Here is a 57671-nt window from a genome sequence, read left to right on the forward strand (position 1 = left end):
AGAATGGCGGTCGCGGACACCAGTACCGCAAATCGCGGCAGCGTTAGCGCAACCTCCTGTTCGGGATCGAGCAGCCTCGAAATTCGAACGTTCACCGATACATCGGCAAACGACGATTGTACCGACATGTCTCTGACTCGCCATGACTCGGGACAGGCACGTATCAATTTGAGCAGCGCGCTCCCAATGCCGGCAACGTTCCCGGTGCGCCTGATCGCTTCGTTATCCGCCAATATTTCCCGGACGATGCCGTAATGTTTCGCGACATGCTTCAAAACGGGAAGATAAGGCATCATGCTGGCAAATACGGTCAGCAGCGTCGTTTTGAGCGGGTCGCGATGCCAGAGATGATGAAGCTCATGATAAACGACTGCCTCCTCTTCATCGTTATCCAGCATGTTCAGAAGGCCTGTCGACAAAACGATGCGCGGCCTCCACAGCCCGATAGTGAACGCGAGCGGAGCCTTTTCGGCCACTACGATAAATCCGGTCTGCCCCACATGTTCGTATTTGGTTTGCAGGCTGCGTGACCATCCTTTATCCTCGATCCTCCATAACCTTTTCATCGCTGCCCGTGTCTTCATCAACCGATGAACCAAAAGCCACCCCGTGCCCGCAAATGTTATGATCGCCAATCCGACAAGCACATGGCCCACCCATGTCCAACCCATTCGGCTCATCCAATGATTGCACAGCCAGAGCAGGTTAAACGGCATGTCCCATCCAAACATTTTGTACAGCAGGTACATCGACATCTGAAGGAACACAAGCAGTGGAATGCCGAGCCCAACGGCGAACAGCAGCTTCGAACGCGCCGCCCACATGTCAGTTGTTCTCCTTTTTCCACTCTTTGATCTTCTGTTCCAGCCGTTCGATCAAGCTTGCATCCACATCCTCCAACGCATCCAGCATATGGTTTACGGCCAAGGCCCCGAACTCGTCGACCAGTTCATGCGAAAGCTCCTTCGATTGGTCATTCATGAACTGTTCCTTGCTCTGCACCGGATGGTACAGCGAAGTTCTGCCTTTCTGCGATTTGCTGAGCAATCCCTTGTCCACAAGCCGGTTCATCACCGTCATGACCGTGTTGAAGTTGACGTCCCGATCCTGTTCAAGCGCCGTTTGCACCTCACGGATACTGCTGCCAGGGCGACTCCACAGCACATCCATGATTTTGGCCTCCAGTGGACCAAAGAAACGATTCAATCCACGTTCTCCCACTTTGAAATTGAGTATTTTCATGATCCGACACCCCTCACACTACCCATTGTAGTTTCGTATAGCAGGAAGTCAACCTTTATATCACGAGTTGGTTGTGATTATTTTGAAAAATGCAGTAATTCCTTCCATTCCTCTGGCGCAAAAAATACGGCGCTCAGTTCGTAAGATAAAAAAAAGCAAATGCCGCCTTTTAAAGCGGCATTTGCTTCATTCCATCCCCTTTAGGGATCGTGATCATTATAGGTAGGCTCGATTAATCTTGTTGCCCTGTCGGCATATGGGCGGAAATATCTACGCCAAGCCCATGGGCAAGTCGACCACCCAATTGCGCGTCCGCCCGGAAGAAATGACACAGTGCACGCATCTGGATCTGCACAGGAACTCCCTTAAGGTCATTTACAAGATTGCTCAAGAGATTCTGTTGCTCTTGTGGCGTATACGAACGGAACAGCTCGCCAGCTTGTGTGTAATCATCCGTCTTTTCAATCCGTTCCCGAGTCACGTTCCCTTGCAGCGGCGCCTCGCTATCCCGATACGCCGGATCTTCCTTCGGAGTATCTTCATAGCTGTTCGGCTCGTAGTTTACCGGAGACGGGTTCTGGTTCACGTTCATCAGACCGTCGCGCTGGTAATTGCGAACCGGAGCGTAGGGGCAATTCACCGGAATTTGCATATAATTCGGTCCCAATCTGTGCCGCTGCGTATCCGGATAAGAAAACAGGCGGCCCTGCAGCAATTTGTCTTCGGAAGGTTCGATTCCCGGAACCACCACGCTTGGAGAAAATGCAGCCTGCTCCACTTCGGCAAAGAAATTTTGCGGATTGCGATTCAAGGTCATCGTTCCTACGGGACGGAACGGGATGACATCCTCCGGCCATGTTTTAGTCGGGTCCAACGGGTCAAAGGCGAAATTGTCCATCTGCTCCGGCGTCAACAGCTGCACCATGAGCCTCCACTGAGGGAAGTCGCCATTTTTGATGTGATCGTACAGGTCGCGGGTCGCATGGTTGAAATCCTGCCCCTGCACTTGCGCGGCCTCTTCACGGGAGAACGTGCGAACGCCTTGCAACGACTCCCATTTGTATTTGACATAATGAACCTTGCCCTCTGCGTTGATCCATTTGAAGGCATGCACGCTGAATCCGTCCATTTGCCGGTAGTTGGCCGGCGTGCCGAGATCGGAGAATAACCAGGTAAGCATATGCGTGGATTCGGGCGATAGCGTCATGAAGTCCCAATACCGGGACGGGTCCTGGATGTTCGTATCCGGGGCCGGCTTAAGCGAATGGACCATATCGGGGAACTTTATCGCATCCCGGATGAAGAACACCGGCAAGTGATTGCCCACGATGTCGTAGTTCCCTTCCTTCGTATACAACTTCACGGCAAAACCGCGCGGGTCACGCGCCGTCTCCGGCGAACCCGTGCCATGGATGACCGTGGAGAAACGAACCAGCACCGGTGTCTCGGTACCCGGCTCCTGCAGGAAATCCGCCTTCGTGAATTCCTTCATGCTCTCTTCCAGCCTGAATACGCCATGGGCTCCTGCACCTCTGGCATGCACGACGCGTTCCGGAATCCGCTCCCGGTCAAAGTGAGCAATTTTCTCGATCAGGTGGTAATCCTCCAACAATGTGGGGCCCCTTCTCCCTGCGGTGCGCGAGTTTTGGTTGTCTCCTACCGGTGCGCCTTGGTTGGTGGTCAAACGTTCTGTCATATCATGCTCCTCCTTATTCAGTCATTATCATGTGGGGTATGCCACGCCATGGGTGTATATCAAATTCATATGCAAATGGGTCGCATTTGAATGTACATTTAGACTAGATCTAACTGTTAAATCGATTCTAACATGTACCCTATCGGCTTGCATGAGATTCGCATGAGTTTACGATGAGATTTGGGCGTTCTTCATGAATGAAACATGAGCATGGATATGGGCAAAAAAAAGAGCGGACTAATCCGCCAGGCGGTAGCCCACTCCTCTTACCGTTACAATATATTGCGGGGAAGCCGCGTTATCCCCCAGCTTTTTGCGCAAGCTTTTGATATGCACATCCACCACGTTGCTTCCTCCGGTAAAGTCCGTTTCCCAAATGTCGCTGAGCATTTCCTCGCGAGAGATGACCGCGCCTTTGGCATCGATGAGCTTCACCAGCAAATCGTACTCCGTTTTCGTCAAATGAATGCGGGTGTTATCCCGCTGCACGCTCATCTTCTCTCGATCCAGCCATAAATCCTTGAAGCCGATGCGATGATCCTCCTCCGGCAAAAACGCGCGTTTGGGCAATACCGGACTATTGCCGATCATGCGCTGTACGCGGTAAAGCGCCTCCTGCGGACGGGCCGGCCAGACCAGCAATTCCTCCTGCAGCATTGGCCCGCTGGCGTTGCCGATCATATTTTCCCCAACCAGGTACAAACAAGGCGTAACATGTTCCGCCTCGCGGTTCAAGCGGCTGCTGATGCCGGCAAAAGCATCGATGGTTCCAGCCACGGACAGATCGTAGATCAACAGGTCAAATACAAGACGTTCATGCAGATCCGGTTCCCACCGGTGAAATACCAGCACATCAAAGCAGCTGTCGGTCAGTGCTTTGACGAGTTCATGCACCTGGCCCGGCATCGGGCTAATCAGAATGACGCGCCGCGTAACGGGGCATGCCTCTACCATAGGCACTTGTTCGGACAAAGCCGGCTTGACCCGCAGCGGCAAACGGCGACCGGACAGCTTTATTTTCACTTGCCCCGTTTGTTCCTGCATTCTTCGCAGACACCTCCAAAGACCACGTGAGCATGGTCGATTGCATACCCGGTTTCGTCGGCCACCTGCTTCAACCATTCGGGTGGAACCACGGTCATGACTTCATCCACTTTGCCGCACATTTCGCACATAATATGTTGGTGGTCATCCATCCGGGCATCGTAGCGGCTTGCCGCTTCTCCCAGCTTCAGCTCGCGAATCAGTTCCTTCTCGGTCAAATACCGCAGCGAGTTATACACCGTGCCGTAAGCAAGGTTATATCCCTGCTCCACCAATCGGTTCATGACGTCCGCCGCAGTCGGATGATCTTCCGAGTGGCGAACCACATCGTAAACAGCCTGTCGTTGTATCGTCAAATTTAACGTTCTCACAGCCATTCTCCTTTACTCTATCCATTCAAACCGCCCAAAGTTCACATAACTTCAAGCGGCCATTATATTATTTTGAATCATCATAATCAATTTCAATTTAGATTAAGTATAAATCTTTATATACAAAAAAGTCAACAAAGCCTCCGTTTTCGGTAATCCCTGCCCTTTTTCAACGTTTTTCACCACCATCCGCCTCTATATCGCGGGATAATATGGTTCGCCACCAGCCCTTTTTTCATATAGAATAAAAGAATGTGCGCTGAGAGGAGGAGAGTTTGTTGATAAGCACTTTTTTCGTAAATGTCTGTGTCATGATCACCTTTATGTACATATCGGGAATCCTTGCTAAATTTTATGGTATTCGCATTTCCGAGCCTTCGATCCGTACCCAGCTCATCGGAGGCCTATTGTTCGGAATCTATGGCACGGTGCTTATGAACTACTCTTTCCCTTTGAACGAAACAACCATCGTTGATCTGCGCCATCTTGCCGTCGTTACCGCTGCCGTATATGTCGGCGGCATGGCTTCAGTTGTGTCCGGGCTTGTCATTGCCTTGCTGCGCATCGTCTTGTTTGGCGTGTCCTCTTCTGCCATCGACTCGGCTTTTGTCTTGACGATCATCGGACTGACGGGCGTATATTTCCATTATGCCTCCTGGGCCAGATTAACCAAAATCATAACCATGAACCTGCTGGGCATGTCGCTCATCTTTATTATCCTGATCATGAACACGTCAAGCATGAATTCGTTGATGAAAGTGTATCCGCTGCAGATGGCCATCTCCTTTATCGGGGGATTGTTCATTTATGTCATCGCGGAATTTATCAATAAATCGAATGAACTGCTGTTCCAATTGGAACGGCGGGCCTCCACGGACCATCTGACCAACCTGGGCAACCGCAGGCAGTTCGAAAAATCGCTGGAACTCCAGCTTCAGCAAGCCAGGCAGCATAACCAATATCTCTCGCTTCTCGCCATCGACATCGACCGTTTCAAAAAAATAAACGACAGCTACGGCCATAGTTCAGGGGACGCCGTATTGAAGCAAATCGGGCAATTGCTCCTGAACCAGGCGAGGCCGACCGACCTCGTTTCACGAAACGGCGGCGAGGAATTCGCCGTATTGTTGATAGACTGCAATGCACATCAGGCCATGGCCATTGCGGAGCGCATCAGGCATGCCGTCGAAAAATACGTATTCGCCCTGCCTGACGGCAGCACCGTTCGCCTCACCGTGTCCATAGGCGTTGCCGTCTTTCCGGATCATTGCGACGAATACGATGACAACGACCTCTTCGAACACGCGGACCGTGCATTGTATGAGGCCAAAAATACCGGCCGGAACAGAGTATGCTCCATTCCGAAGCCGATCGAACTGCAAACCGGCGAGTGCTGACCCGCCCGACTGAAACAAATATGAAGGGATACCCCGAGACTGGCGCTCGGGGTATCCCTTTTTCGATCGTTTAGAGGCCGATCACGCCTTTATGCGCAAATCAGGCCAAAATGCGTTCAATTTCGCCGATGATTTCCGCGTCCAGTTTGATGCCTGAAGCTGCCGCGTTTTCTTTGACCTGTTCAGGACGGCTTGCTCCCACGAGCGCGCTGGACACGTTACTTTGGCGCAAAATCCAGGCCAAGGCCAGCTGCCCCACTTTGATCTCCAGTTTGTTCGCAAGCTCGATGAGCCGATTCACTTTGGCGATCTTGTCGGCATTGATTTTGCCTTCGTCCCAACCCAGCTTCGCAGCCCGGCTGTTCTCCGGAATGTCGGATACGGATGTGTATTTGCCCGTCAGCAAGCCTTGAGCCAACGGCGAATATACTACTTGTCCGATGCCTTTGCGCTCGCCGAGCGGAATGATCTCTTTCTCAATGTAACGATCAAACATGTTGTATACGGGTTGGTTCACAACGATATGATCCAGCAGCAAACGATCTGCCGTGCCCAGCGCGGCCTCCATCTGCGCTGCCGTCCACTGGCTGACGCCCACGTACAGCACTTTGCCATGACGCACGAGATCATCGAGTGCACGCAGCGTTTCTTCGATCGGCGTCTCCTCGTGATAGCGGTGGCAATAATATATATCTACATATTCAGTTCCTAACCGTTTCAGGCTGGCCTCGCACTGCTCCATGATGTGCTTCCGGGACAAGCCCTGGTCATTGGGGCCGTCGCCCATTTTGCCGAACACCTTGGTGGCCAGAACGTATGAATCGCGTGGACGTGCCTTTAGCGTCTGTCCAAGCAGCTCCTCTGCCGCTCCGCGCTCATACACATTCGCTGTATCGAAAAAGTTAATGCCCTCATCGAATGCGGTTTCAATGGAGCGAACCGCGTTCTCGCGTTCCACATACCCGCCATATGTCAGCCAGCTGCCAAGGCTGATCTCGCTTACTTTAAGTCCGCTTTTGCCCAGTCTGCGATATTCCATTGATTCTACATCCTCCTCATGCAATAGGTTATGGATAAAGTTCCCTTTCCATTTTACCGCACATTGCGCAAATAAACAGTCCAAAGTTGTCCATGAACCCAATAGGGTCATGTTCATGGGCGGCATCCATCTTCAAATTCGAAATTTTTTTATCCGTGCAGCGATGGGGAATACGGCTCCCGAGGGCGAGACAGTGTGATCATCCTCACACCCAAAAAGCCTATATATAGTTTATAAATAGGTAATGTTCATCTATATCTAGTATTCAACGACATAACTTTATAGATCAATGGATTATGGGAGGAATTTTGATATGAGTACGCTTGAACGCGTTGCCCCGCCGTCCCCGGACCTGCTGTCCGATCTCGGGCGGCGAATCATCGGTGCGGAGGATGCGGATACACTTCGGGAAAATGCCAACCTCAATGGCGATTCCTTCAGCGGAAAAATGAGCAGGCTCGGTTCGGAAACGGCGAAATGGCATGCCATGCGCCACGTACTGCCCCGGGAGCTGTCCGAAGCGGTGGAGAACGGCGATCTGTACGTGCACGATCTGGACCAATACGCGCTTGGAACGACGAACTGCATATTCATTCCGTTTGACCGGCTGCTCGCTTCCGGTTTCAACACGGGCAACGGCTCGGTGCGTACTCCGCAAACGATCATGTCGGCCATGGCGCTGGTTGCGATCATTTTCCAGTCCCAGCAAAACAGCCAATACGGCGGCGTCTCGGCCAACAAAATCGACTGGGACCTGGCGCCTTACGTACAGCGCTCCTTCCGCAAGCATTACCGCAAAGGACAGCGGCTGTTCGGGGAACAGGCCGCGATCGGGGACGAGCAGCTGCATCTGGATAGCGAGCAGGCACAGCGCGCCTGCCCGAAAGCCTATGCGTTCGCCTGCGAAGAAACGGAGCAGGAGACGGGACAGGCCGCCGAGTCGCTGATCCACAATCTGAACACGATGAGCAGCCGGGCCGGCGGGCAGATTCCGTTCACGTCGCTCAACTACGGGCTGTGCACGTCCGCCGAGGGCCGCCTCGTTTCCCGGTCGCTGCTGGAAGCGACCATCCGCGGGCTGGGGAACGGCGAGACGCCTGTGTTCCCGCAGCATATTTTCCAGTGCAAGCAAGGCATCAACCAGGCCGAAGGAGAGCCGAATTACGATCTGTTCCGGCTCGCGATCACCTGCTCGTCACGGCGGATGTATCCCAATTTCGTCAATGTCGATGCCTCCTTCAACTTGCCGTATTACCGGCCGGAGGACCCCGATACGATCATTGCAACCATGGGCTGCCGGACGCGCACGCTGGCCGATCGTTTCGGGCGCAACCGCCAGAGCGGCAAAGGCAACCTGTCCTTTAATACGATCAATCTCGTTAAATTGGGCATTCGCTTCGGCATTTGCCAGGGCACTCGGGCCGTCGCCGACCGCAGCGGATTCTATGAGGCGCTCGACTCCGTTATGCGCAATGCGGTTCGCGGGCTGCTGCACCGTTACCGCATTCAGACCGGCCAGCCCGCCAAAGCGTCGGACTTCATGATGCGGGAAGGCGTATGGGAAGGCGGCGAACGCCTTGCGCCGGATGAACCGGTGGCCGACCTGCTGAAGCACGGTACGTTGTCCGTCGGTTTCATCGGGCTTGCGGAATGCATGACGGCGATGTATGGCCGCCATCATGGACAGGACCCGAGCATCCACCAGGAAGCGCTGAACGTCATCCGCACGATGCGGGAGTTCTGTGATCGCATGAGCGACGCCCATAACCTGAATATTACGTTGTTCGCAACACCTGCGGAGGGCCTTTCCGGCAAATTCACCAAAATCGACCGGGCCAACTATGGCCTGATCGAAGGCATCAACGATCGCGAATACTACACCAACTCGTTCCACGTTCCGGTCTACCACGCGTTGCCGGCCTATCGCAAAATCGAACTGGAGGCTCCGTTCCATGCGTTATGCAATGCCGGAGCGATCTCCTATATCGAGTTGGACGGCAATGTACGTGCCAACACGACCGCGTTTCAACGCATCGTGCAATTTGCCCTTGCCCAGGATATCGGCTACTTCTCCATCAACCACCCGATCGACCGCTGCACAGGATGCGGTTATGAGGGGGTCATCGGCGCAGTTTGCCCAGGCTGCCAGGCCCATGAGGATCAGGTACATATCCAGCGCTTGCGCCGGGTGACCGGTTACCTGACCGGGGACTATAAAGTGCGCTTCAATGCCGCGAAGCAGGCCGAGGTCCGGGATCGGGTGAAGCATAAATGAACCTGTTCGGCTATATCCCCGAATCGGTCAATGAGGGACCGGGTCTAAGGGCCGTACTGTTCATCAGCGGATGCCGCCATGCCTGCCCGGGCTGCTTCAGCCCGGACTCTTGGAGCTTTCGGGCAGGAGAGCCTTTTACGGCAGAGCGGCAGCGGCAGATTTTGCAGGAAATCGCGGACCATCCGCTGCTGGAAGGAGTTACGTTATGCGGCGGCGATCCTTTTTTCTCCGCAGCGGAATGCAGCGCATGGGTACGTGAGCTTCGTACTGTCAGGCCGGACCTTAGCGTGTGGGCGTATACCGGATTCGTCTACGATGAACTGATCGCCGACCCGGCAAGAGCCGAGCTTGCCCGGCTGTGCGATGCGATCATCGACGGCCCTTATCTGGCCGCAGAACGGGACATTTCGCTGCCTTACCGCGGCAGCCGAAATCAACGGATCATTGACGTAAAAGCCACCTTGGCCAGCAATCACATCGTTATAATGCAGACGGATGCATTGTAACGGTGTTTTTTTGTTTAATTATTGCATTGGCATAGCACCATTGATCCGCCCTGAACGAAACCAACCCCGACAGCTGAAACATTTTGGGCAAAAGACTGGTTACGCCGGAGGAACGGTAAGGACGGCAAAAAGGCAGAGCCCCTGACTGCAGGAGCTGCTGCCTTTTTGCCTCGGCATATGACGCCTTGATGATGAATAACTAAAAATTCGGTTATCGGATTTCGAAATAACTGATCCGCACACCGGCGGACAGCACAATGTATACATCGCGTTGGCCGGAAGCGCCTTGAAGCTCTGCCTTCAAGGTAGACCATTGCTGCGCTCCGCCCTTGGAAGCCTCCGCGCGTCCGGCAAGCGGGCCGTCCGGAGCATCCAGACGAACTTCGATTGCCGCATGGTCCAGCTCTGCCGATACGCGTGCTTCGAATGCGGCCGCACCGTTGCCCAGATCGGCATCTTTGAAGGCAATCCATCCCTGCTCGCCCGTAACACGTACGGCAGTGCCGCCTTCCTTGCTTTCATCCAGATCCACGCCGGCATATGCATCGTAATTTTCCGCACGGGTTGCTGCAGCCAGGTTGCGCGGAGGAATCGTTTCGCCATCCACGCTCAGATCGGCAACCAGCTGAATATCGGATGAGGATTTACCTACCATAATGGAGTAAGTCCCCGCCTCTACTACATAACGGTCCCGGGTTACATCCCAAATGGCAAGTTCCTGAACAGGCAGCGTGAAGCTGACTTTCACGGTAGCTCCAGCTTCGACATGAAGACGACGGAAGCCTTTGAGCGTTTTGAGCGGGCGTTTCACGCGCGATTGGCCGGCACGAACATACAGCTGCACCACTTCGTCGCTCGCCACGGACCCGGTATTCGTCACGTCCACCGTAACGGTTACGTTCTCTTCCGTTCCCGCACTTGCCGGGCTCAGCGCCAGGTTACTGTATTTAAACGGAGCATACGTCAGACCATGACCGAACGGATACAATACGTCTCCCTCGAAATACTGGTACGTTCTTCCGGATTGGATGATATCGTAATCTTTGATGTCAGTCAGTTGGTCGGCGGATTTCACCCACGTCATGTTCAGGCGGCCTGCCGGCGCATAGTCGCCATACAGCACGTCAGCGACGGCGTTGCCCAACTCCTGTCCGGCATGGGATGTGTACAGCACCGCTGGAATGTTCTCCTGTACCCAGTTCGAAGTGAACGGATAACTGCCCACAATGACCACGATGGTGTTTGGATTTGCCGCATGTACAGCCTCCACAAGGCGCTGTTGGGATTCTGCAAGATCCAGACCGGGACGATCAATCTCTTCCTTGCCGTTCACGAGCGGATTGTTGCCCACGAACACGATAGCCGTTTCGGCTTCTTTCGCGGCGGCGACCGCTTCCTCCAAACCGTTCACGACGATCTCTTTCTTAAACGTTTGTTCCGCACCAAACGTCTTGATTTCTTCCGACACGGCGAAGGCATCCTGGCCGCCATTCGGCGCAGTGACCGTTTTGCCGTTCCATGTCGTGAGGCCAACGCTGCCATCCTCTTGAGGCAACAGATGGAATACCTCTTTGACGAACCAGCCGTAAACTTCGTCCGCAGAAGCGGTTACTGTCTCTTCATCCGTGGTGAGGTATTTGCCGTTGCTCTCCGCCTGCAGCGTATAGCTGCCAAAGCCCCAATCGGTAAGCTTGAACGTTTCCGCTTGGCCGGAAGCGATGACAGGCGTTTTTTCCCCGTCTGCCAATCCTACGGCCTTGCCGTTTGCAATCGATGTCAGCGTGATCCGGTCGTCCCCGTCTTTGTACGTAACGTTGTCGATGCCGATTTTGCCCTGGATGGCTTCAAGCGGGGATACGCTGTAAGGCATCGTTCCTGCATACCAGTCGCGGTAAACCGTTCCGCCAAGCTGTCCGATGACGGCAACCTTGCCGGACTTGGTTTTGTCCAGCGGCAGCGTGCCGTTATCGTTTTTGAGCAACACCACTTGTTCTCTTGCCGCTCTGAGCGTCAATGCTTTGGCTTGCTCGGTCATCATGGCTTCTTCGCCGATGGAAGCGTACGGGTTGCCTTCGGCCGGATCGAACTCGCCCAGGCGGAAACGAACGCGGAACGTGTTAAACAACGCACGGTCGATATCTTCCATAGTCAGCAAACCTTGCTCAAGCCCTTCGCGCAGCGCTTGTTTGGACAAATCCGCATCATCGGTAATGCTGTCGATGCCTGCCTTTACGGACTCCACCGTACCCGGTGTGTGGGAATCATAGTATTTATGATCGTTCTTGATGCCCATAACGTCCCCTGCATCACTGACGATAAAACCGTCCATGCCCCATTCGCCTTTGACGATCTCGTTCACGAACGGATGGAGCAGCGCCGGCGTGCCGTTAATGGAGTTGTACGCCGTCATCATCGACTGTGCGCCGCCCTCCTTGAACGGTTTCTCAAATGCTTTCAAGTAATATTCGTGCATATTGCGCGGATCAATGCTGGAGGAACCGCTGCCGCGATCCACCTCATTGTTGTTGGCCAAAAAATGCTTCAGCGTGGCAACCGCTTTATAATACTTCGGGTGGTCTCCCTGAATCCCTTTGACTAACGCTGTCGTCAGTTCCGCCGTCAGTTCAGGGTCTTCGCCGTAAGCTTCTTCGTTGCGTCCCCAGCGCGGATCGCGTTCCATGTCGACGGTAGGCGCCCACAGCGTCAAGCCGTTTACCGCCGGGTTGCGTTTGTAAAATACGCGTGCCTCATCGCCGATCACCGAACCGATCTCTTTCATCAGGTCGGTATCCCATGTGCAGGCCAAGCCTACCGGCTGCGGGAAGGAAGTCGCTTCGCCGAGCCATGCCAAGCCGTGGGCCGCTTCTGTCCCATGTTTGTACGCAGCGATGCCGAGGCGTTCGACGGCAGGCTGATACTGCAGCATGGATTCGATTTTCTCGTCGTCGGTGAGACGGGATACCAGGTCTTTAACCCGTACATCCAGTTCAAGCGTCGTATCCTGGAAAGGATATTTGGTCTGGTTGGTCATATCGGAAATCTCCTTTTAAATAGCCATAATTAATCAAATTATGATAGCGAATACATTAACAATCTCCAATGAAGCTGTTACCACTCTGTTTTTTTGGTTTATAAAAATGGAGAATACCCCCTATTTACAAGGGATATCGTCTTGCCAGCTTTATAAGAACCTATTTACTAAAACGGTTTCGGTATTCCTATCATAAAACATGTTCGTTAAAAAAAACAGGGGGCGCATCCAGGAAAATGTGAACATTGCCCACAGGATATCCGCTTTGATCGTTTTTTTCCTAAATCGAATGGCAATCATGAATAAATGTGAGACCAGAATCACCAAACAGGAGGAAACCGAATGAACAGCAAACAGCATCCCCCTACCAGACTGCCTGAATTTCCTAACTCGCTCTGGAGAAGCACGCATACATTCCCGACCTTTCCGACGCTTGAAGAGGATGCAACCGCAGACGTTGCGATCATCGGCGCAGGAATTGCCGGCATAACGACCGCCTATTTGTTGGCCCAGTCGGGACTGAGCGTCATTGTGCTCGAAGCAGGCAAAGTACTGGACGGGACGACGGGACATACGACCGCCAAGGTGACGGCGCAGCACGGAGTGGTCTATAACGAGCTGCTGCAGCACTTCGGACATGAACAGGCACGCATGTATTACGACGGCAATACGGAGGCCATCCGTTGGATGCGAGCCTTGGTCCAGGAGAAACAAATCGATTGCCAATGGGCTGAAGAAGATGCTTATGTGTACATTCAATCCGAGGACAATTTGAAAAAGATGGAGTTTGAGCTGACCGCCTACGACAAGCTGGGGATTTCCGGCGATTGGGTCTCCTCCCTTCCCGTATCGGTCCAATCCAGGGCCGGCATACGCATGCCGGGGCAAGCGCGCTTCGATCCGTTGGCGTACTTGCATTATTTGCTCGATGAAGCCGTGCAAAATGGCGTCCGCTTCTACGAAAAAACCACGGCAACGGACGTGGAGGAAGATGCGTCCCTGCATGTGCGGACTTACAGCGGTTCGTCCGTCACCGCCCAGCATATCGTCGTGGCATCCCATTTTCCCGTATATGATCCGGGCTTTTATTTCACACGCCTGCATGCCGAGCGCTCCTATGCCATTGCAGTCGAGCCCGGGAAGCCATACCCCGGAGGCATGTACATTTCGGACGACGAACCCAGACGTTCGCTCCGTGCGGTCATGCATGAAGGCAAGGAGCTCATCGTGTTCGGGGGAGAAAACCACAAAACGGGCCAAGGCATCTGCACCTTCGGCCATTATGAAAATCTGGAACGTTTCGCGGAGGATACGTTCGGCATCGTCAGCATTCCTTTTCGCTGGTCGGCCCAGGACCTGGTCTCGATCGACAAGGTACCTTACATCGGCCCAATTACAGGGCGACATGAGCGCGTATACGTCGCTACCGGGTTTGCCAAATGGGGCATGACGACTGGTACGATGGCTGGCCATATCCTTGCCGACCGCATCACCGGACGGGACAATCCCCATGCGGCCATATTCGATCCCGCACGGTTCAAGGCCGATCCCGGATTGAAAAACATCGTGGTCGAAAATGCCAACGTCGCCAAAGAGCTGATCTCCGGCAAGGTTGGCCTGACACATGCCACCGCTGACCAGTTGGGGACTGACGAAGGATCCGTCGTCCGTCACCAAGGCAAACGCGCCGGAGCTTACAAGGATCACAGCGGCAAGCTGTTCCTTGTAGATACGACCTGTACCCACCTCGGCTGCGAGGTGGAATGGAATGAAGGCGAGCGTACATGGGATTGCCCGTGCCATGGTTCGCGATTTGATTACACCGGCAAAGTCATCGAAGGCCCTGCCACGCAGGACCTGCCCGCACTTGAAACACCGCAATAACGTTTGAATACGGCATCGGCTTTAAGGACCTGGATCGAAATCCGTCTCAGGGCGGAGGATATCGATTCAGGTTTGCCGTATGCTGTTTTAGGGGGAACCCGCACTGCCTCTCAAAAGATGTTTACATTCGTAAAATCATGTTCCAGAGCCCATTTTAATTCACTATCTTGCATTATACAGTACCTGATGGTATCATTGTTTCTGTACTACTGAACATTACACAATAGTAAAAAAACATCGAATTCAAGGAGGGACCTGCGTGAACGTGAACATCCAGTTCAAAAAGGGAGTTCTGGAACTGTGCGTCCTGGTGCTGATTCATCGGCAGGACCGTTACGGCTACGAACTGGCACAGGCGGTCTCCAGACATATTGAAGTAGCTGAAGGCGCGTTATACCCGCTATTGCGCAGACTCGTCAACGAAGGCTACTGCACCACTTATCTGCAGGAATCGAGTGAAGGTCCGCCCCGGAAATATTATAAGCTGTCCGATGCAGGACGCGACTACATGAGGACGCTCTCGAGCGAATGGAACGAATTCGTGCGCAATGTGGCAAATTTATTGGAAGAAGGGAACCTGAATGAATAGACAACAATTTATGCAGGCGATGGAGTTTCATTTAAGGCCGATGGATCCGTCGGAACGCAATGAACTGTTATCGGACTATGACCAGCATTTCGAGCAGGGGCTTCAGGAAGGAAAAGCCGAAGAAACGATCGTGTTCGAACTCGGTCAGCCCGAGGAACTCGCGCGTGAGGCGCTGGGCGACCGTTATGCGGCCGCGCCGTCAGCGCCAGGCTATGATCATTTTGACTATCCACCCCCGCCTTACGGATCGCCGGCCCGACATCAGAGCAGCAGCGCGGCACGCACCCTTTTTACAGGCATCGGACTGATTTTTCTGAATCTCATTCTCGGCATTCCTCTCGGCGCCACCCTTTGGTCCATCTGGCTGGCCATTGCCAGCCTGTCACTGCTTATGCTGGCTCCCATCGCTGCAGCAGTCGACTTCGTTTATTTCAATCATCTGGAGATGGCCGAAATTTTCGTAGCCGTTGGCGTATGCGGCATAGGCATGCTGTTTGCGCTGGCAGCCAAATGGTTGTTCAACGGATTTGCCGCCACAACAGCCGGGTACATCCGCTGGAACCTTAAAACATGGAAAGGAGGGGCTTAATCCATGACGGTCAAAAAATGGGTTACTGCTGCGCTTGTATTCATCCTCATCGGAATCATCGGCACCTCGGTATACGGGTTTCAGTTCGGAGATCAGCGGGAAGCATACTCGAAACGCTGGGAATTTCAGAACGACCAGCTGCAGCGCCTGATCCTGGATGCCCATTTTGACGGGGGTATCCGGTTTATCGAAAGCCCCGATGCAAACGGCTATATCGAAGTTAATGGAAAATGGGATCCAGCCACCGTCGAAAGCTTCAAGAAGGCTGCATTATCGAATGGGACCTTCGTTCTTTCCGATACGGAGCAGGCAAGTTTCCAATTTTTCAACCTCTACTGGGAGGATTTGAAATCAACGATGACCGTTGCCCTGCCTGCGGGACACCATTTAAACGAAGTCAAAATCAGCTCTTCCTCCAGCGATATCGAATTGCAAGGGCTAAACGCCCAAACGCTTGAGCTGGACAATACGTCAGGAAGCGTCGGCCTCAAGGACATCCATGCGCCGAACATTCGGCTCGACCTGACCTCGGGAGATATCAAGGCATCCGGGATCCAGGGCGACGTGGACGTATCCCAGACATCGGGCAGTTTGCGGATTGAAGGTTTGACCGGCGATCTGCATAGCTCCATCCAATCCGGCGACACCCGTGTAACCGATCTCCATGGGACGGCTAACGTTCAATTCACTTCAGGCAACGTCGACATTGAACAGGCGACGGCAGGGTCGATCGACGTATCAGGCCAATCCGGCGACGTCCGCATTCAGGCCGCAGCCGATTTTGCCGGCGTATACGACACTCGGGCCACCTCGGGGGACATCACCACGCCCGACTCGCCAATGACGAGCAGCGACGTAATTAAGGTTCGTACGACCTCAGGCAATATCAAAATTACCCAATAAGGCTTCTCCGAATGGAATTGGGCTGGTGACGAAGCGAATTTCCGATCCTTGGGTAATATAGTATAATCAAAGGCCAGTCCAATTTTAAAGGAGGATTCCTGCATGGAATTGAAAAACAAAACAGCTATCATCACCGGCGCAGGCAAAGGCATCGGACGCGCCATCGCGGAGTCTCTAGCCAAAGAAGGCGTTCACCTCGGGCTCATCGCCCGCACGGCATCCGACCTGGAAGCTCTGCAGAAATCCTTGAGCGAGACGCATGGCGTGAAGGTCATCATCGCGGTGGCCGACATTTCCGATCGCACGCAAGCCGAGGCGGCCGTTGCTGCCATCGAAACCGAGCTTGGCGCCGTGGACATCCTGATCAACAATGCGGGCATCGCCAGCTTCGGCACGCTGCTCGATATGGATCCTGAAGAGTGGGAACGCATCCTGCACGTCAACGTGATGGGTACATACTACGTTACACGCGCAGCTTTGCCTAGCATGATCAAGCAAAGCAGCGGAAGCATCATCAATATCGCTTCCACTGCGGGCGAACGCGGCTTCGCAACAGGTTCGGCCTATTGCGCATCCAAATTCGCGCTGCTCGGCATGACCGAATCGCTGATGCAGGAAGTCCGCAAATCGAACATCCGGGTAACCGCCCTGACGCCAAGCACGGTGAATACCGAGCTGGCCAGCAATGCAGGGTTGAAAATCGGCGACGAAGACCGCATGATGCAGCCGGAGGACGTAGCCGAGCTGGCCCTGGCCACCCTCAAGCTGTCGGATCGCGTTTTCGTCAAAGCGGCCGGCATCTGGACGACCAACCCGCAATAAGCGGCAGTTCGGGTCAATTCGGACATGGCATGCTGTAGAAAATTGCTCCCGACTTCATTTGGATAACATAAAAACCACGGGTACGCGGTACCTGTGGTTTTTGTGTTTGACGTTGATGCGCAAAACCGGCTGGCAAGAGTAGTGAACTGCCCGCTACGCCACAAAGCATCGTTTGGAGGCTGCATATCAGCGCTTCACACGCTCCTACCTTAATGCTCCCCGAGCCGATCCAGATCCAGTTCCTTGGACACGGCGATCAGGATCACCGCAGTCTCTGCGCCAACATTCGTGACTTCGTGCGGCACGACCGCATTCCAGCTGAACGAATCGCCCGCCTCCAGCGTTTCCTCGTCTTCTCCCTGCTCGGCACGAATCGTGCCCTGCAGCACGAGATGGCTTTCTTCCCCCGCATGTTTGCTCATCCCGGTCGAGGCTCCCGGCGGCAGCTCCACAATGGACATGCGCATCGCTCCTTTGGCCGTCAGGTGCTGCACTTTGACTTGCCCGTCCCCCGCAGTCGTCTCTTTTCGCTCGTTTTTCCGCACCACGTTCATCCGCTGCTCGGGCGTGAGCAGCAAATACGGCAGCGGCACGTCCAGATAATCCGCAATGCTCTCAAGCGTTGCTATGGACGGCGAGGTTTTGTTGTTTTCCACGTTGCTGATGAAACCTTTGGATAACCCTGTTCCTTCGCACAGCTGCATGATCGTGATTTGCTTCTGCTTGCGGATCGTACGAATCGTTTTGCCAATATCCATGTCGCTGCGTGTTCCTCCTTACATTCAGTGCCTGGCTCGCTTACTCGTTATCCTCCTGATAGAAAACAATCCGGTTGCCGGATGGATCAATCACTTTCATTTCCCTGAGGCCCCAAGGCGTCTCCGTAATACCCGGTCTGGAATGCTTGTGCTCCTGCCGGTTCAAAGACTCGCATAACCCATCCAAATCCGTCGTTTCGATGCGCAAGGCAGCTCCCGGGGTGCAATCTCCATAATGCCCGGACAAATGAAGCACGATGCCATCCAGCGATACCTGCATGTACAACGGCAGATCCTCTTCGAAGCGATGTTCCCAATCCACCTTGAAACCTAAATACTCTACATAGAACGATCTGGCCTGCTCCTCATCAAATATACGAAGGATGGGCACTATTCCTTTCAGCATTCGCTTCACTCCTCTGATCAAGATGGCGATACAGAGCCGGATCGAGCCAGCCGGCTTTATTTCTTGCATAAGGATTCCCTATACGTAACATATTTTCATAATACAAAAAATATGTTGACCCAACAATGCGATCATGCTACATTTCGTTCATAAATAAAAATATTTGTTTTCTATTGGTGAACTTTATAAAGGTACGAAAGGACTGAATGCACGATGATGCCATCTTTGTTTATCGCCCATGGCGCGCCTTCCCTTGCGCTGGAGGACAATGCATATACCGAATTTCTGCAAGGCCTTGCCGGACAACTCTCCAAGCCCAAAGCCATCGTGCTCTTCTCGGCACACTGGGAATCCGGAACACAGCTTGTATCTTCAGTAGCCCGGCATGACACGATCTATGATTTCGGCGGTTTCCAGCCCGAACTGTACCAGATCAAATATCCTGCCCAAGGACATGCCGAAACGACCAAAGATGTCCTGCATTTATTTGCCAAAGCAGGCATCGAAGCGAAAACAGATGAAATCCGTGGGCTTGATCATGGTGCCTGGGTCGTGCTCCGCCTGCTCTATCCGGATGCCGACATTCCGGTCGTGGCCCTGTCGGTGAACCGATACTTGTCCAATGAAGAGCAATACAAAATCGGCCAGGCGCTGGGGGCGCTCCGCGAGCAGGACGTTCTCGTGATCGGCAGCGGCGGCACCGTACACAACCTTCGCCGATTGAACTGGGAAAGCAACGGCGTGGACCCATGGGCCATGGAATTCGATGACTGGCTGCAAGAAAACGTCTCCGCTTGGAACACCGGAGCACTCTTTGCCTATGACACGATTGCTCCATCCGCTCATGCGGCGGTACCTACGCCGGAGCATTTCGTGCCGCTCCTGCTGGCGATGGGTGCAGGAGATCGCAACCGACAGGCTTCTCTGCTGTTCAGAGCATACCAATATGGCAATCTAAGCCTTTCCTGCTGGAAATTCGACTAAACTTGTTTGTTTCAGAGACAGCTCATTTAGTGTATTGATGGTTAGCAGATCGGTCGGATATGACCTTTTTTGCATAATGCCGCCTTAAGTAAAGCACGCTATAATAACATTTAGTGGAAATGCACATGCTTTAACCAAGCGCACTGCCTTTTGCCATCTAATACATTATTGGGAGGAACATTCAACGTGGTTGAACAACCGAAATCGGAGAGCCTGATGTCTCTCGTCAAAAAAGGAAACACCTCCTCGGCGACGGCGATGGCAGGTAATGCGGTGCTTGCCCTCTGCAAAGGAGGAGCGTTCCTGCTCAGCGGAAGCGGAGCGATGTTTGCCTCGGCCATGCACTCGCTTGCAGACGCCATTAACCAAGGGTTCGTGTTTGTCGGGAGCGTATTGTCCGAGAAACAGCCGACGCGCCGCTTCCCGACCGGATTCGGGCGGGTCATCAACATTTTCTGCATGATCGCCGTCATCGTGGTGACCATTATGGCGTACGAGACCATCCATGAGGGCATTCATCTGCTGCAGCACCCGGCAGGCCACTCGGGCGGACTGTGGATCAACATCGGCGTGCTTCTGCTCAACATCCTGATCGATGGAGCCATTCTCATCAAAGCGATGAAAGAGATTCTGGTGGAAGCACGCGCGCCGAAAACCAGCGGTCTCGGACTCGTTCCCGCAGCGATCAAAAACGTGGGACGCGCCGCCCCGCCTACTCGCCTTGTATTTTATGAGGACGTGGTAGCCGTTTTGGGCGCAACGCTGGCGCTCATCTCGGTGGTAGTTATTGCACTGACGAATTTCGCCTTGCTCGACGGCATCGTCACGACGCTGATCGGCTGCCTTATGATTGCCGTGGCCTTCCGCGTCGGATTTGACAACATGATCGGGCTCATCGGCGTGGCCGCCCCGCAAGATGTTGAAGACAAAGTAACCCGGACGATCCTGGCCGATTCCCATGTTGCGGATATTCAAATGATGCGCATCATTCAGGAAGGCCGCTACTATCATGTCGAAGGTCTGATCGAGCTGACCAAAGGGCTGACGCTGGCCGATGCCGACGACATCAAATTCCGGATTCAGGAGAAGCTGATGACCGATCCCGATATCGCGGATGCGGCCATCTCGATCATCGAAGATGACGGCGTGAACACCTGGGGCAAAAAACAAGCCGAGATCGTAGAGCCTTAACACAAAATTAAATGCGGCAGGCATACAAGATGAACGAAGAACCTAGACTTTGGTCTAGGTTCATTTTAACTCCACAGACCGAGGATCGCATTTTCCAGCTCATGGTATGCTGTATGTAATGAAACAGAGGAATCCGTGACCAACCAGATCATTGATCCCACGATGCAGAGGAGAGATCGTATGTCTAAACGCGCTATTCTGGCGCCCGTGCTGATTTTGCTGGGCGTCTACCTGATGCTTAACCAGGGAGGTTCCCTCGGCCCAGGCACCATTTTCGCCACCTTCTGGCCCACCTTGTTTGTTATCCCGCTAGGGCTGTTCTTTCACTGGCTCTACTTCTCCATGATCGGCAGGGGGGTCGGCCTGCTCGTTCCGGGCGGGATCCTGTTAACCGCGGGTATCGTCAGCCAGATCGCCATGCTGTTCGGCAACTGGGGCACGATGTGGCCGGGTTTCATCCTGGCCGCTGCAGTCGGTCTGTTCGAGCTGTACTGGTTCGGCGGCCGCAATCGCTGGCTGCTTATTCCGATCAACATCCTGCTGGTGCTGTCCTTGCTGTTCTTTGCAGTGATGTCGCTAGGCAATATGCTCAGCAGTCTGTCCTTCATTCAGCCATTCGTGGCAATCGGACTTATCGTGCTGGGTTCATGGTTTATTCTCGGCCGCAGCAAAAAACGGATGTAAAAGGTACGGAGAGCGTACCATGGCTGCGTGCGATAGATGCACGAACGGCTATTGCAACGCAAAAACCCCCGTTTGCCCAGGCACGTCATGTGCCCGGCAAACGGGGGTTTTTCATGGCATAAGGTGCGATTTGACCGCGAAGCGGGCAACGCGCCTTTATTTGCTGTGCATTTTAAACTCAAGGAACAAGTCGTTGTAGTGGGACAGCATTTTTTTGCCCAGATTATCGTATAATTCCAGCTTGCCCGTCAGCGTCTCGTCCGGATAGAAGCGCTCATCCCCGGAAATGTCCTCTGGCAGCAGCTTCAAGGCCTCGGCATTCGGCGTGGAATAACCGACATACTCGGCGTTGCGGGCCGCATTCTCGGGATCGAGCATAAAGTTGATGAACTGGTGTGCCCCGTCGATGTTGCGGGCTGTCTTCGGAATAACCATGTTGTCGAACCACAAGTTCGAGCCTTCTTCAGGCACCACGTAATCCAGCTTGTCGTTTTCGTCCATGATTTCGGAAGCGTCTCCCGACCACACGAGGCCTACTGCCGCCTCTTCATTGGCAAGCAGCATTTTGATCTCGTCTCCGACAATCGCCCGCACGTTCGGCGTTAAGGTGGACAATTTGGCCAGAGCCTGCTGCAAGTGGTCCTCATTGGTGTCGTTCAAGGAGTACCCCAGGCTGTTCAAGCCCATGCCGATGACTTCACGAGCGCCGTCGAGCAGCAAAATCTGGTTTTTGAGCCGGGAATCCCACAGATCGTTCCAGCTGTTAAACGTCAGCCCATCGACCAACTCGGGATTGTACACGATGCCGACCGTTCCCCAGAAGTACGGGATGGAATAGCGATTATCCTCATCGAACGACAGGTTAAGGAACCGGGGATCGATGAACTTGAGATTGGGCAGCTTGTTGTGATCGAGCGGGACAAGCAGGTTTTCTTCCTTCATTTTGCTGATCGCGTATTCGGAAGGGATCGCCACGTCGAACGTGGTTCCTCCCTGCTCGATCTTCGTCAGCATCGCCTCATTGGAATCGAAGGTCTGGTAGATGACCTTGATGCCCGTTTCCTCTTCAAATTCGGTCAACAGATCGGGATCGATATAATCGCCCCAGTTATAGATCGTCAACGTGTTGCCGCCGGAATACCCCTGGCTTCGGTTCAAGTAAGATGCCAGGATCATCAAGGCAAAGGCCGCAATGAATACCAGCGCAAACGTCCGTACCAGCTGTTTCATGGGCGCAGCCCCCTTCCGGCAGGCGTTTTCGCGGCGCGGCGGTTAATGAAGTAATACCCGATCACCAGCAGCACCGTCAGCAGGAACAGCAATGTGGACAGCGCATTGATGGATAGGGATACCCCTTGTCTCGCCCTGGAGTAAATCTCCACCGAAAGCGTGGAATAACCGTTGCCCGTCACAAAGAACGTAACCGCAAAGTCATCCAGCGAGTAAGTCAGCGCCATGAAAAATCCGGCGAAAATGCCTGGTTTCACGTAAGGCAGCACCACTCGCGTCAGCACCTGCCACGAGCCTGCGCCGAGGTCGCGTGCCGCGTCCATCAGCGTTGGGCTCATCTCCTGCAGCTTAGGCAGTACCATGATGACCACGATCGGCACGCTGAACGCAATGTGCGAAAGCAGGACCGAAGTGAATCCCAGCTTGATGCCGATCATGGTGAACAGGATCAGGAACGATGCGCCGATAATGACATCCGGACTAACGATCAGCACGTTGTTCAGCGAGAGCAACGTATTTTTCGTCCGTTTGCGACGTACATGATAGATCGCCAGCGCTCCGGCAATGCCGAGAATCGTTGAAATCGCCGAGGACAACAACGCGATGATGAACGTGTTCAGCACGATGATCAGCAGCCGCGTATCCGCGAACACTTCCCGGTACCACTCCAAGGTGAAACCCTCGAAGTTCCGCATATGCCCGCCGCTGTTGAATGAATAAAAAATCAGATATGCAATCGGTGCGTACAAAATCAGAAACACGATCGTCAAATACAGGTTAGACAGCTTTCCGTTTCTTCCCACCGCGCACCTCCTTCCTGCCAGATCCGGTCAGAAACATGATGACTGCCATCGCAATGATCAAAAAGACGGCAATCGTCGAACCCATGCCCCAATCCTGGGTGACGAGAAAATGCTGCTCGATCGCCGTCCCCAGCGTAATGACCCGATTCCCCGCGATCAGACGAGTGATCATAAACAGGGACAAAGCTGGAATGAAGACGGCTTGGCAGCCGGATTTCACGCCGCTCAGCGTCAGGGGAAAGATGACCCGGCGGAACGTCAGCCAGGACGAAGCCCCCAGATCGCGGGCCGCATAGATCAGCGACGGATTCATTTCTTCCAGCGCATTGAAGATCGGCAAAATCATGAACGGAATAAAAATGTAGACCGACACGAATATGAAACTGAAGTCGGTAAACAAAATTTGCTGTGTGCCGATGCCGACCACTTCAAGCAGGGAATTGGTCAGCCCGTATGTTCCGAACAGGCCGATAAAGGCATATGCCTTGAGCAGCAGGTTGATCCAGCTCGGCAGAATGATCAGCAGCAGCCATAACTGCTTGTGCTTGGTCCGTGTCAGCAGGTAAGCCGTCGGATAGGATACCAGCAAAGAGAACACGGTGATCAAAAACGCGTACCAGAACGAGCTGAGCGTCATCTTCATGTACACTGGCGTAAAAAATTCGGCATAGTTGCCGAGCGTAAAATTCCCTTCAACGTCGAAGAACGAGTAATACACCACGAGCAGCACCGGGGCAACGACGAACAATACCATCCATATGACATAGGGAATCAGATACGCATTGCGCGTGCTCGCCTTAGTCTGCATGGGTTGCCTCCTGGTAGGATTCCAGGCGTTTGTCGAACTCTTCTTCCGTCTCGTTCAGGCGCATGACGTGAATGGCCTCCGGATCAAAATACAATCCGATTCGTTCTCCCACCGTAGCCTTTTTCGTCGAATGCACAAGCCACTCGTTGCCGGCGTCGTCATAGCTGGAAATTTCGTAATGCACGCCGCGGAACAGCTGCGAATCCACGCGCACCTTCAGCTTGCCCTGTTCCTCGGTCGTAATCTCCAGATCTTCCGGACGAATGACGATTTCGACAGGTTCGTCCGGCTGCAGCCCTTGGTCAACGCATTCATACTGTGCGCCCGCAAATTCAACCACGAAGTCCTGCTTCATCCGGCCAGCCACGATATTCGACTCCCCGATGAAGTCGGCCACGAAGCGGTTGATCGGCTCGTCGTAAATGTCGTTCGGCGTGCCGCTCTGCTGGATGAGTCCCCCGTTCAGGACAAAAATCTCGTCCGACATCGCCAGCGCCTCTTCCTGATCATGCGTGACGAAAATGAACGTGATCCCGAGCCGCTGCTGCAGCTCGCGCAGTTCGTACTGCATCTCGGTGCGCAGCTTCAGGTCTAATGCCGAAAGCGGCTCGTCCAGCAGCAAAATTTCCGGCTCGTTCACGATCGCGCGGGCGATGGCCACGCGCTGGCGCTGACCGCCCGACATTTCTCCGATCTCCCGGTTTTCATAACCGGACAGGTTGACGAATTTCAAAGCTTCCAACACTTTGCTGCGAATTTCAGCCGTTTTCATTTTTTTGATGCGCAAGCCAAAGGCTACGTTCTCGAATACGTTCAGATGCGGAAATAACGCATAATCCTGAAAAACGGTATTCACCTGTCGCTGATGCGCAGGGATATGGTTGATCAAGGCACCATTGAAGTAAATATTGCCCTGCGTCGGTTGCGCAAAGCCCGCAATCAGCCTTAGAATCGTCGTTTTGCCGCAGCCCGAAGGGCCGAGCAGCGTATAGAATTTACCCCGTTCGATCTCGAAGCTGACTCCCTTCAATACGGCATCATCGTCGTCGTACTGTTGAGTCACCCGTTCGAACCGGATAATCGGTTGTTGTTCTGACATGTCTCGCATCGCCCCCTTAATCTTGAGGTTTACCCTAAGAAACCTTATCCATTATACACGACTTTGGTTCAGCCATGTTTCGAATAAGGTTAATTTACCCCATTTTCTTAGGATTGGAAAGGCATTCCGGCACGGGCTGCCCCTGATGGGCCGGACTCACATACAGACCATAGGAATTCCAAAAATAATTCCAAAAATCGAATCGAACACACGTTCCCAAAAGGTATAATATGGTATAATGGATGGGACGAAGCATCCGGTGGTACTACGTCACGGCGAAGATGCCCTGAGAGGGGGTGACGCTGTGTCGCTTGATCTTTTGGTGAAAATGCTGGACGTGCTGCTCAAACTGGTCGGTATTTCGGCCGGTTTGCAAACGTTAATCGGTCCGCGGAAGAAAACACGCAAAGTCAAGAAAAACCACCGGCAATAGGTTGGAGCCCCACCCGGTGGTTTTTCAGTGAAGTGTCGAAATCTCGCCGTGGTTGCCCACCGGCCGACTTTGTCAACATCCGCGATGTTCCCGCATCGCGGATGTTTTATGCTGCTACGGTTCTTATAGCACCAGTATACCACAATCGAAACGATGGGAACCATTCAAAACCGATCTCGACCGCGCCGTTGATGCCAGTATTCTGATTTGGCCGATTGACGCATATGATGTCGGGGATATGTAAATATGTGTGCAAGGGAACGGTCTGAACGCATGGAGTGAATTTCCGTACTGCGGAAAGGAGGCACCTATGGATCTTCGCCGTAATTTGCCGTTATTAATCGTGGTCTGTTTTCTCAGCCAGATGGGAGGATTCATGATTCTCCCCCTGTTTCCGCTGTTTATTGATGGATTGGGGTTGTCCAGCTGGACGATGGGAATCATCTTTGCCATGTTTTATGTCGGGAAAGTCATCGGAGGCATGCCCGCTGCCGGGTTGTATCGAAAAACGGGTGGCAAAACGTCGCTCATCCTCATGCTGCTGATGCTCGCGCTCTGCATGGCCGGCTTCGCCATGGCCTCCTCGGCCCTGCTGCTCGGCCTGCTGCGGCTGCTGCAAGGGCTTGCTTCTACCGGGCTTACCGTCACGGTGCGTTCGATCATCGGTGATGGCGGCAGCGAGCACAATCGCGGGCTGTACAATGGCTATATCAGCAGCAGCGAGGGTGGCGGCATGGTGCTCGGCCCGGTCGTCAGCGGCTGGCTGGCGCTGCATTTTCCGCCTTCCGTGCCCTTTTGGCTGGTCACGGTTTGCTGCCTGGTCGCCATGCTTGCCGCCATGGCTATACGCAACACAACAACAAGTTCTAAGGCTGACGCCGGATCATCGTCCAAAGAGGACGCTGCCATGCAATCCGCCGCCGCTTCCCCGTCCCCTGCCTCCTTTACGGAAGCCGATGAAAGTGCCAACCGGGCTGGACTCCGCGGCGAGCTTACACCCGGCCAGCAGCTGTTCGGTTATAGCCTGGTGCATTTTCTGGAAATGTGTGCATATGCCGTCTTCTTGACCTATTTTGCACTCTATGCGACCCATATCATGCAATGGAACTCCTTCTCCATCAGCCTGGCCTTTACGGTCGTAGGCATTTCAACCTTGGCCGCAGCGCCGCTGGCAGGTTATCTCTCGGATCGCATGGGAGACCGCCTGCTGCTCTGCATGCTGGGCATGCTGTTCATCGGGGTGGAGGTCGCTGTGTTCCTGACGACATCGTCGTATGTCTGGGTATATCTCGGCATGCTGATCGGCGGAGTCGGCGGGGCATGTTATATGGACTCCTTTTTCGCGCACATCGGCGATCATATTCCGGAGACTGGCCGCAGTGAAGCCATCGGCAAAATCGTCTCCCTTGCTGAGATCGGCTCCATCGTCTCCCCGTTGATTGCAGCGCTGCTGGCGGAAGCCGGATCGCTGTACGCCGTCTTTTGGTTCAACCTCGCACTCATTGGTGCGGCGATCACCGTGCAAGCCTTCATGCGCAAGCAGCTTCGCACCGAACATTTGTCGTCCGAGAATGTACGCAGCAAACAATAAAATTTGACTCAAAGGAGACCAAAATCCGTCCTTCTTGAATGGATCGTTAGCCATTTTGAATGAGCGCGGCGATTTGCCCTGCGTGCTCGGCTATTTTGCTGCGCAGAAAGGGATCTGTCTTCTCAGGCAAAGCCGACGGATGGAAAAACATCGCTTCGAGAACTTCCACCCCATCCGGCCTTAGCTCACCCTCGTATTCGGTGCAGACGTAGCCGATCACCACATTGGAGTACACGTGGCCGTTCCGCAGCTTGGTATATAAATCTTTGCCCGAAAACACGCCGTACAACCGCAGCCGCCCTAGCTCGATCCCCAATTCTTCCCTGACTTCGCGCATGGCGCATTCCTCGGCGGATTCGTCCAGTTCCATGCATCCCCCCGGCACGCCCCAAGTATCATCGACATGGCGCACCAGCAAAATTTCCCCGGCCGGATTGAGGATCAGCACACTTGGCCTTACCAGAATGAGCGGCGCATTGCCGATTCGTTCACGCAAAGACTCGACATATCCCATTTTCGGACATCTCCTTATTATGTGAAGTTATGGAGTAAGTATAGTTCCGGAAAATCACCCAATAAAGAGAAAAGAATAGAGAATACATTTCCTATTTTCGGTAAAAAAAACCCGTTCGCATCACCTTAGTGGGCAAACGGGCATTTCATCGGGGCGTCGCCAAAAGCTGCAGCTTGGCAGGAATACGCCTTCTCCTGATAAAAAAAATTGGGCTTCACGAGTTTGTTGCGATACGGCTTATGGAAAATATGCGTCGTTGCAGGCGACACAGGCGGAATAAGCCAAGTCCAGTCGCCGGTCAGCTCGCGTCCCTCCTGGGATTCCCGCTGCTCGAACAAGGCAAACTGCGAAGCCGCCGTGTGATGGTCCACGATGCTGACGCCCGCCTTCTTGAACGAATGCAGCACGGCTGCATTGAGCTCCACCAGTGCCCGATCCTTCCATAGCGTCGTTTCGCTCGACGTGTCCATGCCAAGCGCCTTCGCGACTTCAGGCAGCTTGTTGTACCGGAATGGATCGGCGAGATTGCGCGCGCCGATCTCCGTTCCCATGTACCACCCGTTGAACGGTGCCGCCGGATAGGAAATGCCCCCGATTTCCAGACGCATGTCGGCAATCATCGGCACGCCGTACCAGCGCAAGCCCAAATGGGCCATCTCTGGCCGGTCCGGATGCTCGATGCGCACTTCCACGATATCCTCCCCCGGCACCTCGAACCATTCGGGGTCCTGTCCATCCGATTGAATAATGATCGGCAACACATCATATGGGGTGCCCGCCCCTTGCCAACCCAGGGACATCGCCACTTCAGTCATCTCCACTGAAGCCGGGTCGCCCACGATGCCATTCTCCGTTTCGTATCCGGCATACCGGATCAACTGATGATTCCAGATCCGCAAGGGAGCGCCTTGAGGCCCTTCCGGCGCCATAACCGTGATCATCGGAATGACCTTGCCGCCATTCGATGCCGTCCGGATATGGTTAAGGATGGCCTCGGCTGCTTGAGCGGCCGTATCGATCTCGCGCGCATCCACGATGCGCAGCTTGTCCCAGAACAGGCGGCCGATGCAGCGGTTGCTGTTCCGCCATGCCATTTTGCAGCCATGCTCCAGCTCTTCCTTCGTGTGCGTGTACATGCCTGTGGCCGCGATGTCGCCCAGCACGACAACAAGCCGGGCCTCCGCGACTTCGCGCGTGTGGCCCAGCTCTTCATAACATGTATATATAAACCGTTCCGCTTCCTGTTTCAGCTCTTCCGGGTCTGTCCGCATTGTCCATAACCACCCATCCATACGACTAGAATGCCATCATTATACGGCAAGCCCACCGGATTTGTAAGCGAACGGGCATTTTGTTCACGGACTCTACATATCGTTGTCAGGATGCAGGCAACCTTGATTATTTGCCCAGAAAAGCATTCAGCATCCAGATTTCTTTTTCCAGTCCAGCCGTGAAGCCGATCAGCATATCTTCGGTTGCGTTATCCACGGCTTCGCCTGCAGCTTCAATGCCTTCGTGAATGACCGACACCATGGTCCGGAGATCAGCAACGACGGCCTCCACCATTTGCTCTGCGGTTGGTTGTCCAGCCGCTTCTTCGATTGGCGAAAGGCTCAACTGCTCACTGAGCGTAGCTACGGGGCTGCCGCCAATCGCCAGCAAACGCTCGGCAACCTCGTCCATGTTGGCGGTCGCCAGGTTGTACAATTCTTCGAATTTGCCATGCAGGGTGAAGAAATGAGGACCTTTCACATACCAGTGAAAGTTGTGCAGTTTAGTATACAATACGGACCAGCCTGCGATTTGGCGGTTCAGTACGTTGTGAAGTTCGGTCATGCGTGCGTTGAATGTGTTGTTGGTTTGAATTGTGCTCATGGATTATATCCCCTTTCGGAATGTAGAATTTAAGTGTTTATATAAGTTGATTCGTTAGTTACACCCGGTTACTCCGATTGCATCCCATCTCCAGAATGGTTCTGCATTCTCCGTTAATGTGTAACATATTCAATCAATTTATATTCATTTTTAACTTCTTTAATTTAGACTTAATCTAAATCTTGTTTTAATTATATCATCGGGTAGTCACTTTGAAAACCCCTTTGCCATTTCTTGCAAATGAAGATTTCATGAAGCGGCCTTCATCTTCTGGTCGTATACATAAAATCAAGCAAATGCACAGAAAAGCCCTGATTCCGTGGGTCCATACGGACCAACATCGTTTCAGGGCCTTCATGCAAAGAAGACTTCTTATTTAACCCTATGAAATGGGAGCAGCTATAACACCCGCGCTGGGGATAATACCCCTTTCAGTATCCGTTCAATTTCCTCATAGTTATGCGCCACGTAATGCGCCTGATGATCCGATTCCGGTTCGGCCTGGCGATGATTGAACCAGATCACCTGCCAACCGGCATCGACTGCGCCCACGACATCGTTCCGCCAAGAGTCTCCGATATAAAAGCTGTTGCGTGCCTCGGTCCCCGTCTGTTTGCTCACATGCTCGAACAAACGGCGGTCCGGCTTGGCATAGCCGATCGTCCCCGAGATGAAAATACGCTCTCTCGGAATCACGTCTCGCACCTTCAGTGCCTCAAGCTTGCGCTCCTGATGCGCACCTTCGCCGTTGGTAATCAAACCGACAAAATAGCCTTCCTCCATCAATTCATGCATCAGAGCATACGCTCCATCAAACGGTTGAATGTGGAACTGGCGACCCAAATACCGCTCCTGGAGTGCAGCAGCCTGTTCAGGTTCTACCGCAATCCCGAACTCTTTCAGCATCAGCTCAAAACGCCGACGGCGCATCCGCTCCACCGCTTCCGGCTCCGGCACGGCGGATAGCCCTTCCTGATCGGAAAGCCAGTCGCTGTAATAACGAAAACGGTGGTATGCCTCCGCATAAGGAAAATCGTCAGGCAGCCCGATGACTTCCTGCAGCGCTCCCCGCAGCGGCTGTAAATGATCGTACAGTGTATCGTCCACGTCGAAAAAGATCGCTTTTTTCTCTGGTTCCATTAACGTCATCTCCCTCCCACTTCTCATCCACGAAATGTAGCTATGATACCATATCCGCACAAGGATGTTGATATCTCACTCCAACCAACGCTTGAAACTCCTATGGCAAATGCCCTGATGTCCTTGCTGTTCCTCTCCAAACAAAACATAAAAAGACATACGCACTCTCTCCAAAAGAGAATGCATATGCCTGCTCCATTAATCCACGATCAACGGTACAACTTTGCCCGCATTAACATCGATCAAGCCATGATCCGTGATCTTGAGCGCCGGGCTCACCGCCAGCGAATGCGTGCTTAGCGACATGATCGGATTATAGTGTACATACCCGAGCGAGAGCATCGCTGCGCGCAGTTCCTTCACTTGATGTGATACAACAGCGAGTGGTTCCTCGGTCAGGATGCCACCCACCGGCAGTTCCAGATGGGACAATACTTTGCCGTCTTCCACTACACAGAAACCACCCTGGCTCGAAATCACCGTGTTAGCTGCCAGAATCATATCTTCGCGATTACGTCCTACAACCAGAAGGTTGTGATTGTCATGCGAATATGTCGTTGCAATGGCACCGCGTTTGATCGTATCCCCGCCAATCAGGCCATACGCCCGATTGCCGTTCACGGCATAACGCTCGAACGTCGCGATTTGACCGTATTCGCTGTTTTCCCATTGCAATTCACCGTTCAACGCTTCGATCGGCGCGATCAGCTCTTCCACAAAGGTCGAACCGTCTTTCACCATCATTACCCGGCAGTTATGCAGGCCATCGGACAACTGGGTAACCGAACCTGCCGAACTCGCCTCCGCCTTTGCTCCCAGCATGCTTCCGTTCACTTTGGGATCGTCCAGCCGGATGGAGAAATCGCTGGCTGCCAACGGATTCAGTTTCACGCTGCTATAGAAGTGTGACGGAAATTGCGGGGCTGTCCGTGTCTGCTCATACGGTTCGTAATCGTCATAAGCTTTCTTCCCGTTTTTATATACCTGTTCAATCGAAAGTTTATCCAGATCCGCTACAAGCGAGTAGTCGGCGATTTTACCCGGCGCGATGCTGCCGCGATCGGTCATCTTCATCCGTGCCGCAGGCGTCGACGTTGCCGCATAGATGGCGTCTTCGGGGCGCATGCCCATGCCGATGGCCTTGCGCACGATGTGGTCAAGGTGTCCGCGGGCCACGAGCGAATCCGGCATGACGTCATCCGTGACGAAGCAGAAATGCTGCGACACATCATGCCTGATCAAGTAATCGATCACTTCCGGCGTCATCGATTTTTCCTGAATCTCGATGAACATGCCTGCCGCGATGCGGGCCTGAAGGCCTTCGATGCTTTGATGGGTATGGTCCGAATCCACCCCGGCATAGATGAGGCGATGCAGATCCAGTCCCAGCAGCTTCGGCGTATGTCCTTCGATGACAAGATCGGGATAGTTTTTGCGGATATGGCGCAAAATCTGGTTGGTTTTGCATTCCGGATCGCGAATGACGTCAACGTAGTTCATGATTTCGCCCAGACAGATGATCTCCCCGGTCGCAAGCAGCGCATCCATATCCTCGATTTCGATCGATCCGCCCGTTGTTTCCATCGGCGTGGCCGGCACGGAGCTCGGGATGCCGTAGAACATGTCCACCGTCGTCTCCCGGCTCGCGGCCATCATTTCCTGCACGCCTTCCAGGCCGAACACGTTTGCCATCTCATGCGGTTCCGCCACGATGGAGGTAACTCCGCATCGGATCAGTCCATGAGAAAAGGTCGCGGGGGTCACCATCGTGCTTTCGATGTGCAGATGGATGTCGATGAGGCCGGGAATCATGTACCGTCCCCGGGCATCGATCACCTCGCACGCTTCGAACCGCTCCGTCCCGCCAGGTCCGATGTATAGAAATCTGCCGTCCAGCACGGCAACGTTATTCTCTTCGAATCGTTTATAGTAGCTGTTGTACACCCGTACATTGACAATCAGTTGATCGACACGCATGGGGCATCATCTCCTTTTTCTCGGTGTCAAGCATATGGAATGATGCCATAGGCTTCCATCCATGCTTCCTGCTTCTATTCCACAAGTACAAGCTTGTCCTGCGGGAAAATGAGGCTGACCCGCTGTCCGCTGAGATAAGGCGTCTCCATCTCCTGATTGGCGGTGAAGTCTCCCAGCTCCGTCTCGATCACGTATTGGTAACTGCGTCCCAAATACGTGCTGACCTTCACGATGCCCGGCAATGCGTTCAACTGTTCCGAAGTGTCGCCGCTCACGATCAGGTCGTCGGGACGAATCGCGCCTTTGCGCGCGCCCGGTCTTGCCGTCCCCGGATGTGCCGTCGCGGTGAACTGTCTTCCGCCTGCTTTCAGGGTAATCGTATCGCCCGCATCGCTGCGGTCCGCGAACTCGATGAAGTTGTGGAACCCGATGAATCGGGCCACGAATTCCGTCGCCGGATATTTGAAAATCGTTTCCGGGCGGTCGAGCTGCTCGACCACGCCTTTGTTCATGATCGCCACCTGGTCGGAAATGGAGAAGCACTCCTCCTGATCATGCGAGACGTACAATGTCGTAATTCCCAGCTCCTGCTGGATTCGGCGGATCTCCACGCGCATGTTCACCCGCAGGTTGGCATCGAGGTTGCTGAGCGGCTCGTCGAAGAGCAGCAGATCCGGCTCGATGACCAGCGCGCGGGCAATCGCCACGCGCTGCCGCTGACCGCCGGACAGCTCCTGCGGGAACCTTTTTTCGAAACCGTTCAGGTTCACCACTTCGAGAATGCGCATGACGCGCGCCCCGATATCTTTATCCTTCACTTTGCGCATCCGCAGGCCGAAGGCTACGTTGTCGTAAACCGACAAGTGCGGGAACAGCGCATAGCTCTGAAACACAAATCCGAAATTCCGTTTGTTCACCGGAACCTTCGTATAGTCCTTGCCGCCGAACATGAACTTGCCTTGCTGTGCTTCCAGGAATCCGGCGATGAGACGCAGTGTCGTTGTTTTGCCGCAGCCGCTCGGTCCAAGGAGGGAGAGCAGCTTGCCTTTTTCCAGCTCCAATCGAAAATCCTTCAGGATCGTCTGGTTGTCATAAGCCACCGATACCTGGTCCAAAGTCAGCAATGCCATACGCTTTAGCGCCTCCAATTAACGTTTAGTAAAATAAGAAAGTCCACCCATTACACGTTCGATCACAAACATGAGCAAGCCGGTCAGCACCATGAGCAGCACCGAAATCGCCGCGATGGTCGGATCGAAATAATTTTCCACGTACGTCAGCATCTGTATCGGCAATGTGCTTACCCCCGGTCCGGTCATGAACACGGAAATGTCGACATTGTTGAACGACTCCAGGAAAGCAATGAGCACCGCAGCCAGAATACCTGACCGAATGTTGGGCAGCACCACCTGGAAGAACGTTCTGATCCGTCCCGCTCCCAGACTCAGGGCAGCCTCTTCCACGGCAAAGTCAAAGCTCGACAAGCTCGACGCGATGACCCGAATGATAAATGGAAGCATAATTACCGTGTGGCCGATCAAAAGCCCGAGGTACATCGGCAGATGATAGATCACGATCAAGTATCTCATCAGCGTGAAACCAAGCACGATCCCCGGGATGAGCACCGGAGACAGGAAGATTGCATTCAAAAGCGATTTTCCTTTGAAATCAAAACGGCTCAGCGCATAAGCGGCAGGAATCCCGAGCACCAGCGCGAGCAGATTTCCCAACAGGGAAATGACGATCGACGTCTGGAACGTGCGCACGAAACCGCCTGCGTTGAATATATTTTCGTACCAGCGGAGGGAGAAGCCCTCCGGCGGAAATTTCAGTACCGTTCCCGGCTCGAACGACGTGACCGAGATGATCAGAAGCGGGCCCAGCAGAAAGATAAAGACCAGCAGACTGAACAGGCCCAGCCCGATATGTTTCTCCCGCATAATTTTACCCCTTCGGATTTAAAGTTTTGGCCAATTTGTTCATGATGCCAACGACGACAAACGTAATGACAATCATGATCGCCGCAATGACCGAGGCCAGATACCAGTCATTCAGCGTCATCGCGTTCTGATACAGGAACGTTGCGATGACCCGCTGCTTACCGCCGAGCAGGGCCGGCGTTGTATATGCCGTGAGGCTGCCCACGAAGACAAGCACGGCACCAATGACGAGACCGGGCACCGCCAGCGGGAAGACTACCCGGCGGAATGCCGTGAAACGGGAGGCACCCAAGCTCTGAGCCGCTTTGAGCAGATCGCCGTCAATGTTCTCCAGCACGCCGACCAGGGAAATGATCATGAGCGGCAGGAACAGATGCGTCAAACCGATCATCATCGCGGCTGGCGTATACATGATATCCAGCGGTTTGTCGATGATGCCGAGACCGACCAACGTATTGTTGACGAGCCCTTTGCGGCCGAGAATGATCATCCAGCTGAACGAACGCACGACCGGGCTCGTCAGCAACGGAAAGATGGCGAGGGCAAGCAGAATGCCCTTGCGCCGAGGCGCTTTTTGCGAAATATAATATGCCGTCGGGAATCCGAGCACCACGCATACCAAGGTGGTGACCACGCTGACCTGCAGCGTCGTAAGCAGAATTTTCAAAAAGTAGGGGTCTCTGAAAAATTGCATGTACCCTTCAAACGTAAACCGGTTTTCCTGAAAGAAGGTCGAGCCGATCGTCAGGACAATCGGTATGACCATAAAGGCTGCCAGAAAAACGAGACCAGGCAGCAGCAGCCAGTACATAACTGATTTTTTCATCACGATGCTCCTGACATAAGGAATGGATTGGGATCGAAATGATACAGAATCGATTTCGACCCCTTTACGATACAGCTACGCATTAAGTGCGCCGATAAACAGTTCCAGGAACGCTTCGGCGTCAACGGCTTCACACACCAACGTGTTCGGCTTTTGACCGAGACGGTTCTGGAAGTCGCAGACCATTTGGCCATCGCACAGACGGCTCGCCGTTTCCACGTCCACGTAGTACGACTTGCGTTCCACAAGCTCCGGTGCGAGCGCCACGCCCACCGCCAGAGGATCATGAAGGGCGCATGCGCGTATGCCGTTCATTTGCTCATAACGCCGGATATATATTTCGGTGCTCTGCGCCACATAACTGCGCAGTACCGGATCGGTCAACCGCCCAATCGCTTCTTCATTCAGCAGCGTCTGGCGCGTAACGTCCAGTCCGACCTGCGTCAGCTTCTCGAATCCTGCATGCAGCACGATGCGTGCCGCTTCAGGATCAGCGTACGTGTTGTACTCGGCCGTCGGGGTAATGTTTCCGTGTCCGCGCACCACGCCGCCCATAAAGATGACTTCCTTGACGAGGGACGACAGCTCCGGGCATTTGGCCAGCGCAAGGGCCAGATTCGTCAGCGGCGCCGTCATAATCAGCGTCACTTCGCCAGGGTACCGTTTCACCTGTTCAATGATAAAATCCGGTCCAAAGCCTTCTTCTGCACGCTTCGAGCGCGCCGGATCGGGCAAAGCTCCGCCAAGCCCGTCCTGGCCGTGCACGCGATGTTCGTAATGAGACTGGCGGGTCAATGGACCCGCAGCCCCGGGGATGACCGGAATATCCGTTCCATCCACCAGCTCCAGCACTTTGCACGTATTCTCCGTGGCCTGCGCAAGCGATACGTTCCCACAGACCGTTGTGATGCCGAGCATATCGAAGCGGCGGCTTTTGACTGCCAGCAAAATGGCAAGGGCGTCGTCGATGCCGGTGTCCACGTCCAAAATCATGCGTTTTGTCGTTTCATTCATGGCTTAGTCCCCCACTTATTGCGCGATTTCGCGATTCCAGCGATCTGTCCATGTTTTTGCCTGTTTGTTGACGAATTCCATATCCAGCTTGTTCAGCTTCTCTACGACGTCCGCGCCGTATGTTACGCCTTCCGCTTCTTCCGCCGTCAACTCGACCTTGGTGTTTACCGGGGAATCGACTTTGGCTTTGGCCGATTTGGCCTGCACGTCTTGGCTGAGCTGCCAGTTGATGAACTCTTCGGCGAGCTCTTTGTTTTTGCTGCCTTTGACCACGTTGATCGTATTCATAACGGCATATCCGCCTTCGCTAGGCGTTACGAATTTCGCGTTTGGCACGGCTGCTTTCAGATCTTTGAAGTACATTTCCATGATCGGTCCGCCGGCGATTTCTTCTTGCGAGAACATGTTCACGAACTCCGACGTTTGGGTGTAGAACTTAACTACATTTCCGCTCAGTTCTTTCAGTTTGGCGAATGCCGCATCTTCATTGAACGTTTGGTTGCCTGCAATGCGGGATGCCGCATCCAGCACCATCGGTCCGGCCGTTGCCGTAATGTTCGGGATCGTCACGTTGTTTGCGAATGCCGGGTCCCACAGATCGTTCCAAGACGTGACTTCTTTGGATACCAGGTCCGGGTTGTAGGCGATGCCCAATTGTCCGATCGTGTAGGCAGGGCCGTAATCTTCGCCAAGCGGTGCTTTGGCCATATCGTAAATATCGTTAATGTTCGGAATTTTGGAACGGTCGATTTTTTCGAACAAACCTTCGTCAATCCCTTGCTGCGCATAGTAGTCCGACAAGTAGATCACGTCGACATCCGATGTGCCCTGGCGAATTTTGTTCAAGCGTTCGGCATTGTTGCCGACTTCCAACACGATGTCCACATTGTGCTCTTTTTCGAATGGACCGAATACTTCTTCATTAAAGAAATCTTCCGAAAATCCCCACGTGGAGATCACGAGCTTGGTCGGCGCCGCGCCGCCATTGCTTGAGCCTTCCGCGTTATCCGCGTTGCTTCCGCATCCTGCCAGCAATACCGATGTCATCGCTGCTGCTACCAAACCGCTTACCCATGTTTTCCTCATGTTCCTGATTCCTCCTAGAAATGTGTGTTGGTAAAAAAACAAAAAGAAAAGCATTCTTGTATTCAACAAGAACACTTTTCTTCGTAAACAAAGGAAAGCGACACCCGTTACCGGTTCATTCGAGGTTTCCGCTTCAGAATCAATCCGAAGCAAGACGCCATCGTGCTATGAAATTGTGTAGGACCCGATTCATGCGGTGGAGCGGTTCAATGCACGTTGCTTGCCGACAAGTCGGTCAGCCCTATGCTTGCTCCAGAATCACGTTCGTGATGGCCCACTGCGTGGACGCATCATAATCCCTGAGTACAGCTTCAATTGGCAACCCCATCTGCTGCTCCAACTTGTCCCTGAATTTTTTCTTATATAAAACAGACATACGGAAGTCCACTTCCAGCTTCAAGCCGGGGGCCTCCCCTTCCAGGGCGTCGGAGCGCGGTGAACGTCGGTGTTTGGCATAGAAGGTCACGATGTTCTGATCGATCGTCACTCTCAGGAGAGTCGTCCCGAATCCGAACAGTTCCTTCGAAATTTCATTGTAGAACTGGCACATTTTTTTCTTGCTTTCATTGCTGTCCAGTCGTTCCATTGAACTCACCCACATCATTTACTACCGTACATTCGACGTGTTAACACGATTGATTATACATAAATGTCCGGGTTTGGGCAACCCAAAAGATCAATATAACCAACATTGCACCTACAAAAAGCGAACATTTAACATTATATGATCAGTATTTGTCACATTTTCGCGATTATAGGAAACCGTAACCTTCCTACCGTAAATCATGCCCTCTCGGCACCTAATCTATCCAAAGGCATGAATATTGATATGGTGACCGCTACTGCGAACGATCCGTCGTTGATTACCCCAAAAGCATGGACAAACTTCTGCAACAACCGTTAAAATGGGACAAAATGTATGCCTATTATCTAAAATATGGAATCGGAGGTTTGAATCATGAAATGCCCTGTTTGCAATCATGAAAACGCAAATGCACGCTTTTGTGAAAAGTGCGGCTCCAACCTTGCTCCAGGCGAGCCTTTGACTGAAACAAGGAAGATGGATGAAAGATTGGAGCCTGCGGCTGCGGCAGAATCCGGGTACACGCATTGGTCCAGTACGCAGGAGCCATTTTCCGCGTCCCCTTCGTCTTCTCCATCCGTCTCGACACAGCCTTCCGCATCCGGTGACAAGGACAACAATCAATGGAGCAATGTACTGCAGAATGAAAAAGTTCAACAAGCCAAAGAAGTAAGCAAGCAATACCTGTCTTATTTTCTGAGTGTGATGGCCCGCCCTTATCAGACGATGAAAACGGTCGGTGAACAACATGCCCTGAACGGACTTTTAACCATGGCACTTGTCATCCTGCTGGTCTCCTTATTCTTTTTGCAAACCTTCAGTGCCTACAATTTTTCGAGCTTGTTCTTGGGCGGATTCGTTCGTCCGTTGATCTTTACCGCCGTAACGCTGGCTGCTGCGCTCGTTTTGATCTACGCCGTGTTGAAAATGGAAAAGCTCGCTTTTCATGCGAAGACCCTCGTCGCCCAATTTGGCAGTTTGCTTGTCCCTGCTGCAGCCTCGCTCATTGTAGCCAACGTGTTTGTGTTTATTTCATTTTCCATCGCATTCTATTTATTTGTTGTTTCTTATATTATTATTTTTGTGGCGCTGAATGCGGTGCTGTTTCATTATCCGCTCAATCGTTCTGCGGCCGCAATGGACAGCCTTTACAGTGTATTGATTGCAAACGTCGTGCTGTTCTATATCATGTACCGTTTGCTCGCTGCAACCATTTTCGGCATGATCGGCATGTTGTTCTAGCCTTTTGTACGCTATATAAGTACATATTGTTTAAGAAGTTCTCACCGCATGTTCTATCATGCGGATGGAGGACTTCTTTCGTCTACGGGATTGCGCTTTCCGTACCATTTACACTACAATATGTAGTGTTCAATCCTATTATAGAAAGCCGAGGACTCCCATGGACCATAACATGAATGACATGCAAATGATGCAGATGAACCATGAAGCCGCCACCATCTCCTACCTGTGGCTGATGATCGGGGGCATAGCCTTGCTGCTGGCTATCGCAGCCTACGTTTGGGCGTTTCGAATCAAAGGCTCCGTAATGGCGCATTCCAAGAAACAGGAGCGGGCAGCGATTAAGAAAAAAAGCCGTTCCATCCGACTGGCAGCCCATATTACACTGGCGGCATCGCTAATTTTGATGGGGGTATACGCTCTTCAAGGAGCGAATACGAAATACGACGTTTCCGATCTGGGCGCAAACGCCGATATCGAAGTCACTAACGATGCTTATTATGGCGCAGAGCATACGGAAGATCCTATTTCATACGAGATGAACATACCCACTTCGGGACCGCACAATCCTCATGACATCAAGTTTGGATTCTATACCGATTTTCCGGGGTATCCTTATCTCGTCCATAATCTGGAGCATGGGGATATCATTATTTATTACCGTGAAGACGCAAGCGAGATGATCAAGGAACATCTCAAATATTTCGCCAACTTCCGCAAGGCTGGTTCCGGCATCCTCGCCGTGCCCAACCAAGATATTCCGGAAGGGAGCGAGTTCGTCGTCACCGCCTGGACCAAAACGATGAACTTGCCCGCATATGACGAAGCCAAAATCGGCACGTTCATTAACCGCTATATCAACCAGGGACCGGAGAAAATCCCCCCTTCCGTTCGGCAAGGCGGCGGAACCATGTAATACGGCAGCAAGCGCAGACCGACTCAATTTTTAAAAAAAGCCGCACAGCACCGAAATAAAATTCCGGCCTGTTGCGGCTTTCTTTTATGAATGTCATGACATGGTGCGCTGTGGCAGCGCAGTAATTAATAACGCTGCGGAGCAGCCTTTTTGCCCAGGTCGGTCATGTATGTGAAGAATGCTTCAGGGTCCGTGTCATAGACGAGCTGTACCGGACGTCCGTCCGCTTGCTCTACCGTACGGCCTTGGCTCGGACCATCCGGAATCACGACGCAGTTGACCGTTTTTTTCTTCACGATATCTTCGCGTCCCACGGAAGCCGTTGTTAACACGTCCCACAGATAGTACGTGGAGTTCGTCTCGCTGTACACAAGCGGCGGACATCCTGCATAACAGTTGCCGATGAAATCCACGCCTTCATAGCGGCGTTCGGAAGCCCAGCGTTTGCGCACGGCTGGCGTCAGCGGCACTTTGTTCGTACTTTCCAGTGCCACCAGGTCGATCTGGATGCTGCTCTCCCATACGCGGTAAGCTGCCTCCGGATCCCAGAAGACGTTCCATTCCGCGGTGCCGTCGTGTTCAGGCTCCTCGACGTTCCCTTTTTCGAATGTGCCACCCATCCATACGAGCTTCTCGATTTTCTCTTCGATGTCCGGTGCTTCATCCAAAGCGCGTGCCAGGTCGGTCAGCGGGCCGGTAAAGAGCAGGAGCGTCTTGCCTTCCGTATTGCGTACTTTTTCAATCAAATGTTTATGGGCAGGAATGGTGGACAGCGGTGCTTCCATCTTTCCGGATTCGTTCAGAATCGGCAATGCATCTACATAAAATGAGTGCAATCTCCACGCCGCAGGGAACGGGTTTTTCCCTCTGGAATTGGATTTCGAAACTTCGATCTCATACGAACCGAAACGGTCGATGATTTTGCGGCTCGCATCGGTCGCCGGCTCCAGATATCCGTCTGCCGGAATTACCGATACCCCGGTTACGTGTACATTGTCCATTTGCAAAAGCATAAACAATGAAACGAGGTCGTCCACGCCGCCGTCATGGTTAAAGTAAACATTCAACTTGTTGGTCATTGCTTGTTTTTCATCCTTCCTCTGGTGTCCCATTGATGTTGAACAGGTCCGTCCGCCCTAGCCGACGTTACCTCTATTATGTCCCAAAACCCATGCGCGCGTAAACCTTAGACGGACTCGGTCTGCTTCTCTCGTGCTTTCTCGGGTACGGGAACGTACCTGCCGGGCCAGAAGGACCATTTGCCGAGCAGCGTCGTAATCGCAGGGACCAGGAAAGGCCTTACGAGGAACGTATCCAGCAGCACGCCCGCTGCGGTAATGATGCCGAACTGCACCAGCACCTGAATTGGAAGCGTTGCAAGCACGGCAAACGTGCCGGCCAGAATAAGCCCGGCGGACGTGATCACTGACCCGGTCTCTCCCACGCCTTCCTTGATCGCCTGGCGAAGAGGCATCGTTTTGCGTTTTTGCCAGATGCTCGAAATCATGAAAATGTTGTAGTCCTCGCCGAGCGCCACCAGGAAAACGAACGAATACAGCGGGATTGCGCCCTGAATGGCATCTGCGCCTAGGCCGTAATGAATGATTAGCCAGCCCAGCCCCAGGGCCGAGAAATAGGACAGAACCACCGTCAGGATCAGGTACGCCGTAGCCACGACTGAACGCAGGTATAACAGCAGCAACAGCGTAATCATGCCGATGACGACCGGAATGATGATGCGTGCATCGCGTTCACCGGCCGTTTCGATGTCATATTGCTCTGCCGTCTGGCCGTGGATCCATACGCGGCTGGACGAACCGTCGACTCCGGCGTCGGTCAGTGCCTGTTCCGCAGTTGCCCGGAGATCCGGAATATGCTGCATGGCTTCCATCGAATACGGATTCAGATTGAATTCGACGTCGTACCCCGTCATGTTGGCGTTCTCGGCCCCTTGCTGCGGTTCGCCAACCTTGCTCACATAATCAAGGGCCTCCAGCCGCTGCTTCAATTCCGTATTTTTGCCTCCGGCATCGACGATCACCTTCGCCGGAGCAAGCTCCCCTTGCGAAAATTGTTCGCCGATGATCGTAAAACCTTCGCGGGAAGGCACGTCTTCCGGGAAGGAGGACAACAAGTCATACGTGAATTTGATTTGACTGGAGAAGGATGCAAGCCCCCCCAGGAGCACCAGTGTGACGATCAGAACCGTCCAAGGCTTCGTGATCACTGTGCGGCCGATCCAGCTTTCCCGGATTTTGCGCGGTGCTGGAGCCGGTTTGCCTTTTTTGCGGGCCCGTTCGGCCTCCATCTCATGCGTGCGCGGAACGAACGGATAGAACGAACCCCGCCCAAAGATGGCCAGCAGCGCCGGTACCAGCGTCAGGCTTGCGATAAACATAATGAAGATGGACAAACTGAAAGGAACGGCAAAACGTTGGTATGCCCCGTATTCGGCCAACAGCAGCACCAGCAGCGCCGCCACAACCGTGAACCCGCTCATCGCAATCGCGCCGGAAGAACCAGTGATGGCTTGGAAGAGTGCTTTTCGTTTGTCCGGTTCATGATACAGGATTTGGCGGAATCTTGAAATGAGGAACAGACAATAATCCGTACCTGCGCCGAACAGCAGCACGGTCATGATCGAGATGGACTGCGCGTCCACCGTAATCCAGCCTTTGTCGGCCATGAAGCCCAAAATCGGGCTGGTTACCATATAGGCGAAACCTACCGCAATAATCGGAATGATCGCGAGCACTGGCGAACGATAGATCAGAAGCAGCAGCACGAGCACAAGAAGTACCGTTGCGATGAGCAGCGACACGTCCGCCGACGCAAACAGGCCGCTCGCATCGATCGAAATGCCAACCGGGCCGGTCACGCGTGCACTCAGCGTTCCATTCGAATCGTCAACGGCCACCGTGAATGGGTTGCTGCCGAAAATATCCTCGGTTTTCCGTTCCAGCCCTTTAATGCCTTCCTTGAGCTGACCGGAGTCTGCCGTCTCATTGAAAAACAGCGGCATTACGAGTGTGCTGCCGTCTTCAGACAACTGCCCTTTGATCGCCTGCGGCGGCAGTTGATACAGCGGAACGACGGTTTGCTGCTGTTCCACCGGGTCCTGGTCCAGCCGCTCGGTCAATGCCTGAATCTGTTCAATCTGCCGATCCGTCAGGCCGCCGGCTTGATGCCACACAATCAATGCGGGCAGTCCTTGCCCGCCCGGAAATTCCCGCCCGGCAACGGCAGCTGCCTGCACCGAAGGCTTCGATTCGTCCAGATCCTGTGCGTTGTTTGTTTCACGATCGCCTACTGCCGGCCATATAACCCCTAGCAGCACAGCTACAACAATCCATACCACCAAGGTGATCCATTTACTTCGTTTGCCCGCAACAAAACGGCCGTAGCCTGAACCTTCCTGCATGTTTGTTTCATCTCCTTTATTTCAGCAGCGTATGACCGTATGTGTGAAAAATCATAGAAATGAACCGTCGGTCATCGTACAATCGAATTAATTATATATACCGGAAGGTTAATTATGCAATTGATATTTTTGTGAACGCCGTTGCCTATACTTTACCGTCCGGAACATGTACAATCTAATGATGCATAATCCCATGGAAAGAGGTATCTCCATGAGCAAAAAATCAAATCCTGCCCGTACGCCGGGCAGGCCAAAGGCAAATGCGGAACAGGCATCTGCCCGCACGAAAATATTGGCGACTGCGTCCCGGTTGTTTATGGAATACGGTTATGAACCGGTCTCTTTGCAACAGATCGCATCCTTATGCGGCGTGACGAAAGCGTCGATCTATTACCATTTCTCCAGCAAACCCGGCCTGTTCACCGTGGCCATCACCCATATGATGGCCATGGGCATGGAGCAGACCGCCCTTCGACTGGATGCTCCCGGTACGCTGCGTGAACGGCTGGAAAGCATCGCTGAAGCCAAAATGCAGCGCTCCCATGTCGATACGGAAACGATGATGCGAGAGGCGGAAACGTACCTCGATCCGGACCAACTGCAGCAAATCCGCGAGGCCGAAACCCGCATTTTCCAAGTGCTGGCCACCCACTTTGAGCGGGAAATGCAGATCGGTTATTTGCGCCGGAGCAATCCGCTGCTGCTGGCACAGGCTTTTACCTCCCTGCTGATGCTGGCCAACCGCGAGGACGTTCGCAGCATGCACGAGAATATTGCCGACCTGGCACGGGAGCTGGTGAACCTGTTTCTGGAGGGAGCCGCTCAACAAGCGTGAATCCCTCCCCAGCCCTTCGCCCGTGTCGTTATCCCTGGCACACCCCGCTCGATACTAATCCGGGGAGGCTTATAATGCACTCTTTTCCTGTCGATCAACTTCTTCTGTAGAAGATGAACAAAACGCTATATTTTCAAATGTATAACAATGGTCTATAATCGGTGTTACCCGAATCAAACCGAACCTTGCATAGTGGAGGGGGATCAGCAATGACCGATACAAAACCAACGAAAGCGCGCATTCCACGTCTGCTTGAGACGGAGCGCATCTATCTGCGTCCATTTGAACCGACCGATGTGGATGCGTATTTCCCTAGTCTGTTCGACGAGGAAATGCGCAGGCTGACCGGCACGCAGGGCAGCTTTACCCATCAGCAGGTGGAACGATTCGTGGAGGAGGCTTCGCAGGACGGCTCCCGAATCATGCTGCTCATCTGCCTGCAGGATACCGACGAAATGATCGGCGAGATCGCCTTGATGGATATGCATGCCAAAAACCGAAGCGGCCACATCCGCATCGCCATCGACAGTGCGGCGCATCAGGGCAAAGGCTACGGAACCGAAGCCATGAAGCTCCTGCTGGACTACGGCTTCGGCATCTGCAATCTGCACCGGATCGAGCTTGAAGTTTATGCGTTCAACGATCGGGCTATTCGTACGTATGAGAAGCTCGGTTTTAAGCGCGAGGGCGTGAGAAGGGATGTGCTGTTCTACAATCATCGGTATCACGACGCCATTCTGATGAGCATGTTGGAAGAAGAGTTCCGCGAACGATATGTACGTGCCTGATATGTACTTCCATCGAACTCTGAAAAAGAAAAAACCGAGATCGGCGTAATTCCGACCTCGGTTTTTTTGATGTTGCTTGCAGTGTATGCCTGGCTCTACACCGCTTGCGGTTGTTCCTCCGCAAACTGGCTGTTGTACAGATCGGCGTAGAAGCCCTGTTTTTCCATCAACGCTTCGTGGTTGCCCTGCTCGATCACGTTCCCGTGGTCCATCACCAGAATCAGGTCCGCTCCGCGAATCGTAGACAAACGGTGGGCAATGACAAAGCTGGTGCGGTCCTTCATCAGATCGTTCATCGCTTTCTGGATGAATACCTCGGTGCGCGTATCGACGCTGCTCGTTGCTTCGTCTAGAATCAGGATGGACGGATTCGCGAGAATCGCTCTTGCAATGGTCAGCAGCTGCTTCTGCCCTTGGGAGATGTTCGATGCGTCCTCGTTCAGCACCGTGTCATATCCATCCGGCAGCGTGCGGATAAAGTGGTCGGCATGCGCGGCAACCGCGGCACGCACAATATCGTCTTCCGTGGCCCCCTCTTTGCCGTAGGCAATGTTGTCACGGATCGTGCCGTTGAACAGCCACGTATCCTGAAGCACCATGCCGAACATGCTGCGCAGCTGGCCGCGTTCCATGTCGCGAATGTCCACGCCGTCAATAGCGATGCGCCCATCCTGGATTTCGTAGAAACGCATCAGGAGATTGATCAGCGTCGTTTTCCCGGCGCCGGTCGGTCCCACGATGGCCACCGTCTGTCCTGGCGCAACATCGATGTTCATGTTGCGGATGAGCGGCGCATCGGCTTTGTAGCCGAAATTCACGCCCTGGAACGTGACCGCGCCTCTAGGCTGTTTCAGCTGCGCAGGTTGGCTGGTTTCCGGAACTTCTTCCTCTTCGTCCAACAGCTCGAACACCCGCTCTGCCGAAGCAATCGTGGATTGGATGATGTTCGAAATGTTCGCGATCTGGTTGATCGGCTGCGTGAATTGACGCGAATATTGCGTAAAGGCCAAAATGTCCCCGATGGAAATCGAACCGCGGGTGACGAAAATGCCGCCCACCACACAGATCAATACATATCCCAGGTTACCTACAAAACTCATGAGCGGCATGATGATACCCGAAATGAACTGAGCCTTCCAACCGGAAGCGTACAATTCTTCATTGATTTTTTCGAACTGCGCCACAGACTGCTCTTCCCGTCCGAACGCTTTGACGACTTTGTGGCCTGTGTACATTTCCTCTACATGGCCATTCAATTCGCCGAGCGATTTTTGCTGGCCGGCAAAGTGTTTCTGGGAACGGGACGCCACCGCAATGACCACGATCATGCTCAGCGGCAGCGTCAGTACCGTGATCAACGTCATCCATGGGCTGATCGTCAGCATCATGATAATGACGCCGACCACCGTCACAACCGATGTAATGAACTGGGCCAAACTTTGTTGAAGCGTATTACTGATGTTGTCCACGTCATTGGTTGCACGGCTCAACGTTTCCCCATGCGTGCGGGAGTCGAAATATTTGAGCGGCAAACGGCCGATCTTTGCACTAATCTGTTCGCGCATATCGTACACGACTCGTTGAGCGACGCCAGCCATCAGATATTGTTGAACATACATAAAGGCTGCACTGAACAGATACAAACCAAGCAGCAAATACAACACTTTCATCAAGGCAGGAAAATCAACGCCACCGCCCTGAATTCCTGTCATAATCGCAATCGCGCCCTGGGCCAAAATATCCGTTCCTTCCGCCATGACCTTCGGGCTGATGATGCCGAACACGGTGCTCAGAATCGCTGTAACGAGCACGCCAAGAAGCCGATAGCGATGAGGTTTAAGATATTGGATCAGCCGACGCATCGTACCCTTGAAGTCTTTGGCCTTTTCACCCGGAGGACGCATGCCCATGCCGGGACCCGGGCCGGGATGCCTCGGTCCTGCCGCAGGACGTGCGTTGTTCGATGGACGTTCACTCATGCGATCTCCTCCTCTGTCAGCTGGGAAGATACAATTTCACGGTACACTTCATTGTTCTCCAGCAGTTCCTGATGCGTTCCTGAACCTACGATTTTACCTTCGTCCATGACGAGGATGCGGTCTGCATCCATCACGGTGCTTACGCGTTGGGCCACGATAATGACCGCAGCCTCTTTCGTCTCTGATTTCAAGGCTGCGCGAAGCCGGGCATCCGTTTTGAAATCAAGCGCCGAGAAGCTGTCGTCGAAAATGTAAATTTCCGGACGACGTACAAGTGCGCGAGCGATGGACAAACGCTGCTTTTGTCCCCCCGAAACGTTATTCCCGCCTTGGGCAATCAGGCTTTCGTAGCCATCCTTCATTTCGGAAATAAAGTTCTCGGCCTGGGCGATCCGGGCTGCATGCTCCACTTCCTCCATCGAAGCGTCCTCTTTGCCGTGACGGATGTTTTCCGCAATCGTTCCGGTAAACAGAACCGCCTTTTGCGGAACAAAGCCGATTTTGGATCTCAGCTGCTCCTGCGTGAGTTCGCGCACATCCGTGCCATTCACACGGACATGCCCCTCTGTCACATCATAAAACCGGGGAATGAGACTGAGCAGCGTCGTTTTGCCTGACCCGGTACCACCGATAATCGCCGTTGTTTCACCTGGACGAGCCGTAAACGAAATGCCCGACAATGCCGCATTCTCTGCTCCCGGATAACGGAAGGTCACGTTGTCAAACTCGATGGTGCCCTGCTCTGAGCCCATGCTGCGCGGCTGCGACGGATCTTCCAATTCCGGCTGCATTTCCAATACCTCGTTGATCCGCTCTGCGGAAGCCGAAGCCCGCGGAATCATGACGAAAATGATGGATACCATAATCAGCGAGAACATAATCTGCATCGCGTATTGGACAAAGGCAATCAACGAACCGATATCCATGCTTCCGCTGTCGATGCGCTGCCCGCCAAAGAACAAGATGGCAATCATGGAGAAATTCATGACCAGCATCATGACAGGCATCAGCGTAGCCATCAAGACGTTTACCTTAATGGAGATGTCTCTGAGATCGGTATTTGCGTTGTTGAAACGTTGGCGTTCATGTTCCCCTCGGTTAAAGGAACGTACGACCCGGATGCCGGTTAACTGCTCCCGCAGCACCAGGTTCAACCGATCCAGCTTTTTCTGGATTTGCTTGAACAGCGGCAATCCCTTGGCACCGATCAGCGCGATGGCTCCGGCCAGCACGGGCAGCACGACCAGGAAGATCGTAGACAGCTTGGCGTCCTGGGAAATGGCCATGAAAATGCCGCCGATGCTCATGAGCGGCGCCATGATCATCATGCGCAGCATCATGGTCAACACGTTCTGCACCTGCGTGATGTCATTGGTGGTACGGGTAATGAGCGATGCCGTACCCAACTTGTCGAATTCCTGCAGCGAGAAGTTCTCGACATGGCGGAACACCCTGCTGCGCAGCTGTTTGGCAAAGCCGCCAGCCGTCTTGGAGGAAAGGTAGCTCGCCGTTACGGAGGCTGCGGTTCCGCCGATGGCAATGACCAGCATCCAGCCTCCGATTTTCCAGATATAAGGCACGTCGCCTTTGACGATACCATCGTTCACAATGTCCGCCATCAGGGTCGGCAGGTACAGTTCAGCAAGCGACTGCAGCAGCACCAACCCGACGATAAAAAAAATGGGGATCCGATACGGCTTCAGCATGCGAAACAATTTCATCATGGCTTATCATCTCCTTGGTCGTTGGACTGTTCCGTCTGAACGGACTTCAATGTATCGAAAAAGCTGTACACCTTGGTCAACAATTCGGCCAATTGCAAGCTGTCTTCCTCCCCCAAATGTGCGACGAGTTTGTTGAAAATCTCCATTCGTTCTTCATGCGCCGCCTGGATAATCTTACGGCCCGCTTCCGTAATCGTGATGCGTACGGCGCGCCGATCCTCCTCATCCATCGTCCGTTCAACCAGTCCCTCGTCTTCCAAGCCGCGAATCACCGGCGTGATCGTAGGCGACTTCACGCGAAGCAGCGCACTGATTTCCGATACCTTCAGTCCGCGCGGATTAGGTTCGGGACCGCTGTCGAAATCAGGCGGATTGTCTCTCCAATCGATGCGTTCACCGGGATGCGCCCCGTGCAGCAAACAAGCCAGCACCATGATTTCGTTGTGATTTCGCCCGTGAGGCTTGTGCTGCCGCCATTTGCCTTTGTTGAATTGCATGATGGAATACAGCAGTTTGCGGGCAACCGGATCCAGACCCGTCATATGTCTCCCTCCTTCTTAGGGCATCTATTAAATAGATCACATAATAAATAGCCATTAAATTAATTAGGTGTACTAAGTATATTATCATAAAGTCCGAATGTCAAACGATCGTTTAGCGGTCGTATTCATAAGGAAAAATTTACATACTTAGGCTGCTGTGATAACCTTTAATCAGATTTAAATATTCCCATTTTTGTGCTATGCAAAGATACCAGTCTAATTAAAGAAGAGCTTACAGAAAGGACCTAGCTATGCTGAAAAACATCATTTTACTTCTGATCGCTTATGTAATCTCGCGCGTACTGTTTCTCCATCTAACCGCCAACTTATCAAGCGCCTTATATAAAAATACGTTGGAATTCATCATTTTTGCCGTGATTTATGCGGCCTTTCTGTTCATCTTTTCTCCTCGCAGAAAGTATGCCAAGCAGTGAATGGCTTGCTAAGCAGCCGTTTCAAAATAAAAACCGCCCCATTCTGCGAGATGTCTGCATACAATCTCCGCAAAGGGGCGGTTTTTTTAAGTTCCTTTAGGATTAGCGCGAAGCCGTTACCGTTTCGCGAGCCGAGGAGAACGGGAAGTATTGCTCGGCATTGTTATGGGCAATGCCTTGCACCATCCGTCCGAGCAGCTCCATATCATGCGGGGCTTCGCCCTGCTCGGCCCACTCACCGATCAGGTTGCAGACGAGACGGCGGAAATACTCATGCCGCGTGTAGGACAAGAAACTGCGCGAATCGGTCAGCATGCCGACGAAACGGCTGAGCAGACCCACGTTCGCCAGCGCTCGCATCTGGGCGAGCATGCCGTCTTTGGTGTCGTTGAACCACCATGCGGCACCCAGCTGAATTTTGCCCGGAACGCCGTCGCCCTGGAAGCTGCCGACGATGGCGGCAAGCACCTCGTTGTCGCGCGGATTCAGGGAATACAGAATCGTCTTCGGCAGCGCGTTCTGCTGGTCGAGCGCATCGAGCAGTCCGATCACGGCCGCAGATAACGGCGCATCGTTTACGGAGTCGTAGCCCGTATCCGGTCCCAGCCGTTCGAACATGCGCCGGTTGTTGTTGCGTGCCGCATTGATATGGAACTGCATGACCCAGCCGCGCTCGGCGTAAAGTTTGCCCAGGAAGGTCAGCGTCACCGTTTTGTACTTGTCCTCGTCTTCCCGGCTGACCTTATGGCCTGCAAGCGCCTTGGCAAAGATCGCTGCGGCTTCCTCTCGGGTCGCCACGCCGTAAGGCACATAATCCAAGGCATGGTCCGACACGCGTCCCCCCACGGAGTGGAAGAACTCTACCCGCGATTCCAGGGCGGACAAGAACGAATCGTAATCGGAAATGGCCGTGCCGGAGGCTTGCGAAAGTTTGCCTACCCAGTCTACGAACGTGTCGCGGTTAAGCTCAAGCCCTTTATCCGGACGGAACGAAGGCAGCACCTTTGTATTGAAGCCCTCGATCTCCTTGATTTGCAGATGGTACTCCAGCGAATCGCACGGATCGTCCGTGGTGCATACTACGGAGACGTTCGATTTCGTGATCAGGTCACGCGCGCCGAATCCGGGACCGTTCAGTTTGGCGTTGACCTTTTCCCAGATCGCCGGGGCGCTCTGCTCGTTCAAAATTTCGTATACGCCGAAATAGCGCTGCAGTTCCAGATGCGACCAGGCATAGAGCGGATTGCCGATCATCATCGGCACGGTCCGGGCATACGCGAGAAAACGATCGTAATCGGTCACGCCTTCTCCACCCGTCACGTATTTCTCCTCGATGCCGTTCGCTCGCATGAGCCGCCATTTATAATGATCGCCGTACAACCACGCTTCGGTAATGTTGGCAAACGTTTTGTTTTCGTAGATTTCCTGCGGGCTGAGATGGCAGTGGTAGTCGATGATCGGCATATCCTTGGCATAATCCTCGTATAACCTTACCGCGGTTTCGTTGTGCAGCAAAAACTGTTCATCCAAAAAAGATTTCATTCGCCTCGCACGCTCCCTTTGGGTGAGTTTACGTTCACATGGGTTCATTCCCATTTTTACGCTACACTGTTTGCCCCGAAAGTTCAATACAAAATGATAACGATTTCAAAAAAGGTTGATTTAGGCACACCACCGAAAGACAAGGTATACTGAATTTATCCTGTTTATGCCGTTTTGAAGATTCATATCCAGAGGAGATGATCAAGGGTTATGACACAGATGAAGGTTACGTTTCTCGGCACGGGGGACATGTTTAGCTTCGAGCAGCACCACAACAGCATGCTGGCCGAATTCGGCGGCACGCATCTCGTCATCGATTTTCCCGAATCGAACGCCAGGGCGCTGAAAGAATACGGCTTTCCTTTAACCGATATCGAAAATGTGTTTATCACGCACCTGCATGAGGACCATATCAACGGCGTCCAGCTGCTCGGTTATTATTCCCAAATCGTAAGCGGACGCAGACCGCGCCTGTATATCCACGAAGCATTGGTAGACCCGTTATGGAGCATCTTGTCTCCCGGCATGCGTCATACGACGGATGGGGAGCGTACGCTGCATGATTATTACGACATCGTTCCGCTGCCGGACGGCGGCACGTTCGAGCTGGGCGGAGTCACCTTCGAAACGTTCCGGACAACGCATGTACCGGGCATGATAAGCAACGGCCTGCTGGCCCGCGGATACTTTGATTACAGCGGCGACAGCACATTGGATCAGGACAGGCTGATTGCGACGGCCGATGAAGTGCAGCTGATTTTCCACGAATGCCACATGCACGATCTGGTGATTAAATCCCATACCTCGCTGCAGGATCTGCAGCAGCTGCCAGCCGAGATCCGGCAGAAAACGGTGCTGATGCATTACCATGACGAATATGCGGATGCCGGCAAAAGGGCCGCATTCAATCAGGCGCATGACCTGCAAATGGCCGGACAGCTTCAAACCTTTGTCCTCAGAGGGTAAAGCGCCCTTCTGAAACGGGTAACACGCAACGGCGCGCCAAAGCGGTTCTCATACGTCCCTTGAGCGGGAACGGAAGGGAACCGCTGTTAGCCTTTGCCGGCCGACAGCGTGTATCCTTCCGATTGTCCTGTTTGAAACCTATCCGCTGCTTGGCGATCAACTGCTCCAGATCAAGCTCTCGGAGTTCAGGGCATACGAGTCGCTGCGTACTTTTAAAGGATCAACCCTGTCTTCTTTCACGCCACATTTCATATGAAATATCCAACTGCTCTCGAATCATCTCGTAATTTTCCCACGTGTCCGGCACATGGTAGACCGATTCTGCGTCATCATGGTTCACGAAAAAGAGGTAGTCGCTCAGATAACTTTCATACCCACGCTCGGCAAAAGCATTCCCTTCATCGTTCAACATATCTGCCGCAAGTACACCCCCCGTTTTTCGGCACAGCTGCGAGCTCAGGAGCTTTCTGGCTTTGAATGCCTCCACATCCGCGCGGTATTTATCCAAGAACTCGTTGCTGCACAGTCCCTGATCGACCAACCACCCCAGGAAAAAACCAATATGCACATAAGCCTGATCATGGGACAATTCCGCCGGAAAGTCACCGTCATAATGGTATTTTGCTTTGTCGTATACTGTCATTGTTCTGTCTCCTTTTCTCCCTAATCGTCATTTTAAAACCTAAATAACACCCATGGGAAGACCGATTAGAATCGATCTCGAAATGCCCCCCACTGACATAGTCATATTATCGGCTTGGGCGGCTCTGTAATTTGCCTTGTTTAATCCAAAAAGGCACCGTCCCAGACCGACTCAGTCAGGAAACAGTGCCCGCTTGCTTTGTATTAGGAATTAAGACGAAGACTGACCCGCAGCCGCGTCGGGCAGTGCCCACACGGACAGCCCACCACCGTTAACGGGGAAACTGGCCCATCCGTCCTGACCGATCTTAATCTGTTCTTTTCGGCTCAGTGTCAGATCGGTCCACGTTTCGCCGGCATGGTGCTGCCCTACGCACATGCGTTTTTCGCCATCGTCCCCGTTGGAGATAACCACCGCGCAGCCGGAGCCCTCGAACTCCTTCGCTCCCCTTCTTACCCAGCCGATGGTGTTCGGATGATCGAAATAATCGACCTGCTCCCCGTACGCTTTGTTGGTTCGTGCATACAGCAAACGATCCAGAATGTCCTGTTTGCCTTTCACCGGTTCAGGACCGCCAATCCCGTAATAGTCGCCATAAAACACAACCGGATATCCATCCTTACGCAGCAGGATCAGTGCATAAGCGCTCGGTTTGAACCAGTCCGCCACCCACGATTCCAGCGCTTCGTGAGGCTGGGAATCATGGTTGTCCACGAACGTAACGGCATGGGTAGGATGCGTCTGCACCAGCGTATCGTTAAAAATGGAGGATAAATTGAAGTTGCGGCCCTGAAGGGACGCCTCATGCAGCTTGTAGTGCAGCGATACGTCGAACAGGTCGATCCGGTAATCGACAGTATCCAGAAATTTGCGGCAGGCATCCAGACTTGGGTGCCAGAACTCGCCGACAATATAAAAATCCTGGCCGCGTTTGCGGATCATCTCTCCGGCAAATTCCCGGATGAATTCATGGTTGATATGTTTGATGGCGTCCAGCCGGAAGCCGTCGCACTGGATCGTGTCGATCAGCCAATGGCCCCAGTTCAGCATTTCACGCCGGACGTCGGGATGGTTGTAGTCGATGTTCGCAAACATTAAATAATCGTAGTTGCCGAACTCCCGATCGACGTTTTTGTTCCAGGTTTTGTTCTCCCCGGCAATGCGGAACACCCCACTTCGTTTCCCTTTGGCATCGTAATCGGTGCCGTTGAAATGCTCGTAGTTCCATTTGAAAGAGGAATACGTGTCCCCGCGCCCCGGAAAAGTGAACTTGGTCCACCCCTCAATCTCGAACGGCTTGGAAATTTCCTTCGTCCGGTCGTTCGGATCGACCTCGATCACTTTGAACACTTCCGTTTCGTCCGCTCCTGCCTTGTGGTTCATGACCAGGTCGACATAAACGGCGATGCCGTTCTTTTGGCACTCCGCGATGGCATCAACCAGCTCCTGCTTGCTGCCGTATTTCGTGCGCACGCTTCCCTTCTGGTCGAATTCGCCAAGATCGTACAGGTCGTATACGCCGTATCCCGTGTCCGTATTGGATATGGCTTTGGTCACGGGCGGAATCCACACCGTGTCGATTCCCTTCGCCTTCAGCTCGGGGGCCAGCTCGGCCAACCTTTTCCAGTGGTTTCCGTCTGCGGACAGATGCCATTCGAAAAACTGCATCATCGTATGATTTCTCTTCATAAACCAACCTCCCTAGGATTGCTTCAGAAGCCGACCGCAAAACGGCTCGCTCGGTAGTTCTACGTGTTGTCAACTAACCAAGTAATACCCTTTTCGGCCCATGGTTTAATCATTGGAAGAGAAATTAGTTGCAGAAGGGGCAATGCGCGTGAAATGCTGCCACTCTTTCGGAAGCAGGGAACGGTAAGGCTCCTGCGTAAACCGGTCATCGATGAGAACCAGTACGCCGGTGTCTTCCTCCGTACGGATCAGCCTGCCGCCAGCCTGCAGCACCTTGTTCATGCCAGGGAAAATATAGGCGTAATTAAAGCCGTTGCGTCCAGTTTCATTAAAATAATCGCGAAGCACGTTGTTTTCCAGTCCGATCTGCGGCAAACCCGCACCCACTACAACGACGCCGTTCAAGCGGTCGCCCGGCAGATCGACGCCTTCGGAAAAAACACCGCCTTGAACGGCGAAGCCGATGCGGGTACGTTCCGGATCAGGCTGGAAAGCATTCAGGAACTGGTCACGCTCCTCCTCGCTCATGCCCTGCCGCTGCATGGTGACGTCGACATTGCCCGGTTGTTCCATGAACGTGTCGTACACTTCGCGCATGTACGGATAGGAAGGAAAGAATACGAGTAAATTGCCCTGCGGCCATTCCGCGGCCAGCTGTCGCAGCATTCCCGCAATCGGTCTTCGGGAGCGCTCCCGGTCCTTATAGCGCACGGACAGCGGCATCAGCCTGACGTCGAGCTGTTCCGGTCGGAAGGGCGAAGGCACCCGCAGCGTGTAGTCGTCCTCGCCCGCGCCCAGCATGTCGCGGTAATACCCCATCGGCGACAGCGTGGCCGAGAAATGAACGACCGACCGAAATCCTTTGGCCGTCTGACGCAGTAGCACCGAAGGGTCCAGGCAGAACAGCCTGATTCGCACCTCGCTGCGCTCGCATTCGGCATACGTGATGAATCGCTCATCATACAACTTGCCGATCCGCAGGAAGTTTTGCGACGCAAAATATGCGTCCAGCAGCAGCGCCTGAGCCTCCTCGTCCTGCGCTCCACCCTCAAGCAGGCACTGCTCCGCTGCCATGACGAAGGGTTCCAGCAGGTCGAACAGCTCTTCGGGAGGCTCCTTTTTCAGCAGTTCGCCCGCGTTTTCGCCGTGCGAGCGAATCGTGCCCATGTATTTGTCCACCGCACCCGCCGTGCTGGCGATGCCTTTCGCTGCAGGCAAGCTGCCCTCAAGCGCTTTGAACGTGCTCTGGGTATCAAAGAACGCGGACTTCGCCAGTTCGGCCGAAAACATCATCCTGCCGCGGTCCACCAGATTGTGGGCCTCGTCCACGAGCAGAACCGTCTTGCGTTTCTGCTCTTCCAGCATGCGTTTCAGGGAAATCCGGGGGTCGAAAATATAGTTGTAGTCGCAAATCACCGCATCGGCCGCATACGCGGCATCCAGCGAGAATTCGAACGGGCATACCCGATGTTTGCGGGCATACTGCTCGATCACCGGGCGCGTCATCAACGTCTCGTGTTCCAGCATGTCCAGCACCGCACCGTTGATCCGGTCATAATAGCCTTCGCACATCCCGCATTGCCCGGCGTCGCATGCTTCCTCTTCCTTGAAGCAAATTTTATCCTTGGCGGTCAGGCTGATGACATGCATGTGAAGACCCTGTGCCTGCATGCGCGCAAACGCCTCTTCCGCAGTAGCACGCGTCGTCGTTCTGGCGGTCAAATAAAACAGCCTGCCTGCCTCGCCTTCCCCGATCGCCTTGACCGTCGGGAAGAGCACGGACATCGTTTTGCCGATCCCTGTGGGAGCCTTGGCCATCAACCCCTTGCCCTCGCGAATCGTCTGGTATACCGCCCCGGCCAGCTTTCGCTGTCCCTCCCGATACTTTTGAAAAGGAAAACCAAGCCCGCGAACCGTCTCATCCCGTTTCTGCTCATGGGCAACCATCATTTCCGCATACGGCGCGTAACCCGCGATGACCTCGGCAGCGAACTGCTCCAGCTCTTCCCGCTCCAGCATGCGCCGCATGCGGCGCTCCTCGTTGCTCATCGAATGCACGTAAGTAAGCTGTACCTGCATACGCGGCTCATCCTGCTGGACGGCTATCATGTAAGCGTACATGATGGCTTGAGCCCAATGCACGGGAGCACCCTCCCCCAGATCGTCCAGATTGCCTGCCGTTGATTTGATCTCATCCACGGTCAGCTGCCCATCCAGGCGGATCAAGCCGTCGCAGCGCCCTTCGATGACGTAGACCAAATCGCCGTATTGCAGCTTCGCCTCCAGGAACACCTCCTTCAGGTCTTCCTCCGCATAATCCTTCTGCACCCGCTGGTGAATGCGCGTTCCTTCATGCATCGAGGCATTGGTACGAAAGCCGGGACGAATGCTTCCGCTCCGGTATACATATTCCACCAACGGTCTTACCGGTATTCGAATTTCAGTTGTCATGCGATCACCCGTTCCGTATATAGTCCCTATACTTTACCATGAAATACTGGCTGATTTCATGTTTACGGACGTATTTAAATGCAGCACCCATTTCCGCGAGGAACCATCAAACCGGGTTTGGATCAGCGTTACCATAAGCTATCTTGAGTAGTAAACCATAAAGAAATGC

51 protein-coding genes (1 of these 51 cut by a window edge) are annotated in these 57671 nt (G+C 53.4%); 18 read left to right on the plus strand and 33 right to left on the minus strand.

All coding sequences use genetic code 11. The features are described 5' to 3' along the window. The 5 genes from L6H98_RS04345 to L6H98_RS04365 form a co-directional block, all read right to left on the minus strand. A protein-coding gene (locus L6H98_RS04345) for a M56 family metallopeptidase (protein ID WP_236413189.1) crosses the window boundary here: on the minus strand, window positions 1-824 show its 5' portion. Its footprint begins 37 nt before the window's first position; the window shows 824 of its 861 coding nt (coding positions 1-824); its start codon is at window positions 822-824; its stop codon lies off the left edge, out of view. Window position 825: 1 nt separating this feature from the next. Beyond that, window positions 826-1242: a BlaI/MecI/CopY family transcriptional regulator gene (locus tag L6H98_RS04350; protein WP_236413190.1), complete on the minus strand. Its 417-nt coding sequence runs from the start codon at window positions 1240-1242 to the stop codon at window positions 826-828. 232 nt (window positions 1243-1474) lie between these two features. Beyond that, window positions 1475-2938, minus strand: a complete 1464-nt coding sequence (locus tag L6H98_RS04355) for a catalase (RefSeq protein WP_236413191.1) — start codon at window positions 2936-2938, stop codon at window positions 1475-1477. 237 nt (window positions 2939-3175) lie between these two features. Continuing rightward, window positions 3176-3982, minus strand: coding sequence for a winged helix-turn-helix domain-containing protein (locus L6H98_RS04360; protein WP_236413192.1), 807 nt, complete (start codon window positions 3980-3982; stop codon window positions 3176-3178). After that, window positions 3958-4353 (minus strand): transcriptional repressor, encoded by a 396-nt coding sequence (locus L6H98_RS04365; RefSeq protein WP_236413193.1) that lies wholly within the window; start codon window positions 4351-4353, stop codon window positions 3958-3960. The genes L6H98_RS04360 and L6H98_RS04365 overlap by 25 nt, the downstream gene beginning before the upstream one ends. Window positions 4354-4631: 278 nt before the next feature. Here L6H98_RS04365 and L6H98_RS04370 point away from each other — a divergent pair, with 278 nt between their 5' ends. Continuing rightward, on the plus strand, window positions 4632-5750 hold the full coding sequence (locus tag L6H98_RS04370; RefSeq protein WP_236413194.1) for a diguanylate cyclase: 1119 nt from the start codon (window positions 4632-4634) through the stop codon (window positions 5748-5750). Window positions 5751-5850: 100 nt separating this feature from the next. Here the strand turns inward: L6H98_RS04370 and L6H98_RS04375 are convergent, their stop codons facing one another. Then, on the minus strand, window positions 5851-6789 hold the full coding sequence (locus L6H98_RS04375; protein ID WP_236413195.1) for an aldo/keto reductase family protein: 939 nt from the start codon (window positions 6787-6789) through the stop codon (window positions 5851-5853). 313 nt (window positions 6790-7102) lie between these two features. On the opposite strand from L6H98_RS04375, the gene L6H98_RS04380 reads away from it, so the two are divergent. Then, window positions 7103-9064 carry an anaerobic ribonucleoside triphosphate reductase gene (locus L6H98_RS04380; RefSeq protein ID WP_236413196.1) on the plus strand — a complete coding sequence of 654 codons (1962 nt, stop codon included), beginning with the start codon at window positions 7103-7105 and terminating at the stop codon, window positions 9062-9064. Then, the gene (gene nrdG, locus L6H98_RS04385; RefSeq protein WP_236413197.1) at window positions 9061-9570 is read left to right on the plus strand and encodes an anaerobic ribonucleoside-triphosphate reductase activating protein; all 510 of its coding nucleotides are present in this window, start codon (window positions 9061-9063) and stop codon (window positions 9568-9570) included. The genes L6H98_RS04380 and nrdG overlap by 4 nt, the downstream gene beginning before the upstream one ends. Before the next feature lie 211 nt (window positions 9571-9781). Here nrdG and L6H98_RS04390 read toward each other — a convergent pair whose 3' ends face one another. After that, window positions 9782-12601, minus strand: a complete 2820-nt coding sequence (locus tag L6H98_RS04390) for a glycoside hydrolase family 3 C-terminal domain-containing protein (protein WP_236413199.1) — start codon at window positions 12599-12601, stop codon at window positions 9782-9784. Between the two features lie 342 nt (window positions 12602-12943). On the opposite strand from L6H98_RS04390, the gene L6H98_RS04395 reads away from it, so the two are divergent. The 5 genes from L6H98_RS04395 (at window position 12944) to L6H98_RS04415 (ending at window position 17388) form a co-directional block, all read left to right on the plus strand. Continuing rightward, a complete protein-coding gene (locus tag L6H98_RS04395; protein WP_236413201.1) occupies window positions 12944-14485 on the plus strand; it encodes an FAD-dependent oxidoreductase in 1542 nt (513 codons plus the stop codon). A gap of 259 nt (window positions 14486-14744) precedes the next feature. Next, entirely contained in the window at window positions 14745-15074 is a 330-nt protein-coding gene (locus L6H98_RS04400; protein WP_236413203.1) for a PadR family transcriptional regulator, read from the plus strand. After that, window positions 15067-15663: a DUF1700 domain-containing protein gene (locus L6H98_RS04405; protein WP_236413204.1), complete on the plus strand. Its 597-nt coding sequence runs from the start codon at window positions 15067-15069 to the stop codon at window positions 15661-15663. Before L6H98_RS04400 ends, L6H98_RS04405 begins: the two co-directional genes overlap by 8 nt. Before the next feature lie 3 nt (window positions 15664-15666). Continuing rightward, window positions 15667-16566: a DUF4097 family beta strand repeat-containing protein gene (locus L6H98_RS04410; RefSeq protein ID WP_236413206.1), complete on the plus strand. Its 900-nt coding sequence runs from the start codon at window positions 15667-15669 to the stop codon at window positions 16564-16566. A 102-nt stretch (window positions 16567-16668) separates the two neighbouring features. Next, window positions 16669-17388, plus strand: a complete 720-nt coding sequence (locus tag L6H98_RS04415; protein ID WP_236413208.1) for a 3-ketoacyl-ACP reductase — start codon at window positions 16669-16671, stop codon at window positions 17386-17388. Between the two features lie 209 nt (window positions 17389-17597). On the opposite strand, the gene L6H98_RS04420 is transcribed toward L6H98_RS04415, so the two are convergent. After that, window positions 17598-18146 (minus strand): cupin domain-containing protein, encoded by a 549-nt coding sequence (locus tag L6H98_RS04420; RefSeq protein WP_236413209.1) that lies wholly within the window; start codon window positions 18144-18146, stop codon window positions 17598-17600. A gap of 40 nt (window positions 18147-18186) precedes the next feature. Further along, a complete protein-coding gene (locus tag L6H98_RS04425) occupies window positions 18187-18552 on the minus strand; it encodes a glyoxalase superfamily protein (protein WP_236413210.1) in 366 nt (121 codons plus the stop codon). A gap of 213 nt (window positions 18553-18765) precedes the next feature. Between L6H98_RS04425 and L6H98_RS04430 the strand changes: the two genes are divergently transcribed. The 3 genes from L6H98_RS04430 to L6H98_RS04440 all read left to right on the plus strand — a co-directional run bounded on the left by L6H98_RS04430 (window position 18766) and on the right by L6H98_RS04440 (window position 21411). Next, window positions 18766-19536: a class III extradiol ring-cleavage dioxygenase gene (locus L6H98_RS04430; protein WP_236413211.1), complete on the plus strand. Its 771-nt coding sequence runs from the start codon at window positions 18766-18768 to the stop codon at window positions 19534-19536. Between the two features lie 186 nt (window positions 19537-19722). Continuing rightward, on the plus strand, window positions 19723-20727 hold the full coding sequence (locus L6H98_RS04435; RefSeq protein WP_236413212.1) for a cation diffusion facilitator family transporter: 1005 nt from the start codon (window positions 19723-19725) through the stop codon (window positions 20725-20727). 180 nt (window positions 20728-20907) lie between these two features. Next, window positions 20908-21411 (plus strand): hypothetical protein, encoded by a 504-nt coding sequence (locus tag L6H98_RS04440; protein WP_236413213.1) that lies wholly within the window; start codon window positions 20908-20910, stop codon window positions 21409-21411. A gap of 156 nt (window positions 21412-21567) precedes the next feature. Here L6H98_RS04440 and L6H98_RS04445 read toward each other — a convergent pair whose 3' ends face one another. Genes L6H98_RS04445 through L6H98_RS04460 form a run of 4 tightly spaced genes read right to left on the minus strand, consistent with a single transcriptional unit; the run spans window position 21568 to window position 25351 of the window. Continuing rightward, window positions 21568-22641, minus strand: a complete 1074-nt coding sequence (locus tag L6H98_RS04445) for an ABC transporter substrate-binding protein (RefSeq protein WP_236413214.1) — start codon at window positions 22639-22641, stop codon at window positions 21568-21570. Further along, on the minus strand, window positions 22638-23444 hold the full coding sequence (locus L6H98_RS04450; RefSeq protein ID WP_236413215.1) for an ABC transporter permease: 807 nt from the start codon (window positions 23442-23444) through the stop codon (window positions 22638-22640). The genes L6H98_RS04445 and L6H98_RS04450 overlap by 4 nt, the downstream gene beginning before the upstream one ends. Next, window positions 23419-24252: an ABC transporter permease gene (locus tag L6H98_RS04455; RefSeq protein WP_236413216.1), complete on the minus strand. Its 834-nt coding sequence runs from the start codon at window positions 24250-24252 to the stop codon at window positions 23419-23421. The genes L6H98_RS04450 and L6H98_RS04455 overlap by 26 nt, the downstream gene beginning before the upstream one ends. After that, window positions 24242-25351, minus strand: coding sequence for an ABC transporter ATP-binding protein (locus L6H98_RS04460; protein ID WP_236413218.1), 1110 nt, complete (start codon window positions 25349-25351; stop codon window positions 24242-24244). The genes L6H98_RS04455 and L6H98_RS04460 overlap by 11 nt, the downstream gene beginning before the upstream one ends. Window positions 25352-25655: 304 nt before the next feature. Here L6H98_RS04460 and L6H98_RS31240 point away from each other — a divergent pair, with 304 nt between their 5' ends. Together L6H98_RS31240 and L6H98_RS04465 are read left to right on the plus strand one after the other, a co-directional pair. Next, complete coding sequence (locus L6H98_RS31240; RefSeq protein WP_290371416.1) at window positions 25656-25784, plus strand: hypothetical protein; 129 nt, start codon at window positions 25656-25658, stop codon at window positions 25782-25784. 310 nt (window positions 25785-26094) lie between these two features. Then, a complete protein-coding gene (locus L6H98_RS04465) occupies window positions 26095-27375 on the plus strand; it encodes an MFS transporter (protein ID WP_236413219.1) in 1281 nt (426 codons plus the stop codon). Between the two features lie 46 nt (window positions 27376-27421). Here L6H98_RS04465 and L6H98_RS04470 read toward each other — a convergent pair whose 3' ends face one another. The 11 genes from L6H98_RS04470 to L6H98_RS04520 form a co-directional block, all read right to left on the minus strand. Then, window positions 27422-27889 carry an NUDIX domain-containing protein gene (locus L6H98_RS04470; RefSeq protein ID WP_236413221.1) on the minus strand — a complete coding sequence of 156 codons (468 nt, stop codon included), beginning with the start codon at window positions 27887-27889 and terminating at the stop codon, window positions 27422-27424. 125 nt (window positions 27890-28014) lie between these two features. Further along, the gene (locus tag L6H98_RS04475; protein WP_236413223.1) at window positions 28015-29160 is read right to left on the minus strand and encodes a nitric oxide synthase oxygenase; all 1146 of its coding nucleotides are present in this window, start codon (window positions 29158-29160) and stop codon (window positions 28015-28017) included. A 127-nt stretch (window positions 29161-29287) separates the two neighbouring features. Beyond that, window positions 29288-29764: a DNA starvation/stationary phase protection protein gene (locus L6H98_RS04480; protein WP_236413225.1), complete on the minus strand. Its 477-nt coding sequence runs from the start codon at window positions 29762-29764 to the stop codon at window positions 29288-29290. A 399-nt stretch (window positions 29765-30163) separates the two neighbouring features. After that, window positions 30164-30904, minus strand: coding sequence for an HAD family hydrolase (locus L6H98_RS04485; protein WP_236413227.1), 741 nt, complete (start codon window positions 30902-30904; stop codon window positions 30164-30166). 198 nt (window positions 30905-31102) lie between these two features. Further along, the gene (locus L6H98_RS04490; RefSeq protein ID WP_236413229.1) at window positions 31103-32881 is read right to left on the minus strand and encodes an adenine deaminase C-terminal domain-containing protein; all 1779 of its coding nucleotides are present in this window, start codon (window positions 32879-32881) and stop codon (window positions 31103-31105) included. 74 nt (window positions 32882-32955) lie between these two features. Continuing rightward, entirely contained in the window at window positions 32956-34011 is a 1056-nt protein-coding gene (locus L6H98_RS04495) for an ABC transporter ATP-binding protein (protein WP_236413231.1), read from the minus strand. Between the two features lie 18 nt (window positions 34012-34029). Then, a complete protein-coding gene (locus L6H98_RS04500; RefSeq protein ID WP_236413232.1) occupies window positions 34030-34821 on the minus strand; it encodes an ABC transporter permease in 792 nt (263 codons plus the stop codon). 4 nt (window positions 34822-34825) lie between these two features. Beyond that, window positions 34826-35647 (minus strand): ABC transporter permease, encoded by an 822-nt coding sequence (locus L6H98_RS04505; protein ID WP_236413233.1) that lies wholly within the window; start codon window positions 35645-35647, stop codon window positions 34826-34828. A gap of 75 nt (window positions 35648-35722) precedes the next feature. Beyond that, the gene (locus L6H98_RS04510; RefSeq protein ID WP_236413234.1) at window positions 35723-36661 is read right to left on the minus strand and encodes a nucleoside hydrolase; all 939 of its coding nucleotides are present in this window, start codon (window positions 36659-36661) and stop codon (window positions 35723-35725) included. 15 nt (window positions 36662-36676) lie between these two features. After that, complete coding sequence (locus L6H98_RS04515; protein WP_236413235.1) at window positions 36677-37747, minus strand: ABC transporter substrate-binding protein; 1071 nt, start codon at window positions 37745-37747, stop codon at window positions 36677-36679. Between the two features lie 241 nt (window positions 37748-37988). Then, window positions 37989-38333 (minus strand): DUF2294 domain-containing protein, encoded by a 345-nt coding sequence (locus L6H98_RS04520; RefSeq protein ID WP_236413236.1) that lies wholly within the window; start codon window positions 38331-38333, stop codon window positions 37989-37991. Window positions 38334-38807: 474 nt separating this feature from the next. Between L6H98_RS04520 and L6H98_RS04525 the strand changes: the two genes are divergently transcribed. Next, window positions 38808-39572, plus strand: coding sequence for a hypothetical protein (locus L6H98_RS04525; protein WP_236413237.1), 765 nt, complete (start codon window positions 38808-38810; stop codon window positions 39570-39572). 160 nt (window positions 39573-39732) lie between these two features. Next, complete coding sequence (locus L6H98_RS04530; RefSeq protein ID WP_236413238.1) at window positions 39733-40488, plus strand: DUF3105 domain-containing protein; 756 nt, start codon at window positions 39733-39735, stop codon at window positions 40486-40488. A gap of 125 nt (window positions 40489-40613) precedes the next feature. Here the strand turns inward: L6H98_RS04530 and L6H98_RS04535 are convergent, their stop codons facing one another. Both L6H98_RS04535 and L6H98_RS04540 read right to left on the minus strand, forming a co-directional pair. Continuing rightward, on the minus strand, window positions 40614-41567 hold the full coding sequence (locus L6H98_RS04535) for a nucleoside hydrolase (RefSeq protein WP_236413240.1): 954 nt from the start codon (window positions 41565-41567) through the stop codon (window positions 40614-40616). Window positions 41568-41674: 107 nt separating this feature from the next. Next, on the minus strand, window positions 41675-43909 hold the full coding sequence (locus L6H98_RS04540) for an MMPL family transporter (protein WP_236413241.1): 2235 nt from the start codon (window positions 43907-43909) through the stop codon (window positions 41675-41677). 211 nt (window positions 43910-44120) lie between these two features. Between L6H98_RS04540 and L6H98_RS04545 the strand changes: the two genes are divergently transcribed. Both L6H98_RS04545 and L6H98_RS04550 read left to right on the plus strand, forming a co-directional pair. Then, window positions 44121-44744, plus strand: coding sequence for a TetR/AcrR family transcriptional regulator (locus tag L6H98_RS04545; protein ID WP_236413243.1), 624 nt, complete (start codon window positions 44121-44123; stop codon window positions 44742-44744). A 209-nt stretch (window positions 44745-44953) separates the two neighbouring features. Beyond that, a complete protein-coding gene (locus tag L6H98_RS04550) occupies window positions 44954-45532 on the plus strand; it encodes a GNAT family protein (protein WP_236413245.1) in 579 nt (192 codons plus the stop codon). 95 nt (window positions 45533-45627) lie between these two features. On the opposite strand, the gene L6H98_RS04555 is transcribed toward L6H98_RS04550, so the two are convergent. From L6H98_RS04555 to uxaC, 4 genes are all read right to left on the minus strand, one after another. Then, entirely contained in the window at window positions 45628-47511 is a 1884-nt protein-coding gene (locus L6H98_RS04555; RefSeq protein WP_290371417.1) for an ABC transporter ATP-binding protein, read from the minus strand. Beyond that, window positions 47508-49235: an ABC transporter ATP-binding protein gene (locus L6H98_RS04560; RefSeq protein WP_236413248.1), complete on the minus strand. Its 1728-nt coding sequence runs from the start codon at window positions 49233-49235 to the stop codon at window positions 47508-47510. Before L6H98_RS04560 ends, L6H98_RS04555 begins: the two co-directional genes overlap by 4 nt. After that, the gene (locus L6H98_RS04565) at window positions 49232-49777 is read right to left on the minus strand and encodes a MarR family transcriptional regulator (RefSeq protein ID WP_236413250.1); all 546 of its coding nucleotides are present in this window, start codon (window positions 49775-49777) and stop codon (window positions 49232-49234) included. Before L6H98_RS04565 ends, L6H98_RS04560 begins: the two co-directional genes overlap by 4 nt. A 536-nt stretch (window positions 49778-50313) precedes the next feature. Then, window positions 50314-51753 (minus strand): glucuronate isomerase, encoded by a 1440-nt coding sequence (uxaC, locus tag L6H98_RS04570; RefSeq protein WP_236413252.1) that lies wholly within the window; start codon window positions 51751-51753, stop codon window positions 50314-50316. Between the two features lie 210 nt (window positions 51754-51963). On the opposite strand from uxaC, the gene L6H98_RS04575 reads away from it, so the two are divergent. Then, entirely contained in the window at window positions 51964-52719 is a 756-nt protein-coding gene (locus L6H98_RS04575; RefSeq protein WP_236413254.1) for an MBL fold metallo-hydrolase, read from the plus strand. Between the two features lie 220 nt (window positions 52720-52939). Here L6H98_RS04575 and L6H98_RS04580 read toward each other — a convergent pair whose 3' ends face one another. From L6H98_RS04580 to L6H98_RS04590, 3 genes are all read right to left on the minus strand, one after another. Next, window positions 52940-53362 (minus strand): hypothetical protein, encoded by a 423-nt coding sequence (locus tag L6H98_RS04580; RefSeq protein WP_236413256.1) that lies wholly within the window; start codon window positions 53360-53362, stop codon window positions 52940-52942. Window positions 53363-53572: 210 nt separating this feature from the next. Further along, a complete protein-coding gene (locus L6H98_RS04585; protein WP_236413258.1) occupies window positions 53573-55051 on the minus strand; it encodes an alpha-amylase in 1479 nt (492 codons plus the stop codon). Between the two features lie 105 nt (window positions 55052-55156). Beyond that, window positions 55157-57502: an ATP-dependent DNA helicase gene (locus tag L6H98_RS04590; protein WP_236413260.1), complete on the minus strand. Its 2346-nt coding sequence runs from the start codon at window positions 57500-57502 to the stop codon at window positions 55157-55159. Window positions 57503-57671 lie beyond the last annotated feature (169 nt).

Origin of the sequence: Paenibacillus sp. JJ-223, from assembly GCF_927798175.1 — a bacterium.
GTDB lineage: Bacteria > Bacillota > Bacilli > Paenibacillales > Paenibacillaceae > Paenibacillus > Paenibacillus hubeiensis.

Excerpts from the sequence above, each read along its gene's own strand:
- L6H98_RS04350 (WP_236413190.1), bottom strand. The coding sequence starts at position 1,242 with ATGAAAATACTCAATTTCAAAGTGGGAGAACGTGGATTGAATCGTTTC.
- L6H98_RS04355 (WP_236413191.1), bottom strand. The coding sequence starts at position 2,938 with ATGACAGAACGTTTGACCACCAACCAAGGCGCACCGGTAGGAGACAAC.
- L6H98_RS04360 (WP_236413192.1), bottom strand. The coding sequence starts at position 3,982 with ATGCAGGAACAAACGGGGCAAGTGAAAATAAAGCTGTCCGGTCGCCGT.
- L6H98_RS04375 (WP_236413195.1), bottom strand. The coding sequence starts at position 6,789 with ATGGAATATCGCAGACTGGGCAAAAGCGGACTTAAAGTAAGCGAGATC.
- L6H98_RS04380 (WP_236413196.1), top strand. The coding sequence starts at position 7,103 with ATGAGTACGCTTGAACGCGTTGCCCCGCCGTCCCCGGACCTGCTGTCC.
- nrdG (WP_236413197.1), top strand. The coding sequence starts at position 9,061 with ATGAACCTGTTCGGCTATATCCCCGAATCGGTCAATGAGGGACCGGGT.
- L6H98_RS04390 (WP_236413199.1), bottom strand. The coding sequence starts at position 12,601 with ATGACCAACCAGACCAAATATCCTTTCCAGGATACGACGCTTGAACTG.
- L6H98_RS04395 (WP_236413201.1), top strand. The coding sequence starts at position 12,944 with ATGAACAGCAAACAGCATCCCCCTACCAGACTGCCTGAATTTCCTAAC.
- L6H98_RS04405 (WP_236413204.1), top strand. The coding sequence starts at position 15,067 with ATGAATAGACAACAATTTATGCAGGCGATGGAGTTTCATTTAAGGCCG.
- L6H98_RS04410 (WP_236413206.1), top strand. The coding sequence starts at position 15,667 with ATGACGGTCAAAAAATGGGTTACTGCTGCGCTTGTATTCATCCTCATC.
- L6H98_RS04415 (WP_236413208.1), top strand. The coding sequence starts at position 16,669 with ATGGAATTGAAAAACAAAACAGCTATCATCACCGGCGCAGGCAAAGGC.
- L6H98_RS04420 (WP_236413209.1), bottom strand. The coding sequence starts at position 18,146 with ATGGATATTGGCAAAACGATTCGTACGATCCGCAAGCAGAAGCAAATC.
- L6H98_RS04425 (WP_236413210.1), bottom strand. The coding sequence starts at position 18,552 with ATGCTGAAAGGAATAGTGCCCATCCTTCGTATATTTGATGAGGAGCAG.
- L6H98_RS04430 (WP_236413211.1), top strand. The coding sequence starts at position 18,766 with ATGATGCCATCTTTGTTTATCGCCCATGGCGCGCCTTCCCTTGCGCTG.
- L6H98_RS04440 (WP_236413213.1), top strand. The coding sequence starts at position 20,908 with ATGTCTAAACGCGCTATTCTGGCGCCCGTGCTGATTTTGCTGGGCGTC.
- L6H98_RS04445 (WP_236413214.1), bottom strand. The coding sequence starts at position 22,641 with ATGAAACAGCTGGTACGGACGTTTGCGCTGGTATTCATTGCGGCCTTT.
- L6H98_RS04455 (WP_236413216.1), bottom strand. The coding sequence starts at position 24,252 with ATGCAGACTAAGGCGAGCACGCGCAATGCGTATCTGATTCCCTATGTC.
- L6H98_RS04460 (WP_236413218.1), bottom strand. The coding sequence starts at position 25,351 with ATGTCAGAACAACAACCGATTATCCGGTTCGAACGGGTGACTCAACAG.
- L6H98_RS04465 (WP_236413219.1), top strand. The coding sequence starts at position 26,095 with ATGGATCTTCGCCGTAATTTGCCGTTATTAATCGTGGTCTGTTTTCTC.
- L6H98_RS04470 (WP_236413221.1), bottom strand. The coding sequence starts at position 27,889 with ATGGGATATGTCGAGTCTTTGCGTGAACGAATCGGCAATGCGCCGCTC.
- L6H98_RS04475 (WP_236413223.1), bottom strand. The coding sequence starts at position 29,160 with ATGCGGACAGACCCGGAAGAGCTGAAACAGGAAGCGGAACGGTTTATA.
- L6H98_RS04480 (WP_236413225.1), bottom strand. The coding sequence starts at position 29,764 with ATGAGCACAATTCAAACCAACAACACATTCAACGCACGCATGACCGAA.
- L6H98_RS04485 (WP_236413227.1), bottom strand. The coding sequence starts at position 30,904 with ATGGAACCAGAGAAAAAAGCGATCTTTTTCGACGTGGACGATACACTG.
- L6H98_RS04490 (WP_236413229.1), bottom strand. The coding sequence starts at position 32,881 with ATGCGTGTCGATCAACTGATTGTCAATGTACGGGTGTACAACAGCTAC.
- L6H98_RS04495 (WP_236413231.1), bottom strand. The coding sequence starts at position 34,011 with ATGGCATTGCTGACTTTGGACCAGGTATCGGTGGCTTATGACAACCAG.
- L6H98_RS04500 (WP_236413232.1), bottom strand. The coding sequence starts at position 34,821 with ATGCGGGAGAAACATATCGGGCTGGGCCTGTTCAGTCTGCTGGTCTTT.
- L6H98_RS04505 (WP_236413233.1), bottom strand. The coding sequence starts at position 35,647 with ATGAAAAAATCAGTTATGTACTGGCTGCTGCTGCCTGGTCTCGTTTTT.
- L6H98_RS04510 (WP_236413234.1), bottom strand. The coding sequence starts at position 36,661 with ATGAATGAAACGACAAAACGCATGATTTTGGACGTGGACACCGGCATC.
- L6H98_RS04515 (WP_236413235.1), bottom strand. The coding sequence starts at position 37,747 with ATGAGGAAAACATGGGTAAGCGGTTTGGTAGCAGCAGCGATGACATCG.
- L6H98_RS04520 (WP_236413236.1), bottom strand. The coding sequence starts at position 38,333 with ATGGAACGACTGGACAGCAATGAAAGCAAGAAAAAAATGTGCCAGTTC.
- L6H98_RS04525 (WP_236413237.1), top strand. The coding sequence starts at position 38,808 with ATGGATGAAAGATTGGAGCCTGCGGCTGCGGCAGAATCCGGGTACACG.
- L6H98_RS04530 (WP_236413238.1), top strand. The coding sequence starts at position 39,733 with ATGGACCATAACATGAATGACATGCAAATGATGCAGATGAACCATGAA.
- L6H98_RS04535 (WP_236413240.1), bottom strand. The coding sequence starts at position 41,567 with ATGACCAACAAGTTGAATGTTTACTTTAACCATGACGGCGGCGTGGAC.
- L6H98_RS04540 (WP_236413241.1), bottom strand. The coding sequence starts at position 43,909 with ATGCAGGAAGGTTCAGGCTACGGCCGTTTTGTTGCGGGCAAACGAAGT.
- L6H98_RS04545 (WP_236413243.1), top strand. The coding sequence starts at position 44,121 with ATGAGCAAAAAATCAAATCCTGCCCGTACGCCGGGCAGGCCAAAGGCA.
- L6H98_RS04550 (WP_236413245.1), top strand. The coding sequence starts at position 44,954 with ATGACCGATACAAAACCAACGAAAGCGCGCATTCCACGTCTGCTTGAG.
- L6H98_RS04555 (WP_290371417.1), bottom strand. The coding sequence starts at position 47,511 with ATGAGTGAACGTCCATCGAACAACGCACGTCCTGCGGCAGGACCGAGG.
- L6H98_RS04560 (WP_236413248.1), bottom strand. The coding sequence starts at position 49,235 with ATGATGAAATTGTTTCGCATGCTGAAGCCGTATCGGATCCCCATTTTT.
- L6H98_RS04565 (WP_236413250.1), bottom strand. The coding sequence starts at position 49,777 with ATGACGGGTCTGGATCCGGTTGCCCGCAAACTGCTGTATTCCATCATG.
- uxaC (WP_236413252.1), bottom strand. The coding sequence starts at position 51,753 with ATGAAATCTTTTTTGGATGAACAGTTTTTGCTGCACAACGAAACCGCG.
- L6H98_RS04575 (WP_236413254.1), top strand. The coding sequence starts at position 51,964 with ATGACACAGATGAAGGTTACGTTTCTCGGCACGGGGGACATGTTTAGC.
- L6H98_RS04580 (WP_236413256.1), bottom strand. The coding sequence starts at position 53,362 with ATGACAGTATACGACAAAGCAAAATACCATTATGACGGTGACTTTCCG.
- L6H98_RS04585 (WP_236413258.1), bottom strand. The coding sequence starts at position 55,051 with ATGAAGAGAAATCATACGATGATGCAGTTTTTCGAATGGCATCTGTCC.
- L6H98_RS04590 (WP_236413260.1), bottom strand. The coding sequence starts at position 57,502 with ATGACAACTGAAATTCGAATACCGGTAAGACCGTTGGTGGAATATGTA.